This is a genomic window from Natronomonas gomsonensis, from assembly GCF_024300825.1.
GTDB classification, from domain to species: Archaea; Halobacteriota; Halobacteria; order Halobacteriales; family Haloarculaceae; genus Natronomonas; species Natronomonas gomsonensis.
In genome coordinates, this window is sequence record NZ_CP101323.1 from 1,101,869 (window position 1) to 1,159,539 (window position 57,671).

52 protein-coding genes and 1 tRNA gene (2 of these 53 running past the window's edge) are annotated in these 57,671 nt (G+C 58.1%); 21 read left to right on the forward strand and 32 right to left on the reverse strand.

The features are described 5' to 3' along the window. Positions 1-764: the 5' portion of a dihydropteroate synthase gene (folP, locus tag NMP98_RS06140; protein WP_254860653.1), read on the reverse strand. 364 nt of this gene lie to the left of the window's left edge; the window shows 764 of its 1,128 coding nt (coding positions 1-764); it begins with the start codon at positions 762-764; the stop codon falls past the left edge of the window. Positions 765-867: 103 nt separating this feature from the next. On the opposite strand from folP, the gene NMP98_RS06145 reads away from it, so the two are divergent. After that, positions 868-1,383 (forward strand): DUF8114 family protein, encoded by a 516-nt coding sequence (locus tag NMP98_RS06145; protein WP_254860654.1) that lies wholly within the window; start codon positions 868-870, stop codon positions 1,381-1,383. Continuing rightward, complete coding sequence (locus NMP98_RS06150; RefSeq protein ID WP_254860655.1) at positions 1,384-2,145, forward strand: RNA methyltransferase; 762 nt, start codon at positions 1,384-1,386, stop codon at positions 2,143-2,145. Between the two features lie 4 nt (positions 2,146-2,149). Here NMP98_RS06150 and gatE read toward each other — a convergent pair whose 3' ends face one another. The 5 genes from gatE to fen form a co-directional block, all read right to left on the reverse strand. Beyond that, positions 2,150-4,003, reverse strand: coding sequence for a Glu-tRNA(Gln) amidotransferase subunit GatE (gatE, locus tag NMP98_RS06155; RefSeq protein ID WP_254860656.1), 1,854 nt, complete (start codon positions 4,001-4,003; stop codon positions 2,150-2,152). A gap of 78 nt (positions 4,004-4,081) precedes the next feature. Then, positions 4,082-4,591 carry a helix-turn-helix transcriptional regulator gene (locus NMP98_RS06160; protein WP_254860657.1) on the reverse strand — a complete coding sequence of 170 codons (510 nt, stop codon included), beginning with the start codon at positions 4,589-4,591 and terminating at the stop codon, positions 4,082-4,084. 148 nt (positions 4,592-4,739) lie between these two features. Continuing rightward, the gene (locus NMP98_RS06165) at positions 4,740-6,152 is read right to left on the reverse strand and encodes a class II fumarate hydratase (protein ID WP_254860658.1); all 1,413 of its coding nucleotides are present in this window, start codon (positions 6,150-6,152) and stop codon (positions 4,740-4,742) included. A 72-nt stretch (positions 6,153-6,224) separates the two neighbouring features. Next, on the reverse strand, positions 6,225-6,461 hold the full coding sequence (locus NMP98_RS06170; protein ID WP_178916881.1) for a BolA/IbaG family iron-sulfur metabolism protein: 237 nt from the start codon (positions 6,459-6,461) through the stop codon (positions 6,225-6,227). A gap of 25 nt (positions 6,462-6,486) precedes the next feature. Then, positions 6,487-7,473: a flap endonuclease-1 gene (gene fen, locus NMP98_RS06175; protein WP_254860659.1), complete on the reverse strand. Its 987-nt coding sequence runs from the start codon at positions 7,471-7,473 to the stop codon at positions 6,487-6,489. Between the two features lie 87 nt (positions 7,474-7,560). On the opposite strand from fen, the gene NMP98_RS06180 reads away from it, so the two are divergent. Further along, on the forward strand, positions 7,561-7,815 hold the full coding sequence (locus tag NMP98_RS06180; RefSeq protein ID WP_254860660.1) for a hypothetical protein: 255 nt from the start codon (positions 7,561-7,563) through the stop codon (positions 7,813-7,815). Positions 7,816-7,818: 3 nt separating this feature from the next. Here the strand turns inward: NMP98_RS06180 and NMP98_RS06185 are convergent, their stop codons facing one another. Next, on the reverse strand, positions 7,819-8,388 hold the full coding sequence (locus NMP98_RS06185) for a GNAT family N-acetyltransferase (protein WP_254860661.1): 570 nt from the start codon (positions 8,386-8,388) through the stop codon (positions 7,819-7,821). Positions 8,389-8,439: 51 nt separating this feature from the next. Here NMP98_RS06185 and NMP98_RS06190 point away from each other — a divergent pair, with 51 nt between their 5' ends. Next, a complete protein-coding gene (locus tag NMP98_RS06190) occupies positions 8,440-8,997 on the forward strand; it encodes a class I SAM-dependent methyltransferase (protein WP_254860662.1) in 558 nt (185 codons plus the stop codon). Between the two features lie 16 nt (positions 8,998-9,013). Here the strand turns inward: NMP98_RS06190 and NMP98_RS06195 are convergent, their stop codons facing one another. Both NMP98_RS06195 and NMP98_RS06200 read right to left on the reverse strand, forming a co-directional pair. Further along, positions 9,014-9,427: a DUF3054 domain-containing protein gene (locus tag NMP98_RS06195; protein WP_254860663.1), complete on the reverse strand. Its 414-nt coding sequence runs from the start codon at positions 9,425-9,427 to the stop codon at positions 9,014-9,016. Positions 9,428-9,477: 50 nt separating this feature from the next. After that, positions 9,478-10,791 (reverse strand): MFS transporter, encoded by a 1,314-nt coding sequence (locus NMP98_RS06200; protein WP_254860664.1) that lies wholly within the window; start codon positions 10,789-10,791, stop codon positions 9,478-9,480. Positions 10,792-11,023: 232 nt separating this feature from the next. On the opposite strand from NMP98_RS06200, the gene NMP98_RS06205 reads away from it, so the two are divergent. Both NMP98_RS06205 and NMP98_RS06210 read left to right on the forward strand, forming a co-directional pair. After that, positions 11,024-11,254, forward strand: a complete 231-nt coding sequence (locus tag NMP98_RS06205; RefSeq protein ID WP_254860665.1) for a DUF8015 family protein — start codon at positions 11,024-11,026, stop codon at positions 11,252-11,254. 37 nt (positions 11,255-11,291) lie between these two features. Next, positions 11,292-12,290 (forward strand): ornithine cyclodeaminase family protein, encoded by a 999-nt coding sequence (locus tag NMP98_RS06210; RefSeq protein WP_254860666.1) that lies wholly within the window; start codon positions 11,292-11,294, stop codon positions 12,288-12,290. Here the strand turns inward: NMP98_RS06210 and NMP98_RS06215 are convergent, their stop codons facing one another. Genes NMP98_RS06215 through NMP98_RS06235 form a run of 5 tightly spaced genes read right to left on the reverse strand, consistent with a single transcriptional unit; the run spans position 12,291 to position 15,864 of the window. After that, the gene (locus NMP98_RS06215; protein WP_254860667.1) at positions 12,291-13,145 is read right to left on the reverse strand and encodes a winged helix-turn-helix domain-containing protein; all 855 of its coding nucleotides are present in this window, start codon (positions 13,143-13,145) and stop codon (positions 12,291-12,293) included. 51 nt (positions 13,146-13,196) lie between these two features. Then, complete coding sequence (locus tag NMP98_RS06220; protein ID WP_254860668.1) at positions 13,197-14,204, reverse strand: presenilin family intramembrane aspartyl protease PSH; 1,008 nt, start codon at positions 14,202-14,204, stop codon at positions 13,197-13,199. Positions 14,205-14,256: 52 nt separating this feature from the next. Beyond that, on the reverse strand, positions 14,257-14,484 hold the full coding sequence (locus tag NMP98_RS06225; protein WP_254860669.1) for an H/ACA ribonucleoprotein complex subunit GAR1: 228 nt from the start codon (positions 14,482-14,484) through the stop codon (positions 14,257-14,259). Further along, positions 14,481-14,759 (reverse strand): signal recognition particle subunit SRP19, encoded by a 279-nt coding sequence (srp19, locus tag NMP98_RS06230; protein ID WP_254860670.1) that lies wholly within the window; start codon positions 14,757-14,759, stop codon positions 14,481-14,483. Before srp19 ends, NMP98_RS06225 begins: the two co-directional genes overlap by 4 nt. 37 nt (positions 14,760-14,796) lie before the next feature. After that, positions 14,797-15,864, reverse strand: a complete 1,068-nt coding sequence (locus tag NMP98_RS06235) for a PGF-CTERM-anchored ABC transporter substrate-binding protein (RefSeq protein ID WP_254860671.1) — start codon at positions 15,862-15,864, stop codon at positions 14,797-14,799. A gap of 59 nt (positions 15,865-15,923) precedes the next feature. On the opposite strand from NMP98_RS06235, the gene btuC reads away from it, so the two are divergent. Together btuC and NMP98_RS06245 are read left to right on the forward strand one after the other, a co-directional pair. Continuing rightward, positions 15,924-17,009 (forward strand): vitamin B12 ABC transporter permease BtuC, encoded by a 1,086-nt coding sequence (gene btuC / locus NMP98_RS06240; protein ID WP_254860672.1) that lies wholly within the window; start codon positions 15,924-15,926, stop codon positions 17,007-17,009. After that, the gene (locus NMP98_RS06245) at positions 17,006-18,190 is read left to right on the forward strand and encodes a heme ABC transporter ATP-binding protein (protein ID WP_254860673.1); all 1,185 of its coding nucleotides are present in this window, start codon (positions 17,006-17,008) and stop codon (positions 18,188-18,190) included. Before btuC ends, NMP98_RS06245 begins: the two co-directional genes overlap by 4 nt. Here the strand turns inward: NMP98_RS06245 and NMP98_RS06250 are convergent. After that, positions 18,166-18,423, reverse strand: coding sequence for a hypothetical protein (locus tag NMP98_RS06250; RefSeq protein ID WP_254860674.1), 258 nt, complete (start codon positions 18,421-18,423; stop codon positions 18,166-18,168). The genes NMP98_RS06245 and NMP98_RS06250 overlap by 25 nt on opposite strands. A gap of 117 nt (positions 18,424-18,540) precedes the next feature. Between NMP98_RS06250 and NMP98_RS06255 the strand changes: the two genes are divergently transcribed. Continuing rightward, positions 18,541-18,798, forward strand: coding sequence for a helix-turn-helix domain-containing protein (locus tag NMP98_RS06255; RefSeq protein ID WP_254860675.1), 258 nt, complete (start codon positions 18,541-18,543; stop codon positions 18,796-18,798). A 21-nt stretch (positions 18,799-18,819) separates the two neighbouring features. Here the strand turns inward: NMP98_RS06255 and NMP98_RS19600 are convergent, their stop codons facing one another. Further along, the gene (locus tag NMP98_RS19600; protein ID WP_438269628.1) at positions 18,820-18,978 is read right to left on the reverse strand and encodes a DUF7563 family protein; all 159 of its coding nucleotides are present in this window, start codon (positions 18,976-18,978) and stop codon (positions 18,820-18,822) included. Between the two features lie 78 nt (positions 18,979-19,056). Beyond that, on the reverse strand, positions 19,057-19,560 hold the full coding sequence (locus NMP98_RS06260; RefSeq protein WP_254860676.1) for a cupin domain-containing protein: 504 nt from the start codon (positions 19,558-19,560) through the stop codon (positions 19,057-19,059). A 118-nt stretch (positions 19,561-19,678) separates the two neighbouring features. On the opposite strand from NMP98_RS06260, the gene NMP98_RS06265 reads away from it, so the two are divergent. The 5 genes from NMP98_RS06265 to NMP98_RS06290 all read left to right on the forward strand — a co-directional run bounded on the left by NMP98_RS06265 (position 19,679) and on the right by NMP98_RS06290 (position 26,137). Next, positions 19,679-20,350, forward strand: a complete 672-nt coding sequence (locus NMP98_RS06265; protein WP_254860677.1) for a helix-turn-helix domain-containing protein — start codon at positions 19,679-19,681, stop codon at positions 20,348-20,350. 197 nt (positions 20,351-20,547) lie between these two features. Continuing rightward, positions 20,548-21,987 (forward strand): tyrosine-type recombinase/integrase, encoded by a 1,440-nt coding sequence (locus NMP98_RS06270; protein ID WP_254860678.1) that lies wholly within the window; start codon positions 20,548-20,550, stop codon positions 21,985-21,987. Between the two features lie 87 nt (positions 21,988-22,074). After that, a complete protein-coding gene (locus NMP98_RS06275) occupies positions 22,075-22,824 on the forward strand; it encodes a hypothetical protein (RefSeq protein WP_254860679.1) in 750 nt (249 codons plus the stop codon). A gap of 75 nt (positions 22,825-22,899) precedes the next feature. Then, the gene (locus tag NMP98_RS06280) at positions 22,900-25,119 is read left to right on the forward strand and encodes a DEAD/DEAH box helicase (protein ID WP_254860680.1); all 2,220 of its coding nucleotides are present in this window, start codon (positions 22,900-22,902) and stop codon (positions 25,117-25,119) included. Positions 25,120-25,636: 517 nt separating this feature from the next. Continuing rightward, entirely contained in the window at positions 25,637-26,137 is a 501-nt protein-coding gene (locus NMP98_RS06290) for a DUF8118 domain-containing protein (RefSeq protein WP_254860682.1), read from the forward strand. 1 nt (position 26,138) lies between these two features. Here the strand turns inward: NMP98_RS06290 and NMP98_RS06295 are convergent, their stop codons facing one another. Beyond that, the gene (locus NMP98_RS06295; RefSeq protein ID WP_254860683.1) at positions 26,139-29,009 is read right to left on the reverse strand and encodes a UvrD-helicase domain-containing protein; all 2,871 of its coding nucleotides are present in this window, start codon (positions 29,007-29,009) and stop codon (positions 26,139-26,141) included. Further along, positions 29,006-31,600: a PD-(D/E)XK nuclease family protein gene (locus NMP98_RS06300; protein WP_254860684.1), complete on the reverse strand. Its 2,595-nt coding sequence runs from the start codon at positions 31,598-31,600 to the stop codon at positions 29,006-29,008. Before NMP98_RS06300 ends, NMP98_RS06295 begins: the two co-directional genes overlap by 4 nt. Before the next feature lie 164 nt (positions 31,601-31,764). Between NMP98_RS06300 and NMP98_RS06305 the strand changes: the two genes are divergently transcribed. Together NMP98_RS06305 and NMP98_RS06310 are read left to right on the forward strand one after the other, a co-directional pair. Next, positions 31,765-35,136 (forward strand): ATP-binding protein, encoded by a 3,372-nt coding sequence (locus tag NMP98_RS06305; RefSeq protein ID WP_254860685.1) that lies wholly within the window; start codon positions 31,765-31,767, stop codon positions 35,134-35,136. Positions 35,137-35,138: 2 nt separating this feature from the next. Next, on the forward strand, positions 35,139-35,762 hold the full coding sequence (locus NMP98_RS06310; RefSeq protein ID WP_254860686.1) for a DUF7680 family protein: 624 nt from the start codon (positions 35,139-35,141) through the stop codon (positions 35,760-35,762). Positions 35,763-35,804: 42 nt separating this feature from the next. Here the strand turns inward: NMP98_RS06310 and NMP98_RS06315 are convergent, their stop codons facing one another. Next, the gene (locus NMP98_RS06315; protein ID WP_254860687.1) at positions 35,805-36,347 is read right to left on the reverse strand and encodes a TATA-box-binding protein; all 543 of its coding nucleotides are present in this window, start codon (positions 36,345-36,347) and stop codon (positions 35,805-35,807) included. Between the two features lie 167 nt (positions 36,348-36,514). Here NMP98_RS06315 and NMP98_RS06320 point away from each other — a divergent pair, with 167 nt between their 5' ends. After that, positions 36,515-39,400, forward strand: a complete 2,886-nt coding sequence (locus NMP98_RS06320; protein ID WP_254860688.1) for a DUF1156 domain-containing protein — start codon at positions 36,515-36,517, stop codon at positions 39,398-39,400. Beyond that, entirely contained in the window at positions 39,397-43,023 is a 3,627-nt protein-coding gene (locus NMP98_RS06325; RefSeq protein ID WP_254860689.1) for a DEAD/DEAH box helicase, read from the forward strand. The genes NMP98_RS06320 and NMP98_RS06325 overlap by 4 nt, the downstream gene beginning before the upstream one ends. 21 nt (positions 43,024-43,044) lie before the next feature. Here NMP98_RS06325 and NMP98_RS06330 read toward each other — a convergent pair whose 3' ends face one another. Then, positions 43,045-43,380 carry a hypothetical protein gene (locus tag NMP98_RS06330; RefSeq protein ID WP_152024095.1) on the reverse strand — a complete coding sequence of 112 codons (336 nt, stop codon included), beginning with the start codon at positions 43,378-43,380 and terminating at the stop codon, positions 43,045-43,047. Between the two features lie 54 nt (positions 43,381-43,434). Beyond that, positions 43,435-45,552, reverse strand: a complete 2,118-nt coding sequence (locus tag NMP98_RS06335) for a GmrSD restriction endonuclease domain-containing protein (protein WP_254860690.1) — start codon at positions 45,550-45,552, stop codon at positions 43,435-43,437. 164 nt (positions 45,553-45,716) lie between these two features. Between NMP98_RS06335 and NMP98_RS06340 the strand changes: the two genes are divergently transcribed. Continuing rightward, on the forward strand, positions 45,717-46,487 hold the full coding sequence (locus NMP98_RS06340; RefSeq protein WP_254860691.1) for a hypothetical protein: 771 nt from the start codon (positions 45,717-45,719) through the stop codon (positions 46,485-46,487). A gap of 19 nt (positions 46,488-46,506) precedes the next feature. Here NMP98_RS06340 and NMP98_RS06345 read toward each other — a convergent pair whose 3' ends face one another. The 6 genes from NMP98_RS06345 to NMP98_RS19650 form a co-directional block, all read right to left on the reverse strand. Next, positions 46,507-47,808 carry a phage terminase large subunit gene (locus NMP98_RS06345; protein WP_254860692.1) on the reverse strand — a complete coding sequence of 434 codons (1,302 nt, stop codon included), beginning with the start codon at positions 47,806-47,808 and terminating at the stop codon, positions 46,507-46,509. Further along, positions 47,801-48,370 carry an HTH domain-containing protein gene (locus NMP98_RS06350; RefSeq protein ID WP_254860693.1) on the reverse strand — a complete coding sequence of 190 codons (570 nt, stop codon included), beginning with the start codon at positions 48,368-48,370 and terminating at the stop codon, positions 47,801-47,803. Before NMP98_RS06350 ends, NMP98_RS06345 begins: the two co-directional genes overlap by 8 nt. A gap of 442 nt (positions 48,371-48,812) precedes the next feature. Beyond that, positions 48,813-49,166, reverse strand: a complete 354-nt coding sequence (locus NMP98_RS06355) for a hypothetical protein (RefSeq protein ID WP_254860694.1) — start codon at positions 49,164-49,166, stop codon at positions 48,813-48,815. A 74-nt stretch (positions 49,167-49,240) separates the two neighbouring features. After that, complete coding sequence (locus tag NMP98_RS06360; protein WP_254860695.1) at positions 49,241-50,161, reverse strand: ParB/RepB/Spo0J family partition protein; 921 nt, start codon at positions 50,159-50,161, stop codon at positions 49,241-49,243. Next, positions 50,158-51,357 carry a replication endonuclease gene (locus NMP98_RS06365; protein ID WP_254860696.1) on the reverse strand — a complete coding sequence of 400 codons (1,200 nt, stop codon included), beginning with the start codon at positions 51,355-51,357 and terminating at the stop codon, positions 50,158-50,160. Before NMP98_RS06365 ends, NMP98_RS06360 begins: the two co-directional genes overlap by 4 nt. Positions 51,358-51,672: 315 nt before the next feature. Continuing rightward, complete coding sequence (locus NMP98_RS19650; RefSeq protein ID WP_497007561.1) at positions 51,673-51,807, reverse strand: DUF7557 family protein; 135 nt, start codon at positions 51,805-51,807, stop codon at positions 51,673-51,675. A 60-nt stretch (positions 51,808-51,867) separates the two neighbouring features. On the opposite strand from NMP98_RS19650, the gene NMP98_RS06370 reads away from it, so the two are divergent. After that, positions 51,868-52,521 carry a DUF8102 family protein gene (locus NMP98_RS06370; protein WP_254860697.1) on the forward strand — a complete coding sequence of 218 codons (654 nt, stop codon included), beginning with the start codon at positions 51,868-51,870 and terminating at the stop codon, positions 52,519-52,521. A 201-nt stretch (positions 52,522-52,722) separates the two neighbouring features. Here the strand turns inward: NMP98_RS06370 and NMP98_RS06375 are convergent. The 3 genes from NMP98_RS06375 to NMP98_RS06385 form a co-directional block, all read right to left on the reverse strand. After that, positions 52,723-52,795: transfer RNA gene (locus NMP98_RS06375), tRNA-Thr, on the reverse strand. Between the two features lie 63 nt (positions 52,796-52,858). Continuing rightward, positions 52,859-55,402 (reverse strand): PGF-pre-PGF domain-containing protein, encoded by a 2,544-nt coding sequence (locus tag NMP98_RS06380; protein WP_254860698.1) that lies wholly within the window; start codon positions 55,400-55,402, stop codon positions 52,859-52,861. A gap of 90 nt (positions 55,403-55,492) precedes the next feature. Continuing rightward, positions 55,493-56,479, reverse strand: coding sequence for a class I SAM-dependent methyltransferase (locus tag NMP98_RS06385; protein ID WP_254860699.1), 987 nt, complete (start codon positions 56,477-56,479; stop codon positions 55,493-55,495). A gap of 90 nt (positions 56,480-56,569) precedes the next feature. On the opposite strand from NMP98_RS06385, the gene dph5 reads away from it, so the two are divergent. Further along, positions 56,570-57,370: a diphthine synthase gene (dph5, locus tag NMP98_RS06390; RefSeq protein WP_254860700.1), complete on the forward strand. Its 801-nt coding sequence runs from the start codon at positions 56,570-56,572 to the stop codon at positions 57,368-57,370. Between the two features lie 10 nt (positions 57,371-57,380). Here dph5 and artA read toward each other — a convergent pair whose 3' ends face one another. Continuing rightward, a protein-coding gene (gene artA, locus NMP98_RS06395) for an archaeosortase A (protein ID WP_254860701.1) crosses the window boundary here: on the reverse strand, positions 57,381-57,671 show its final stretch. Its footprint extends 678 nt past the window's final position; 291 of the gene's 969 nt are visible here — the last part of the coding sequence; the start codon falls outside the window, past its right edge; its stop codon occupies positions 57,381-57,383.

Here is a 57,671-nt window from a genome sequence, read left to right on the forward strand (position 1 = left end):
GCGACGTCGTGGGTTCGGACGACGTGGGCGCCGCGTTCGACCGCCATCGACGTGGCCGCAAGCGACACCGGCAGCGCCTCCTCGGTGTCCCGTCCCGCGAGTTCTCGGAGGAAGTTCTTCCGGTTGATGGAGACGAGAATCGGTCGGCCGTAGCCTCGGAACTCCCGCAGTCGGTCGAACGTCTCGCGGTCGTCTTCGAGGGTCTTCGCTTCCGACCACCCGCCGAAAGCGGGGTCGACGAGCGTCTTCTCGGTGAAGCCGTTCATCGACAGCGCCTCGTAGATGTCGTCGGGGTCCTCGACCGCACCGGGACGTTCGAGGTCCGGCGGCGAGGCCATCTTCGAGACGGCCACGTCGTACTCCGAGCACACACGGGGCATCTCGGGGTCGGCGAAGCCACAGATGTCGTTGACCATCTCGAAGCCCGCATCGAGAGCCGCTTCGGCGACCTCGTGATACCGCGTCTCTATCGACCAGACGGCGTCACCGGAGGTCGATTCAAGCGTCTCGACGGCGGTGTCGAGTCGGTCGAGTTCCTCTTCGGCCGACAACACCTCGAAGCGCTTGTTCGCCGACTCCAGCCCCACGTCGACGATGTCGGCGCCCTCGTCGATGAGTTCGCGGTCGACGTACTCGGCGGCCTCGCCGGCGTCGTCGAACACGCTCGGGTCGTACGGCGACTCTTCGGAGACGTTCAACACGCCCATGATTCGCGGCGGGTGGTCGTCGCCGATGGAGAGCCCTGCGGCGTCTACCGTTCGCATACCTCGAATTCGGGGGCCGGCCGCTAAAGGCGTCGGGTATCGGCAGCCGACGACGCCGCCGCGGACGGACGCGCTTATACGCTCCCGTCACGAAATCCCGCCCATGGGAAAGGTCTCCATCGCGCTTCGGGGATGGCGCTTCGACGAGGAGGAGGTGTTCGACGAGAACGACGACATCCGACCGCTCGAGGAGATGAGCGAGGAGACGCGTCGGCGTCTCATCCGACTGCGCGTCGTCGCCGGCGAACCGTGTGACGTGTGTTGGCTGCTCAACGAGAAGAAGGCCGACTGCAACGTCGCCCGCATCGTCTACGGCGAACCCCTCTCGGAGGTACTGCTCTGTCCGGAACACGAACCCCACTTCCTCTACTGGTTCCGGGAAGGTCCCGGACAGCGTGCGAAGGGTGATTCCGACTTCGCGGACCTGTTCCACGAATGGTTCGCCGCAGGCAACCGCGCACCCGACGACTACGAGGGACTGGAGTACGTCGACACCGAACCCGACGAGATTCCGACGCCCGAGATGGGCGAGGACGTGCCGGAACTCGAGGAGGCAATCGAGGATCTCGACGACGAGGACCTCGACGCCATCGGGATGGACTACTCCGACATCACGTAGATGGTCGACATCGCAGTCGCCGTCGTCGGCGCCGAAACGCCGGGGAACGTCGGCACCATCGCCCGCGGGATGAAGAACTTCGGGCTCTCGGAGCTGTATCTGGTCGACCCGCCCGAACTCGACCCCGAGGGTGAGGCCTACGGCTTCGCCGGTCACGCACGCGAGGACGTGTTGCCGAACGCCCGTGAGGTCGACTTCGAGTACCTCGTCGAGAACTTCTACACCGTCGCCTGCACCGCGACGACCAACGAGGACGCACGCAAACACGTTCGCTACCCGTTCGTCGAACCCGCCGACCTCACCGACGAGTTGGCCGGCCTCGACGCCGACGTGTGTATCGTCTTCGGCCGCGAACGCGTCGGTCTGCTCAACGAGGAAATCGCCCGATTAGACCGAGTCTGTTCGATTCCGGCCAGCGGCGAATACCCCGTCCTCAACCTCGCTCAGGCTGCAACTATCGTCCTGTACGAACTCCGTGAGTTGACCGTCGAGGAGACACAACATCCCGAAAACGAACACGTCCGCGCCGAGGAACACGAAATCGAGGGACTGTACGAGACGTTCTCGGAGTACCTCCACGACGTGGGGCACCCGGAGGAGAAAATCGAGAAGACCGAACGGCTGTTCCGCCGACTCATCGCCCGTGGCCAGCCGACCGGGCGGGAGGCACGGACGATGCGGGGCGTCCTCCGGCGCGGCGCGCTACGGGCAACCGGAGAGATTCCCCGCGGTGACGAGAACGACGAGAACGACGAGTCCTGAGAAGTCAGCTCCGCTTTCCGATTTCCTCTCGCAGCAACTCCGAGACGACTTCGCCGTCGGCCTTTCCGCGGAGGGCGCCCATGCATTCGCCCATGAGCCCCGAGAACGCGCCCATCCCCTCGGCTTCGACCTGGTCGGCGTTCCGTCCGACGACCTCCTCGACGACCTCCCGAACTTCCTCGCGGTCGACGCCGGAGAGGCCGGCCTCCTCGATGGCTTCCTCGGCCGACAGCGACCCGTCTGCGGCCAACTCCGAAAGCACCGGACCGATACCCTCGTTGGCCAACTCGCCGTCCTCGACGAGTTCCAGCACCGAGAGCAACTGTTCTGCGGTGAGGTTTCCGACGGGCACGTCGTCGCGTCTGAGTTCCGTCAGCGTCGATTCGAGCGTGCCGGCGGCCGTCGTCGGGTCGATGCCGCGGTCGACGGCCTCCTCGAAGGTGGACATGTGTCGGCCGTAGGCGACCTGGTCGGCCAGTCCTTCGCCGAGGCCCAACTCCGATTGATAGCGTTCGACTTTCTCGGTGAGCAGTTCGGGCGTCTCAACGGTAGAGGGGTCGGGTTCGACCGGCGGCACGTCCGTCTCGGGGTACATCCGCGCCGCGCCGGGCAGCGGCCGGAGGTACCGAGAGGTGCCGTCCTCGTTTGCCCCGCGGGTCTCTTCGGGCACCTCGTGGATGGCGACTTCCGCGCGGTCGGCGACGGCATCGATGGCCCCCTCGGCAACCTCGGCGTCGGCCGCCACCAGCGCGACGGCGTCGTCGGCCTCGGCGTCGACGGCCTCACGAAGCGCCTCGACCTCGGCGTCGGTGACGCCGTAGGCCGGCAGTTCGTCGGTGTGGAAGATGCCGCCGGTACCGTGGCGTTTGGCGTGGTCGGAAAACTCCGTGCCGAGGCGGCGGTCGGGCTGGATTTCCCGGCCGACGAGGCCGTCGAATCCTTCGAGTCGGACGGCGTAGACCGCTTCGGCACCGGCGATTACGCCGCTGTCAGTGTCTTCGAACACGCCGCTTACGTCCTGCGGTTCGGCGACCGACGCGTCTCTCGCCTGCAGTTCCTTGGCGATGTCGAGTAACGCGACCTGTCGGCCGACCTCGCCCTCGACGAGGTCGTCGATGTCGTCGAGGCTCTGGACGCCTTTCATCTCGACGCGGGCACCCTCGGCGATGGAGACGTTCACGTCCTGTCGGATGGTGCCGAGACCGCGTTTCACCTTTCCCGTCGAGCGCAGCAACATCCCGATTCGCTCTGCGGCCTCCAGCGCCTGTTCGGGCGATCGGATGTCGGGTTTGGTTCCGATTTCGACGAGCGGGATGCCGAGACGGTCCAGTCCGTAGGTGACGCCACCCTCTCGCTCCTCGATTCGTGCGGCGGACTCCTCTTCGAGCAGCATATCCGCGATGCCGACCGAACCCTCCGAGGTGGTGATTTCGCCGTCGGTGGCGACGAGCGAGGAGCGCTGAAAGCCCGAGGTGTTCGAGCCGTCGACGACGATTTTCCGCATGACGTGGGCCTGGTCGACGACCTCACAGTCGAGCAGGGAGGCGATTTCCATCGCGGTGTCGAGTGCCTCGCCGTCGAGGCGGTGCGGTGGCTCGTCGTCCTCTTCGACGAGACAGGTGGTGTCGAAGGCGAGATACTCGAACTCTCGGTCGACGCGGGACTCCTCGAGGGCCGCCTCGTCGAGTTCGCCGAGTTCGGATTTCGTCGGGTGGAGGTATCGCGTGAACGACCGGACCGACTCCTCCGGTTCGCGGCGCTCCGTCGGACAGTTACAGAAGAGTTTGGTCTCGGTGTCGAGTTGCTGGTGAATCTCCAGCCCCGCGACGAGACCCAACTCCTCGTAGTCGTAGCTCATTACGAACCGCTCCGATGGGCAGCGTCAAAAAAGACACCATCCGCGGGACCGACGGAGCGACGGACGGTCCACGAGTGCTCAGAACTCGCCGGCTTCAAGCGCGGCGTGAAACACCATTCCCAAGGCGAGGTGCTGGCGAGCGGCCTCGGCGACCTGTCTGCGAGCGGCGTCGCCGTCTGCGAGGGTGTACTCCTTCGTCTTGACCAGTTCGCGCTGTTCGAGTACGTCGCCGTCACAGAGGCCGTGGAGCCGTGGATAGACGGTACCCGGGCTGAGAACGGTGTCGAACTCGCTTGCGAGGTCATCGAGCAGTTGCTTGCCGTGGGTGTCCGAGGCTCGAAGCCCCACGAGCGACAACAGCAGTTCGTCCAGCGACGTTTTGACGTAGGATTCACCGAAGGAGAACCGGCCGCGGTCGGCCACCGACGATTCGACATCGGCGACGAGTTCCGCTACGGCACTGCCGGAGGCGGCGGACTCGTCTTCGCCGGTGAGTTCCGCTTGCAGACGGTCGATACTGATTTGCGGGCTCGATTCAGAGCCGGACTCCATCGGGTTCATGTTGCCGTAGAAACCCCGTGTGTACATAACCCATCAACCCCGTTTTCTCCGGCAGAAAACCCGCCAAAGGATTTATATAAAATACGCATGTATCCGGTTGATTCACCCTGTTTTGTATTAGTGGTTGGAGGGGTTTCTCACAGGGGACTTCTCGAAAGCCGAAGCGCTTTCGTCCTCAGTCGTCGCCGAGGATGACCCGCTCGGTCATCGCACGCGGGTCGAGGACGTCGTCTGCCTCCGCCTCGGTGAGGTAGCCCTCCTCGATGGCGACCTCACGGACGGTCTTTCCCTCTGTGAGAGCCTGTTTTGCGACCTTCGAAGCCTTGTCGTAGCCGATGGCGGGGTTCAGCGCCGTCGCGAGCGCCATCGTCTCCTCGACCTTCTTCCGGCAGTGGTCAGCGTTGGCTTCGAGTTTGCCGACGAAACGCTCGCCGAAGACGGCGGCGCTGTTGGCGATGAGGTTCGCACTCTGCAGGAAGTTGTACGCGACCACCGGCTTGTAGAGGTTGAGGTCGATTTCGCCGCGGGCCGCGCCAGCGGAGACGGCGGCGTCGTTGCCGACGACCTGCTTGTGGACCTGATTGACCGACTCGGCGACGACCGGGTTGATTTTGCCCGGCATGATCGACGAGCCGGGCTGGTTCTCCGGCTGTTCGATTTCGCCGAGGCCGTTTCGGGGGCCGGAAGCGAGCAGTCGGAGGTCGTTTGCGATTTTGTTCATCGATCCGGCGACCGTCCGCAGGGCACCGTGGGCCTCGTTCATCGCGTCGTGGGCCGCCTGTGCCTCGAAGTGGTTGTCGGCTTCACGGAACTCCAGGCCCGTCTCCGAGGAGATGTACTCCGCGGCGAGGCCGGGGAACTCGGGGTGGGTGTTCAGACCCGTCCCGACGGCGGTGCCGCCGAGGGCGAGTTCGCCGAGGTGGTCCCGCGTCGCGGCGACGCGCTTGATTCCTTTCTCGATTTGGGTCCGGTAGCCGCCGAACTCCTGTCCGAGACGGACGGGCGTGGCGTCCTGCAGGTGGGTTCGGCCGGTCTTGACCACGTCGTCGAACTCGCCTTCCTTCTCGGCGAGTTCGTCCGCCAGCGTCTCCAGGGCCGGAATCACGTCGCGCTCGACGGCCTCCAGTGCGGCGACGTGCATCGCCGTCGGAATCACGTCGTTGCTCGATTGGCCGTAGTTGACGTGGTCGTTGGGGTGAATCTCCCGCGTACCGATTTCGCCACCGAAAATCTCGGTGGCCCGGTTGGAGAGAACCTCGTTTACGTTCATGTTCGAGGAGGTTCCCGAGCCGGTCTGGAACACGTCGACGGGGAACTGCTCGTCGTGGTCGCCGGCGATGACCTCGTCGGCCGCCTCGACGATGGCGTCGGCCTTCTCGGACTCGAGGAGGCCGAGTTCCTCGTTGGCCTTCGCGGCGGCCTTCTTGACGATGCCGAGCGCACGGATGAACCGCCGCTGGAAGGTCAGCCCCGAGATGGGGAAGTTCTCGACGGCGCGCTGGGTCTGGGCGCCCCAGTAGGCGTCCGCCGGCACCTGCATCTCGCCGAGACTGTCGCGTTCGGTTCGGAACTCCTGGTCGTCGGACATACGAGAGGCGTCGCGTCGGGGCACGTAAAAATCACCGAATCCGCCGCGAGCGCCGAGCAACGTCGGCCGTCGTTACTCCTCGGGCGTCCGCGTCGTCAACTCCAAGGCGTGGACGTCGGTCGTCATCGCCTCCCCGAGGGCGTCGTAGACGAGGTCGTGCTGTTCGAGCAGCGACAGTCCCTCGAAGGCCGGCGAGACGACCGTCGCCCGGAGGTGGTCGTCGTCGTGGTCGCCGCGGGCACGCTCGACGGTCGCCTCACACTCCTCGATTGCCGCCTCGATTGTTTCCTCAACGTCTTCCGGTGTCATACTGCCGTGTGTGTCTTCGATTCACCTACGTCCATCGGTCCAGGCCGGTCTGGACGACCGACTCCTCGATGCGCTCGAAGCCGCGTTCGACCTCCTCGGCCGGAACCTCCCACATGTCGGTGACGAACCGCTTTGCCGCCTCGATATCCGGGTCGATGTCAGTGTCGTAGTCGTAGTCGTCGGTCACGTTCGGGTCCAGAAACATCGCTCGAATGCGGTCGGCGTGGGCGATGGACTCCCCACGGGCCGCCAGTGCGCCGTCGAGGTCGCCGTGTTCCCGGATGAGTTTCACGGCCGTCTTTGGGCCGATTCCGGAGATGCCTTCGTTGAAGTCCGTCCCCATCAGGATGGCGGCGTCGACGAGTCCTTCCCACGTCAACTCGTGTTCTTCGAGCGTCGCCTCGAACTCCATACACTCGGGGTCGCCCTTGCTCGTCAATCCCCGCAGCGTGTAGGGAGCGCCCAACAGCAGCGCGTCGTAGTCCTCCGAACCGACGTAGTCGGCATCGCCGTATCGAGCCATGTGGGCCGCCTGTGCCTCCCCTTCGGCAGGCGCCTCGACGACCGGCACGTCGAGCAACGCAAGCAGTTCGCGGGTCGTCTCCTGTATCGTGTCGGTGAGTCGCTGGGTTCGGGATTCAAGGGCCGCGATTTCGGCCGCTTCGGAGTCCTCGCGTTCGCGGGCCTCCGCGAGTTGTTCCTCGTAGGTCTCCCGCTGTTCGCGACGTTCTTGGACCTCGTCGTCTTTGAGTTCGGTGACGCCGCCGTCGAAGACGAACACGGGCGTGATGTCGTGCTCGAAGAACTTCGGAAGCCCCTGAACGACGCCGATGAGGTTCGCGACCTCCTCGCCGTCGGCCGTAGTGTAGGCCTCGCTTCGGGTGAACTTCACCGTCGTCGTCAGATACCGATACAGCCAGTTGTGGGCGTCGATGGCGACGACCGATCCGGCCAACTCCTCGAAGGGTTTCGGCTCGATGACCGCCAACTGCCGGATGTCCGCGTTTCCCATTGGCGGCCGTTGGCCCGCCGAGCGCTTGAATCCCCCGCCACGCCGGAGTCGTGGGGTTTTCCTCGGCCGGTGCCGTACGCTGGGGCAATGGACCGGGAGCGAACGGTCGACAGGGCGGCACTGCTAGTCTTCGTCGCAGTCTCCGTACTCGGCCTCGTCGTTTTCCGCATCGCCGTCGGCTGGTCTGTCACCGAACCGTATCTCGAAGGGACCATCGTCGAAGTCGTCCCACCGACCGTGTGGATATCCGTCGTCCCCGTCTTCGTCCTCGTGGGAGCGCTCGCCGCGCTCCTGTTGTACCGACTCAGCGGTGTCAGGATGCCGGGCAGCCGATTTCGGTAGCGCTCACCCGGACGGCGCGGGCGGCTCCTCACCGCGTTTTCGCTCCAGAAACGCCCGTTCGTCATCGGAGAGGTCACGCTTTCGGTACCGGTCGAGCCCTGCGCGGTATCGGGCCGTCGAGCGCTCCGCCGGCGCGTGGGCGGGGCGTTCCAACACCAACTCGGCGATGCCGGTCTCCTCGCCGGTGAAGGCAAACCCCGCCCGGTACAGCGCCTCGTAGGCGAAGGGGTTGTTGACCGCGATGCGGACGCGCTCGTAGCCCCGGGCAGCCGCTCGCTCGACGACGAACCGACAGAGTCGCGGGCCGATTCCCTCGCCGCGACGGTCGTCCCGGACGGTGACGTACCGGAGCCACAGCGTCTCCGAGTCGGTTCGGTCGGCATTGAACGCGACGGCAGCGACCACGCTGTCGTCGAACTCGCCATCGGTCGACTCGCCTTCGCGAACGACTGCCTTTCCCGTGTTCGACATGACGAACTTCCCGGCGTAGCTGAACCGCCGGTAATCGAGTCGGATCGTGGGGCCGTCGGCCGGCCAGCCGAGGAGTTCGGGGGCCGGGAACTCGGAGGCCATACCCGACCGACGGGGGCAACGGAGTTATGCCCGGCGCTCGATTCCCCGACAATGAGTTGGGACGTTCGCGCCTTCGATACCTTCGCGCCGCTGTACGACATCTTCATGCCACCGGCCGACACGCTCGCGCTCCGGAAAGGGCTGGTCTGTGCCGACCGCGAACTCGAACGAATCGTCGAGGTCGGCGGCGGTTCGGGACGAGTGGCCCAGGAGGTGGGGGCCACCGTCGTCGACCCCGCCGAGGGGATGCTCCGACGGGCTCGTGGCCGCGGCCTCGAAACCGTCCAAGGCGTCGCGGAATCGCTACCACTCGCAGACGGCTCGGTCGATGCCGTCCTCATCGTCGACGCGTTCCATCACTTCCCCGACCATGAGGGTGCCTTGCGCGAGGCCGCCCGCGTGCTCGCCCCGGGCGGCGTCCTCGTCATCTCGGAGTTCGACCGCTCGACGCGCCGAGGGCGACTGCTCGACGTTGGTGAACGACTCGTCGGGTTCGATTCGCGGTTCTACACGGCGGCGGAACTCCAAGCCGCAATCGACGATGCCGGCCTCGACACTCGGCCGCTCGAGTACGGCTTCGAGATGACTATCGCGGGCGTCAAGGAGTGAGAAGGGACCGACCGTCTCAGCTGATTTTGAAGTAGAGGAACCGCCACACCGTCAGCACGAACGCGCCGCCGACAAGCATGATGCCGGCGAAGATGGGGTCGAAACCGCGGTTCGGAACAACGAGGACACGGACGACGATGCCGACGATGGCGGCGGGCACCCACGACCGGATGGCGAGCGGAATCGAGGAGTTCGGCGCCGACCCACCGCCCGGCGAGTACGCCCCGACGAGCGGCGCACAGACGAGCCACCCGAGGATGAACGGCCCGGCGGCGTAGAGGTAGATTATCGGTTCGGCCTGCAACCGCTCCATCGGCGTGTGTTGAAGCGTCCCGACGAGTAGGAACGCCATCAGGACGACGATATCGCCGACCGCAATCGGCCACGTACTCGCGTCGAGTCGCTGTTCGAGGAACGACTGGTCTGCCATGAGCGAGGCTTCGAGGCCACCCCTTCAAGTCCTTGCGGATTGTCCTGCGGTCACTCCGTCGGGTCGGCGTTCAGCCCCGACCCGGATGGCGGCCGGAGAACGAGTGCGGCCAACCCCGCGGCGATAGCGAGGGCGCCGCCGAGCGTGAAGGTGGGAATCCAGCCGAACGAAGCGACGAGGAAGCCGGCGACGGTGCCGGCGAAGACGCCGCCACCGACCTTCGCGGTGTAGATGACCGCGTAGTTGCTGGAGGAGTACTCCGAGCCGTAGTAGTCGGCTATCATCGCTGGGAAGTAGACGTACAGCGGCGAGGAGAAGAACATCGCGCCCATCACCATCGCGACGAAGACGATGCCGGCGTCGGCGCTGCCGGCGGCGATGAGGCCGAGACGGAACAGGCCGGCGAGGACGAACGAGACGACCATCACGTGCTTGCGCTCGAAGCGGTCGGAGGCCTCACCCAGAATCATCCGGGAGACACCGGCAGCGATGGGGAGAAGGGTTGCCGCGGCGGTGGCGACGACGGCGGCGAATCCGAGGTGTTCGGCGAAGCGAACGACGTTCGCGATGACGAGCAAGTCGGCGCCGGCGGTCGCGATGAACATCGCATACAGCAGCCAGAACTGCCAGGTCTTCAGCATCTCTCTGGTCGTATAGGAGCGACCGCGCAGCGACGCCGCGAGGTTCGAGCGGTCGGCGTTGTCGTCATCGTCCTCCAAACCGAGCCAGTTCGAGGGCGGGTCACGGAGGAGAACCGCACCGAGGAGCAAGACGAGGAGGATGACGATGCCGACGTTGCGCAACACGTCGGCGTAACTGGCGACGGTCGCGTTCGCCCGGACGTAGGGAACGACGAGTGCGCTGCCGCCGGCGAAGGCCATCGTCCCGATACCGGTCGTGAGTCCGGTTCGGTCGGGGAACCACTTGACTGCGGTGTTGACGGCGACGGTGTAGACGATACCGACGCCGACCGCACCCAGCGAGTAGAGGACGTACAACTGCCAGATGCTGTCGGCGTAGGCCAACCCGACGTAGCCGCCGCCGGCGAGCAGCGCCGCGAGAAACATCAACAGTCGCGGGCCGCGGCGGTCCCGCCACCAGCCAGCGGGGAACTGCGACAGCGACTGGAAGACGACATAAAACGAGAAGACAGCACCGAGCGCCGGCAGGGCGATGTCGAGGCTCTCTGCGAGCGGCCCTTCGATGGACGACCAGACGTACTGATACGGGCTAACGGCGGCCATCATGCCGGCCGCGGCGACGATTTGCCACCATCGCGAGAAGCCGAGTATCTCCCGTGCTCGCCCGTCGTAGTCGACTTCGGACGGGCTGTCGGGACCGTCCGACGACGCGTCATCACTCATTGCCCGGCGGTTGTCGTGGCCACGATATAAGCGAACGGACTCACGCCCACCCGTCGTAGAGCGGCTAGGGGCGGTCGGCAGACCGGCCGGGTGCTTTTCTTCTATAACCTCTCTATAAGTTATGGAAATTTTTCTTGCCACCTTTACAGAGCCAATTCGTTGTTTCTGCATTGAATATCAGATGATTTTGAAAAATGTTTAAGTAACAATCAGCAGTAGTTTACGGCGTATTATGACGGATTACTACGACATCGTTCTCGGGCTCATTCCCGCGTCGTTCGCCGGCCTGACCGCCGTGTTCCTCCTCGCCGGGTTGTCGTTGTCCGTCTCGATTCCGTTGGCGTCAGTGGCTGCGGTCGGTCTCATCTACCATGCGCTGTTCGTCAACGCGCCCGTCGCAACGACTGCCGGAGACGACGAACCCACCGCCGAGGCGCCGCCAGCGGGCGCCACTGCCGACTAGTCGCAGTCCCTAAGCGGGCGCCGCCCGAAGCGTCGGTATGACGGACGTTCTGTTCCTTCGAAGCGACGAACTCGCAGGTCTTGCGACGCCCACGGAGTACGTCGAGTGGGTTCGCGCCGGCTACGAGAGCCACGGCTTGACCGGCACCGCCGAACCGCGGACGAAACTCGTCAACGGCGACCCACCGGGGATGTGTACCGGCTACCTCGCTATCCTCCCGGAAGTCGGCGGGATGGGCGGGTACACCTACGCTGCCGGGTTCGGCGACGGCGACGTACACTTCGCGTTGCCGCTGTTCGATGCCGAATCCGGCCGGATGCTCGCGTTGCTCGATGGGGCGTCGATGAACCCCTTCAAGACCGGCGCGACCGGCGCCGTCGCGGTCGACGAACTGGCACGCGAGGACGCGAGTACCTGTGCGGTCGTCGGGTCGGGCGCACAGGCACGAGGGCAATTGAAGGCCACCGCGACGGTTCGGGACTTCGAGACGGTTCGCGTGTTCTCGCCGACACCGGAGAGTCGGGAGTCCTTCGCCGCCGACTTCGACGACCACCTCGCGGCCGACGTTACCGCGGCAGATTCCGCGAGTGCGGCCGTTTCGGGAGCCGACGTGGTCATCACGGCGACGAAGGCCTCCGACCCCGTCTTCCACGACGACGACCTTGCGGACGGTGCCCACGTCACCGCGATGGGCCAGTACGACCTCGGGAAGCAGGAAATCAGTGCCGAGACGGTCGCCCGTTCGACCTACGTCCCGGACCTCCGGGAACGAGCGTTCCAGGACGCCGGCGCGTTCCTCGCGGCGCGGGACGCCGGCGTCGTCGACGACGACCACATCCACGCCGAGTTGGGCGAAGTCGTCGCCGGGTCGGCGGAGGGTCGGACGAGCGACGAGGAGGTGACGGTGTTCGACAGCGGTGGAACCGGCATCGAAACCGTCGCGGCGGCGTGGGGACTGTACGAGCGGGCGAAAGAGCGCGGTCTCGGCGAGACCATCGAGTTCGCGCCCGGAAGCGAGGCGCTGACCGGCGAGTAGTCAGACTCGCTCGCGGACCGTCCGGACGATATTCAAGTCGTCGTCGAGTCGGACGCGGAGTTCCTCCTCGCCGGCCGGGAACGTGACTTCCACGTCGAGTGGGTCACGGGACTCGACGGTCGTGTACTCCCCCGTTACGCAGGGTTCGATGTCCCAGTAGGGGCGAGTCTCGACGTCGACGCCGTGGTCGGCGTAGAACGACTCGACGACTGATTTTCGGAGCGCGAGCGACGCGAAGGACGTGCCCGAGCGGTTCGTACAGACGGTACACTCGAAGCCGACCAGCACCTCGAACGGGAGGTGGTTGTCCGGTTCGAAGAGGTATCGCTCCGTCTTGCCGCCACAGCTCGGACACACCCCGTTGGCCGCGAGCATCATTCCCGTGGTCGCCCAGCGACGGTAGGCTTCCATCAGTTCCTCGGTGTCGCGGTTCTGCAGCGCACTCGGCGGGTAGTCGATGGAGAGGATTCGCTCCTCGCAGTCGGTACAGCGAATCGTCACTCGCTCGTCGTCGTAGACGCCCTCCAGCGCCCCACCACAGGCGTAGCAGGACCCCTCGACGGAGAACGGTCCGACCGTCGCGGTGTCGGTGAGCGTCCCCGAAAGGACGGTCTCGACGACCCGTTTGCCGTGATACCGGAGTTCGTAGCCGTCGTCGGTGCGGCGGATGAAGTGGCCGCGAAGGCGGTCGAGGTGATAGTTGAATCGGCCGCTGTCGTCGACATCGGCGCGTTCGCGAAGTTCGGAGAACGACACCGGACGCCGGTCGTCTTTGAGCGCCTGCAGAATCGACAGCCGCACGTCGTCGCCGAGTATCTCGAACGCCTCGGCCGGCGAGAGCCGTTGGCTCGACATACGCCTACTCCTCGGCGGTCGCCCTTAAGCCTCAGCAGAAACGTGTTTCTGTCAGACGTACGGCGTCAGGCCGACGGCGTCGACGAGAGCGATGCCGGCGACGAGCGCCCCGAGGAGGTACCCCGCGATTGCACCGCCGTTGAGCAGCGGCAGCCCTGCGTGGGCACGCCCTTTCATCACCATCCACATGAGGACGAGCAGTCCGACCGTCGTGCCGAGGACGGCGCCGAGTGCGGGAACGGTGACCGCGAGTCCGGGCACGTCCAACAGCGGCGCGTCGCCGGGGCGGAAAAACGCCGCCGACGCGACGAGAATCGAGGGGATGACCGCATCGCCCAACCCGATGAAGAAGGCGTCGCGCTCGAACGGTTCGGGTGGCTCCTCCTCTTCCTCGGTGTCGTCACTTTCAGCCTCGGAAGTCTCCTCGTCCTCATCGTCGTCCGAAATCGTCTCCGGCCCCTCCTCTTCGAGGAACGAGTACGACAGCGTCAGCGGAATCACCAACACGACCGGCAGTCGGAGGTCCATCACACCCGAGGCCAGCGTGAGCATGTGTTCGGTGCCGTACACCGAGATGGCGTCGTACACTGCCAACACGACGAGCAAGACGAGGGCGGGGAGAAGTCCGAAACTGATGCCGAACAGCCCCGCCGCGCCCGCTCCCATGACGATACCGGCGGCATCGATGACGTACCACTCGGGGTAGGCGAGCAGGCCGACACCCAAGCCGAGTGCGGCACCGACCGCCAAGACGTTGAGACCGCCGACCGTGACCACGGCGGGAATCACGACCGAGAAGACGTAGAACGACAGGAACACCGACGCGAAGACGATGAGTCCCTGGAGGAGTTGGTCGACGCCGAACTTCAGCGCGACGAGCATCACCGCCGTCGCGACGAGGATGGCGCCGATGTACAGCACGCTGTTGGTCGGGTCGGAGGGGTCTTCGACGGTCTGGTAGCCGGCTTCCATGAACGGCTCAACGAGGGCGAGGGCGCCCAACTGGACGAGGAGGAAGACGCCGACAGTGGCGGCGACGGCAACGTAGGCCCGCTTCATACCCTACGGTCCGGTGGCGGTCGTTTGGGCGTTGCGGTCTCCGAACGGTCCCTCACCGGGCGTACAGTTTCGTCCCGAGCAACAGCGGGAGGTCGACGCCGTCGTCGGGCGAGACGGCGATGTAGGGGCGGTCGACCGGCCCGAACACGTCGACGACGCGGCCGACCGAATCGAGGTCCTGGTCGACGACTGCGGCCCCCATGTCCGGGTGGTCGTCGTCGGGACAGCGGACGACGGCCAGCCCCTGGGCGGTCCTGACGACCTCGCCGACGCGTTTCATTCCCGGAGGGCGGAGACGTACGCCGCGACGGCCCCGAGGAGGTCGGATTTCGTGGCGTCGTCGGCGTCCTTCACGAGGACGCGACCGCGGGGTTCGTACTCCCGTGGATACGTCTTTTCGCGCTCGATGACGGCGTCGTAGCCGACCTGCTGGACCGCGCTGGCTATCTCGTCGACGGTGGGTTCCGGAATGGCGAGGTCCGCGGGGACGCGCCGGCCCTCGCTACGCGATAACTCCGCGTCGAGATAGGCGGGCCAGATGACGTTCTCGACCATAGTCGACGTGGGCGACGGCGGCGTAAAAAGAGGGCGGTTACGGCCGACGGGCGAGGAGTGCCACGGCGGCGAGTGCGACTACTGCGACGAGTCCACCGAAGCCCGCGCCGTCGCCATCAGTCGAGTCGGTCTCGGTCGTCGACGGCTCCGAGTCGGCCGGCGTCGCGGTCGGCGTCGCCTCTGACTCCAGTTCGGCCTCCGAAAGCGCCTCGGCGATTGACTCCAGTGCGATGGCGATTCGGGGCGCCGGTTGGCTGAGGTAGTTGCCGTTGATGGCGACGACTTGGTCGTTCTGGACCGCGAACGTCGACTCGTAGGCGGCCGTGTTCGGGACCCGCCCCTCGTCGTCTGCGACGATGATTACTTCGGGGTTCCACTCCACGAGAGCCTCGTCGTTGATTTGGCCGTATCCCTCGACGCCGTTTTCGGCGGCGACGTTGACGCCGCCGGCGGTCGTGATGAGTTCGCTGATGAAGGTTCCCGACCCGGCGGTGAAGTTGTCGGTGAAGTGTAACACGCGCGGCGACTCGTAGGCGTCGGTGCCGTTGCGGACCGAATCGATGCGGTTCCAGTACTCCTCGTTGGTCGTCTCGGCGGCCTCACAGGAACCGACGAGTTGACCGGTCAGTTCGGTTTTGTCCGCGACGAACTGCAGGGAGTTGCCAAAGCCGAACTTGTAGACGGTCTGGTTGGCCTCACGGAGGCTCTGGACGGTCTCGTCGGGAACGACGTTCGGTGCCAACACGATGTCGGCGTCGAGTTCGACGACGGCCTCCTGGTTGACGGAGAAGCCGTCGTCGTTGAGGACGTTCGTCTTTCCGTCGATGCCCTCGAGATAGTCGGTGTAGGGGCCGACCGGGGCGCCGACGACGCGGTCCTGGGCGTCGAGTTCCCACAGCGTCTGGGCCGCACTCGGTTGGAGGGCGACGATGCTGTCGGGCCGTTCCTCGACGGTCACGTTCGTCCCCGTGGCATCGGTCGCGGTGAACGGGAACGAACAGTCGGCGTCTCCCTGTGTGGTCGCGCCCACCGCAGGGGCGGCGGCCGCAGAGAGCGCGACGACGAGAAGCGCCGTGACGAAGACGGCAGTGTAGCATCGAGTCATCGAGCGAACAGAGAGACGAGGGCAATAAGTATTTGGCTAATCCAACCGCAGTTGTGCCTATGGTCTTCCGACGGGCGCTGGCGTGGTCGGCGGGGTTAGCCCTGCTGTTCGTCGCCGTCGTGCTCGTCAGCGCGACGCTCGGCTACGCCGACATCACGCCGCTGTCGGTCGCCTACGTCGTGCTCAACGCGGTCGCGGTGCCGACCGTCGACACCTCGGGGATGGCGTGGGTTCACCCCTTCGAGTTCGCGGTGCCGGCGACGACCACGACTATCGTCCGGGAGATACGACTCCCACGCATCGTTCTCGGGGGCGTCGTGGGGTTCGCACTCGCGTTGGCCGGCACCGTGATGCAGGGGTTCTTCCGGAACCCGATGGCTGACCCCTCGATAATCGGCGTCTCGACCGGCGCTGCCGTCGGTGCGGTCGCCTACATCGTCTTCGGCGCGGCGCTCACGTCGGCGATTGGGGGTATCGTCCCCCAAATCGTCGCCGGGTGGGGACTGCCCGCCTTCGCGTTCGTCGGGTCGGTCGTCACCGCCTTCGGCGTCTACCTCATCGCCAGCGAAGGCGGCCGAACCCCCGTTGCGACGCTGCTTTTGGCCGGCGTCGCCATCCAGACGTTCCTCGGGGCGGTCATCTCGTACATGCTGTTGCACGCTGGCGACGGCCTCGAAGGGGCCGTCCACTGGCTGATGGGCCACCTCCAGTACAGCAGTTGGTGGCGGGTCCGAGTGGCGTTGCCGGTCGTCGCCGTCTTCTTCGTCCTGCTGTTGGCGTACGCTCGGGATTTGAACGTCCTGTTGCTCGGCGAGGACGACGCCCGAACACTCGGCATCGAAGTCGAGCGCACGAAGCGCGTGCTGCTTGCGGCTTCGAGCATCGTCACCGCCGCCGCGGTGGCCGTGTCGGGTGTCATCGGGTTCGTCGGCCTCATCGTCCCGCACGCGATGCGACTCGTCGTCGGCCCCGACCACCGGATACTGCTCCCGACGAGTGCGCTGGCCGGCGCCGTCTTTCTGGTCGCCACCGACACCGTCGCCCGGATGGGACCGGCGGAGATGCCCGTCGGCATCATCACCGCGGCGCTTGGGGCACCGTTCTTCCTGTATCTGTTGACGAAACGGGAGGTGCACGCGCTGTGATATCTCTCGACACCGTCGGCGTCGAGTTGGGCGAGACGACCGTCCTCGACGGCGTCTCCCTATCCGTCGACGATGGGCAGTTCCTCGCGCTCGTGGGGCCGAACGGGGCGGGGAAGACGACGCTTCTCCGGACGTGCAACGGCCTGCTGTCGCCATCTCGGGGAACGGTCACCGTCGACGGACGGAATGTTTCGGAACTGTCGGCCCGAGAAGTCGGCCGACTCGTCGCGACGGTGCCACAGGAGACCAGTTTGGCGTTCGATTTCGAGGTCTCCGAGGTGGTCGCGATGGGGCGGACGCCACATCGCTCGCGGTTCTCGACGGCGAGTGAGGCCGACCGGGCCGCCGTCGAGTCGGCGCTCGACCGGACCGACACGGCACAGTTCGCGGACCGCTCGGTGAGCGCGCTGAGCGGCGGCGAACGCCAGCGAGTCGTCTTCGCCCGCGCCCTCGCACAGGAGACGCCGGTGTTACTGCTCGACGAACCGACCGCGAGCCTCGACATCAACCATCAGGTCCGAACGCTGTCGTTGGCTCGTGACCTCGCGGCGGAGGGAAAGACGGTCGTCGCAGCCATCCACGACCTCGACCTCGCGGCGCGGTTCTGCGACAGCGTCGCGTTGCTCTCCGACGGGGAGATTCTCGCCAGCGGCCGGCCCGAGGAGGTCCTCGACGCCGAGCGTCTGGAGACGGCATTCGGCGTCCGGAGCGCCGTCGGGACGAATCCCATCACGGGAACGCCGACGGTGACGCCGCTTTCGGACGCACCGCCGGGCGAAAAGCACGTCCACGTTCTCGGCGGCGGCCAGCGGGCCGCTCGGACCATCGGTCGATTGGTCGACGCCGGCATCGAGGTGACGGCGGGCGTCCTCCCGGAGGGTGACGCTGCGGCGTCGACCGCTCGAAGCGTCGCGAGCGACCTCGTCACGGCGCCGCCGTTCGGTCCCGTCCCTGAGGACCGGATTCGAGCAGCGAGTTCGCTGGCCGAGCGCGCCGACGCGACCGTCATCGCCGCCCCGCTCGACGACGCGAACGCGACGGTGGCCACGGCCAGCGCTCGACTCCTCGCTCTCGAAGGCGTCGAGACGCCGAACGGACGGGCGGAGGTCGTCACCAAGACCGAGTTGGAGGCCGCGGCCGGGGCGACACCGCCGACTCACTCGCCGACGAAGCGGTCGTAAAACAAATCGACGAGGCCCGCAGCCACCATCATCGGGAGGAAAAGCGAGAAGACGACGACCAACGCCAGCGTGGCGGCCATGGTGTTCGTCGGCGGGTAGACGAGCGGCCAGACGGCAGCGAGCGGTTCCCGAAACCACACGACCGTCACGGCCAACGCGAGAAGTCCCGAACCGATTCGGGCGGCGTCACGCCGCCGGTCGGGTGACCGCGGGTCCTCGAAGGCGGAATCCATGACTCCTTTTACCGGGGAGGCGCCCTACCACTTTCGCTCGAAGTGCTTTGTTCCTTGTGAACAATCGACACAGTTTTGTGGGTCCCTCTACTAATAGCCAGAACGGAGGCAAACAGAATGTCGACGAGCCCCGATTGGACCCATCCGGCCGACGAGCGAATCCTGCGATTCCTCTCGGAGAACCCACCGGACTACGTGCCGCTCATCGCCAATCGGCTCGGGATGCACCTCGGCTACGTCGAACGGCGCGTCGACACGCTCGTCGACCACGGATTGCTCGAACCGGTCAGTGGGGAAGTGATTTACGCGGTGACCGAACGGGGCGAACGCTACCTCAAAGAGGGCGCCGTCGCCGTCGCCCCGAGCGACGACTAAACCGATTCTCGCTCGTAAAAATCAGTTCTGCCGTGTCGAACGGGCCTCCCGTACCTCGGCCCCGTCCCGCAACTTGTCCTCGCAGTTCGGACAGACACGTACCGACGACATCTCTTGCGGTGCGAACACACGGACGTAATTCTCCGTCACGAACCCTTCGCAGTTGCGGCAGTGTGGCATACGTTAGACGGGTAGTACCCAATCACAAGTATCTTTCCCCTGACCGGTGAAAAATACGTCCTCGTGGGGGCGACACGTTCAAAACGTCAGTTCGTTCCCACACTCCGTACAGGTGAACTCGAAGGTGTTCTCCTCGGTGAGCGAGAGACCGTGACCAGTCTCCTCGCCGCACTCGCTGCAGGGCATCACCGATTCGATGGAGTCCCAGTCGTGTTTCGAGGAGGGCGCGCCGAAGGCGAATCCGACCACCGGGTCGTCGTTGTCGGCGTCGTTGGAGCCCTCCTGGAACTGCCCGGGCGGGAACCGAATCACTTCGCCGGCACCGACCGAGACCGATTCGGTGGCGTCGGTGCTGGGTTCGTCCGCGACCTCGAAGGTCGCCTCCCCGGACTGGACGTAGAACACCTCCTCTTGGTCGTGGTGAGTATGAAGCCCACCGGAGAAGGATTCGCCGGGTTCGAGTTCGAAGTAGTTCATCGCAAAGTGGTCGGTGCCCAGCGCATCCGAGACCGGTCGTCTGACGCTGTGGACGCCCAGCGGACTCAACTCGATGTCGACGTCGTCGATGGCAACCTTACGCATGCGTCTTCCAGTTGTCCCGTCGGTATAAACAGTTTCCCGGTTGTAGACGGTGCGAAAATACCCGTGGAGACCCAAACGATTACCCCAATGGGTGTGATACACGGGACACGAACAGTCCATGCGATACTTCGACCTCGTCCTCACGTCGGAACACAACGGGATTCACCCGGTCGACGCGGAACTGTCCCGTATCGACGGGGTCGGACGCGAAGCGCTGCTCCACATCGACTCCTTCGGCGACGGCACCGGCGTGTTGCTGTACCGACTCAACGGCGACCGGGACAGCGTCGTCGAGGCAGTCAAAGCCCACGACTCCGTCATCAGCTACGACGTACTCGACGTCGAGGCCGAAAACACCTTCCACCTCTACGTCCACGTCCACCCGGGCGAACCCGCTGGCACCCTGATGGCGCTGTGTTACGAGTTCGCGCTCATCATCGACACGCCCATCGAGTTCACCGACCGCGGCGGCGTCCTCGTCACCATCGTCGGCACCCACGACATGCTCCGAGAGGCGCTGAAGGCCGTCCTCGACCACATCAGCGTCTCGATTCAACAGGTCGGCCAGTACTCTCCCGGAACACGGGACATGCTGTCGATGCTGACCGACCGCCAACGGGAAGTGTTCGAAACCGCCGTCGAGATGGGATACTACGACATCCCCAGACAGGTCAATCAGGGCGAGTTGGCTGACGAACTGGGATGTGCCCCGTCGACGGTCGACGAACACCTCCGGAAGGCCGAATCGAAGATGCTGTCGGCGCTGCTCCGGTCGACGGACCCAGCCTAGCTCCTCGCGCTCCGACTCCACTTCGTTCCGTCAAAAAGCCCGATGAGATGATTGTGAACCGGGGTCGGAGCGGAGCTGCTCTCGATTCGAATCCCACGCTCGGCTTTCGTCTCACGTCGTTCGGCAGAAGAAGCCGGAGGAGGGCTTACATAACAAGGGTTCAAAACCTTCATTGAGCTGCAGCCTGTAGTAGCAGTATGCCAATAGCTGACTTTTCTCGTGAACTGGAGAGAGTGAGCGAAAACATCGAAGCCTCTGACGAGATACTAAACCGGAACAAGGACCTGATTCTCAACTACAAGCAGGACCGTGTACTCGACGGATTGAGCGAAGCCACCCTACTGCGGAACACGCAACGGCTCAAGAAGGTGGCTGAGCAAGCCGAGAAACCATTTGATGAGATGGAAAAGCGGGACGTGAAAGGGCTGGTGACGTGGGTACACGAACAGGATTACACCGACGAAACGGTTGATACCTACAAATCTGTCATCAAGGCGTTTTGGAGTTGGCTGAAAGACGCCGAACAGGACGAAACGCCGCCGGAAGTGAAATGGATTAAACTGAGCAACGGCAACGGGAACGGTGATACGCTCCCGAAAGACTTGCTCACCAAAGAGGATATAGAAGCTCAAGTCAACGCCGCGAAAAACCCCCGCGACAAGGCGTTTATTTACCTATTATATGAAACGGGTGCCCGGATTGGGGAGCTAATCGACCTCACAGTCGGGGATATCGAAGACCGGGCGAACGGCAAGAAAGTCGTCATCGAAGGAAAGACCGGAGCGCGTCGGCTCCCGCTTGTTGAATCGGTACCCCACCTCAACAACTGGCTGAATAAGCACCCGAACCCGGAGAAAGATGCCCCACTGTGGTGCAAAATCCAACAGGGAGGCCCGACCAAACACCTGAACCCAAACAACGTTGACGACATACGCGACATACATGGAATCGGTCCGTCCCGAGCAGAACAACTGAACGACGCTGGCATTGAAACGGGCAGGGACCTAGTGAATCACTCAGCCGAAGACCTTGCAGACATAGTGAGCGTCAACGTAACAACCGCTGAAAAGTGGCTTCGGCAATTCGACTCAGACGCAACCCTCACGTCGGAAATGAAGCTCGGCTACCGCTATCTTCGTGAGAAGATTCTTGCGGCAACAATGGAACGTGCCGGGATTGACAAACCCTCAAATCCGCACCACTACCGACATTCCCGAGCATCTTACCTTGCGACAGAAATGACGGAAGCGCAACTGTGTGAGTGGTTCGGATGGGTTCAGGGCTCAGACGTGCCTGCGAAGTATGTCCATCTCTCGGGCCGTGACATCGACAACGCTTACGACGAGATGCATGGGTTGTACGAACCCGACGAGGAAGAGGAAACTCCCGACGTTGTTGAGTGTGACCGCTGTCAAGAACTCAACGAACCGAGCGCTTCGTACTGTATGCGATGTGGATTTGCGCTTGACCAAGAGACTGCTGCTGAATTTGAGGAACAGGCCGAACAAGATGTGAAGGAGGACTACCGTGACACGGAGCCCTCAGACACCGAGACTGTCGAGTTGCTCGATGCTTTCGATGATGCACTTGATGACCCAGAATTCAAGGAAGAGCTTCTCAAACGAATATCTGATTAGTTTTGTCCGGTGATATAAGACATGACTTGGTATCATGCGACTTGAACCGTTATTGTGATTGTCATCGCCTATGGAGTTCCTTCTGCTATGAACAGCGAGGAGGAGATTGATTATTTTGGCCTGCTCATCTACGGATTCCTTGCCCTCTTGGTAATTTCCCTGTCGTTTGGTATCTTTGGTGTATCTAGTTGGTTCTTTGATGGAGAAGAAATCGCTGCACTCACCGCGTTTGCAACAGCTCTCACTGGATTCACATCAATAATTCTAATCGGCATCTATAGAAAACAAACCCGGATTTTTAGACGTCATGGGGAAATTTTGGAGAATCAAACTGAGCTCATGGAATTGGAATACACCCCAGATATATCGCGTACATCTGGCCCTTCATTCAGTGGAGATACCGTTTGCGTATCCTTATCGAATGTGGCTAAGGGCTACGCAAATGACGTCAGGCTAACCACTCGTATTGAATTTGAAGGTTCTCTCTCTTACTCCTCCCCAGTGCAAGGCCACTCTCCACTCAATAAATCAGAGGGTGAAAATCAGGAGGAAGGGACGAATTCACTTGCACCCAATGAAGAAACAGAAGTTGAAGCACCTGCTCTTCTCTCAATAGATGATGGTGAACAGAGAACTTTCAGACATGTTGTCGACAATCTTGCTGCAGAAGAAGTTGAAAAAATACGAGTGAGTATGGAAGCAGAAGCTAAGAATAGTGCAGGGGAAGTCGTTACCTCATGTGCTATTCTGCCGGAGGACCACTTCTATGCAGATATTAGCGAATGTGAAGCTCACGATTTAGAAGAAGTGCATAAGTCATCTACTCCAGCCCAATAGCTAAGGCTTCCCGAGCAACAATATCGATTCATGTCTAATACCAGGAGCTATCCAGACTTTTTCGTCTCTAATCGGATGGAAAAGCCAGGTCGGGGGGAAGCCCAGTGGGAAGTATGGCAGAATATAAAACGGTCTCTAAGTACTGACTGGGCTGCTGGATACTATAATTATCCAATTAGAGACGCACACAATCGATTTGAACACGTCCCAGACATTTTCGTTCTACATGCTGACCTCGGGATATTGGTATTCACTTGCCGACGTTACACTATTGATGATATTGACACGGTTACAAATGAGAGGTGGGAAATTTCCGGCGATGCAGATTATCCTCTCTCAGAAGTCGTAAATCAGCTCGCGCGGATACATTCACAGATTACTGGGATTCCGGAGACGATGAGTCTTGCTGGCAAGATATCACGAATTGCTGCCGTTGCCCTTCCAAATATTACACACGAGGAATGGGCTGATGCAGATTTTCCGGAAGTAAATGGTTTGATTCTGTTTGAGTCAGACCTTCAAAATAGTAATCTCTACGAGCGGCTGGAAGAAGAAAAAGATGGGGAGAGTATAACAGAAGACGAATTTAAAACGGCAAGACGGCGGATTAACCAGGGAGATATACTTTCATCAAACCGCGAACCAATATCTGAAGATGAGCTACTACACACAAAGAAGAGTTTATACCGAGCTGCTACATGGGGATTCGACCTTCGCGAACAGGACAAGCAGCAGGAACAGATTGGGTTACATATTCCTCCGGGCCCCCAGCAAATCCGTGGTATTGCGGGGTCAGGGAAAACCACTATAATGGCCAAAAAGGCGGCAGTAATGCACACTCAACGACCCGAATGGGATATTGTCTTCACATTTAATACGAGGAGTCTATATCAAACGATTCGGAAGGCAATTGGAAGATTCTATAACGACCTATCAGATGGAGAGGAATTTGGAGATAATCTTCGCGTCTGGCATGCTTGGGGACAAGACCCATCTCGGACTGGGCCTGATGAACAGCACAAAGGGTTATATCGCGAAATTGCGAAACGCGCGGGTATCTCTCCATATCGACTAATACATCAAACACCTGGGAACCCCTCGTTAGAAGCACACTGTAGGGACCTTTTGGAGGCTGATGAGGATATTCCTCAGCTCTACGATGCTATTCTGATTGATGAGGCTCAGGATTTCGGACCGAACTTCTATAGGATGTGTTATGAGGCACTCAAAGAGCCTAAGCGATTGATATGGGCCTACGACGAAGCACAGAGTCTTAGTAAACTATCTGCCCCAAGTCCAAAGACGATATTTGGGGATGAATACTCTGGTGACGATGGTATTGATATGAGTGGCTTCTACGAAGGAGGGATAACAAAGAGTTTTGTCATGAGACAATCTTATCGGACGCCCAGAGAAGTGTTAATGGCGGGTCATGCCTTGGGTATGGGTCTTTACAGAGATGATGGAATTGTGAATACTCTCACCACAAAGGATGACTGGAGAGCAATTGGTTATGAGGTTGGAGAGAATAGTAATTTCTCTGATATAGGAAGCGAAATCCGCATCCGTCGAAACAGGGACTTGTCACCTCATCCACTTCAGAGCCATGTTGAGCCTGGCGAGCTGATTGAAAAGTCATTCTGTGATAGCTTTGAAGCTGAAATTGAGAAGGTTTCTCAGCAGGTCATTAACGATATTGAAGAAGAAGAGCTAGACCCAGAACAGATATTAGTCGTCTGTGTTGGGCCATACGACTACTCCTCTGAGCCATCAAATGAAACGGCACGAAATGTTCGTGCCGCTCGCATCGCGAGCAAATTAAACTCATTAGGAGAAGACCGACTAGAAAGAGATGATTCCCATAATTTAGCCCATATCCCAACTTCTGGAAGTCGAGATGAGTTTTGGCAAGAAGATAGGGTTACTATTTCAGGAATAAATAGGGCAAAAGGAAATGAAGCAGCTTCGGTGTACATCGTTGGGTCGGAACAGATTCCAAAATCTAATTGGGAAAGAGTTTTGATTGAAAACAATAATTTACTATGGCGTGATAATTATGCACAAGTCCGTAACGAGATTTTCGTCGGAATCACGCGCTCCGAAGGATGGTGCCACATTTCTGGAGTAGGCGATACCGAGAACGACTTCTTGAGAGAAGTAGATGAAGTTCTCAGTATCGTCTCCACTGATGAGCCTGAATTGGTTTTTGCCGCTCCGAACCCGAAGGATATGGATGGTAACATTTCTTTAGATGATTCTGTTCCACGAGAGATTGATTACTTCTCAGAATCCTAATAGTCCCTTACAGACCAATTAGGAAAGGCCCGTCTGGTTATTTCTGATAAGCGAGTATCTCTTTGAGCAATCTCGATTGTGGTTACCACTTCAACATTTCTTAAGGTTCTCTAGCCCACCACACTACGGCTCGTGCCCCGACTTTTTTTGATTGCACTTTATTTTGGTCTTGAAGTTCATGTAATCGCTGGCGGACTGCTTCACTCGTACATCCAAAGTGTTCCCCTACCTCCTTTGCAGTCAATACCGGGTCATCCGATTCTCGCAATACCTCAAGTACAAGCTCGGTTGAGATTGTCGAGACGTATTGTCCCTGTTCGTTTCGCTCGCGGTCATCAGTCATAATCACGGATACGAACCCTCGCCATTTAACCCTATTGCCACGAGACAAAAGGCTTAATACCTATTGCCACATAGCAATAGGTAGAGACAGACCGGTTCCTCGGGGCGCTCCGTTCGGAGGAAGTGCCCGCGTGCTAGGGACACGCGAGCCGGGTTGTCTCGGTTGACACAACCCATGACCGACTACAATACTTCCGAAGTTGAAGGTACCGACCTCGAACCCCGAACTGAGCGCGCGCTCACCGAGTACATGACGGTGCTCTCACTGGGTGGTGATATCTACAGTGTGACGACCCAGAGTGGTTCCGAGTACCGCGTCGACGCTCGTGAAGGTCGCTGCACTTGCCCGGACCACAGGCACCGTGACGTCCGCTGTAAGCACCAGCGCCGTGTCGCCTTCGCAGTTGGCGATAGCGCGGTCCCATCTGGCGTCGAAGAAGTTGATGAGCAGCTCGGTGAGCACGTCGAAGAGTCGCCTCAGATAGCCGCTACCGACGGTGGCGAAGTCATCAGTGGGCACTCCGAGGAGAGGAGCGAAGCAGAGTACACCTACCACGTTGAGCCGCCGGAACAGGGTGGGGCGCGGTACGTCCGGTGCGAGGGCTGTGGGCGCGAAGTCATTCCGGCCGACCCGGACCTAATTCAGCATCCCAACGAGTGTCCCAACAGCGAGTAACTCACTCAGTGCTCGTCTCCATAACGAGCTGGCGCAGTTCTGATTTGGATAGCGCGTCAATAGAGACCTGTTCTCCAGATTGAGTGTAGAATATCGACGGGCGTACCGTCCGTTCAGGATACATATCGGTGAGGACGTGGTAGTAGACGCTCAGTTGCTTCCGGTATTCCGGCTCAGCATGGCGGCTTCTATCAGTTTTGTAGTCGATGATTTCGACAGTATCTGAAGTCAGATGGAGTAAATCGATGACGCCAGAAAGAGTGACTCTTCCCCGCTCAGTTTCGAGAGGTAGATACGCATTCTCTTCCGCGTGGAGTTTGCCAGGAAGGGAATCGAGAAGAGATTTCACGTGTCTCTCATCAGCATTCCGTGGGTCTACATCTGCCCCGAGGCAATACTGCTCGGCGTATTCATGCACCCGAGTACCAAACTCCATTCCCTCTCCGCCTTCGACCTCCTCGTAGACTGTTTCGTCCATTAGCGAATGAGGGGAGTAACCTTCAGGACCAATACCGTCCGGGAGAGAGATTTCTAACACCTGACCCTCGTCTTTCGAAGTATCGAAGCTTGGCACGTCTGGGTCGCCAGATTGCACATCCACAGGAAGTTCTTCAAGGAACGTATTCGGGTCATCACCGGCAGTAAATAGGACATGACTCTCTGCACGAGTAATCGCTACGTAGAGCAGCCGTCGTTCCTCATCGTAGTCCCGTCCTAAACACCTACGGAGTACATCTACCCTCCAGTTGTCGTAAATATACGGCTGCCCGTGTGCTTCAGAGTACGTTTTGCGATGCCTCAGCCCCGTGGCATCGTCGTACATTATCGTCTGGCTTCCACCACTTGATGGGGGGAAACGCCCGCTATTCATATTCGCCACAATAACGATTGGATGTTCGAGACCTTTCGTGGCGTGTATAGTCTGGACGGTGACCGAATTGTCCTCCGCACTCGTATTCACTTCGTGCGTGCTCCCGTGTTCGATACCGTTTGCGATGAATCGAATGAGGTCTCCGTGGGTGAGTGTCGTCGTCTTGCGGATAGACTCGATAGTATGCAGCAGCACATCAGCGCGCGGACCAGTGAAGCCATACCGTTCGAATACCCGACGAACTACGCCCCCGAGGGAGTCAAGCGATGTGAGGGTATCACGGAACGCCAGCATCTCGTCGGGATAGGATTCCGTTTCGAGGATGTGTTTAACCTCGTCAAGAGTGTATCCAGCACGCTCTAGGACCGGTGCCCAACCTCGTTCTCCATCGTGTTCGAGAATACGAAGCCACGCCAGAAGCAGCTTCGCCTGGTCTGTTCGGAAGAGTTCGATACCGCCCTCGTAGGCCATCGGAAGCCCGTGGTCGTCTGCAACCTGTTGGAGTTCCCGGCCGAAATCACGTGTTCGAGTCAGTACTGCGATGTCACGATACTGTGGAAGGCGAAGGTCCCCGTCGTCATCTTCAACGCGATACTCGGGACTTCCGACGATAGTATCGATAGCCGTTAGAAGTGCTTCGTGCTCGTCCTCGTGTTGTAAGGCCCGAATGGTAGAGTTGTCATGGTCGGAATTCGAGTTGAGGTGGACGATACGATTGCGTACGGATTCGACATCGACTGAATCATATTTCGCTGCTGGAACGACCAAGCTCTCCTCGGAGAAATCCAGTATCGTCTGGGTCGACCGATAGTTCTCTTCGAGTTCGATATTCTGGACCGATGAAGTGTCATACTCTACCCGTTTGTGGTCACTGTTCAATTCTGATGCGAACTGTGATAGCCGGTCACGAAACTCCAAAATGTTCTCTACAGCAGCATACTGGAACGAATAGATACTCTGCTTCCAGTCACCCACGACACAGATGTTGTCAGTATCAGCTAAGAGCAAGGCCAATTTGAATTGAATCTCACTAGAGTCCTGAAACTCGTCGACCATCACGTAGTCGAACCCGTGTTGCTCGCGAAGGTGGTGGTCTTCACACAACAGGACGAATGCGAACAGTTGGAGGAATCCGAAGTTCAGGTAATTACGAGAGAGAGCGAATTGGAGGTACTCGAAGTACACGTCGTGGACAAATTCTTTGAGCGACTCTCGGTCCTCATCGAACACTCGGAGAGCGAGTTCCTCCGGAACCTGCTTCCCATCACCTCGGATTTCATCTTTCGGAGGCGCATTCGGTAGATAGCATTTGTTCTTTCCGTAGCGATAGAGCTTCGACCGAAGCCGTGATTGCTTGCTCCCCTCGTTGCGTGGGGTGTTCATCTGGTCGAACTGCTGTTTGAATTCGGAGTAGTCACCATCGAGGTGGCTCTCACTATCACGATACCACCCGTCTTTCGTTGGAAAGACTCCCTTGGCAGCGAGCTCGTTAATGAGGTCGAGCAGCTCGGTGGGGTCAGATATCGTTCGGAGGATATTGCTGTACTCGGGATGGCCATCGGTGAATTGCTCGAAGAACTCCTGAAAGAGAGCCTCCTCAACGAGGTCATCCTCGATTATTCGGGTGGTGCTCGGAATGTGGTCGTCAATGCCGAGGAGGGATGGAGCGTCGAATCCGTGTTCCTGAAGAATATCATGACAGAGACTGTGGAAGGTCTGAATTGGTGCATCAGCCAGTTCAGCCATACTGTAATCACAGTGGCGGACTATGCGGTCTTTCATCTCACGGGCCGCATTCCGAGTGAAGGTAATCAATAGAATATCATCCGGCGAGCTATCCGTCGTATCGAGAATATTTGCATACCGGCGGGTGACAGCAAACGTCTTTCCCGTGCCGGCTCCGGCGTCTACGAGATACGTACCGTCTGTGTTGTTGATGAGCTTTCGCTGCTTTTTATTCGGCTCAGGACTACCGTCGTCATCATCTGACGCTCTTCTCATCGCCCGTCCTCCAGCAGAAGGTCGCGGTGGTTGACGCGCCGGTAATTCGGTTCGTCTACGAGGTCAGCGATAGGGAAACGCCCCTCACCAGCTCGACGGGCATTAAGCTCCTGTAGACGTTCCCGGATGAATTCCTCGAAGGCATCAAGTTCATCTTCGAAATAGTTCCGATTCCGGATACGCATGAGGTCCCGCATCGCCTGCTTGCAGCCATTTTCGACGTATTTGTAGTCTCCTACGACATCCTTCATTTTGCTCGTGAACACGCGTCCGAACTCCGATTCGATGAGTTCGTCCCTGTCCCGAGTAGCGGGGAAGTCGGAGTCCTCGAACACGGCTGCATAGTCCTCATAAGACGATTTCGAGAGTGTCTTCTGACAGTCGTTCGACCCCTCATCCCGCAGTTGCTCGTAGGTTTCCTCGCTAGCAATATACTCGACGTAGGGAATTGGATAGTACTGGACGGTGGTAAGCGTATCATCCAAGTTTGCGCTGCCTTGGACAATGTCGTCAAGGTTCTCCAAGAAGTGGACGAAGACGAATTCAAGTTGCTCGTTGGGATGTTTCGTCCGCTGATGAGCGAGGTACAGGATAGCCTGGAAGTTGGGTGTGTCCGAGATATCGTCGATTGAGGAGTTCTTGACCACCTGTGTCGCTGACTTTTTTGACCCACTCTTGTAGTCGACCAGCCGATGCGATGATGCTACGAGGTCGATTTTGCCCTTTGCACCCAGGTCTTCGTTGTCGAACCACTGCTCCGAGATGTCAGCGCCAACAGCTCGGTCGAAGTGTTCAGCAAACGCGTTCTCTTCACGACGTCTGCTGTTGATAGCTAACTGGTCTGAGTCAGGTGCATGTCGGTCGAGAAAGCTGATGATGTTCTGTAAGCCTGCTCGGTATCGCGTTCGATGAACCCGTTCGTCTATATCGCGAACGAACGGCTCCATCTCGGCGACCATCAACTCGGCTAAGTCATCGATATCCTCAGCAGAAACCGCATCCGGATGATGGACATAGAACTCAGCGAATTCATGGAAGAGGTTTCCTTCCCGGAAGTAATCCTTGTCCGGCGAGTCGACTATTCGGTCGAAAAAGTAGTCTCTGGGTGAATTGACGTAGGTACTGAGACTAGACTGACTGATGGTTGTGAGTTCGGTTGCAGAGACTGGCCGCGATTCAGCCTCAAACGGCTTTTCGGAAGGACTCTCCTGAGTGATATAACGCTCTGTGCTGAGGTCTGCGAAACGGGAGTACGACTCCTCCAGAAGTTCCTCGAAGTACAGACACGGCGTTACGGGGCTACCTCCCACGGTGTCCCGAATGAGGTAGTATTGCGAGGCTCCATTTTGGAGCAGGAGCTGAAATTGCCTGAGATGACGGTCGAATTCAGTTTCGCGGTCCACCCATGGTCGTCGGGGAGGAGTCCTTGTCCAGTCGTCATCTAACCCGATATAGAACACGAGTGGACGGTCAACATGGGTCGCGGATTTGGCATCGGCAAGAAGGACACCTTCATTCTCGCGGTCGATGGGAACCTCGTATGACTGTAGGTAGAATGCTAAGTCGTCAACCCTTGCTTCGGTGACCGTCTGGGATGCGAGGCCAAGCGTTTCCAGCTCTTCGTGAAACGCCCTCAACTCCGTATCATCAAGGAGTGCTTCATACTCTTCGAGCGCTGTCTCGAACGTTAGGTCACCAGCTTCGACACTGTTACACCAGTCGATAAGCCAGTCACCTTCAGGAGCATCAAGCCTGTGCAGACGCTTCTCTTCGTGGTCAGTGTCTACTTCCCGTCCTACGTGTTGAAGGACCGGTTGGACGTCGGAAACACGGACGTCGTTCCCCCGGAAAGCGATGCGGAGGAGTTGTAGAAATGCCCGATGGTCAGGCTCATCAAGGAATCCTGGACCACCATAGAATGGGATATCAGCAGCGTCTAACGCCGATTCAATCAGGGGAGAGAACTCGCTACCCGCATCGAGGACGATTGCGACCTCATCGGCAGTCTGCTCATCGATTGTGGAGAGAATCGCGTTGATAATGTCCGCAGATGTGTCGAAGAGACTGAACGGTGGCTGGTCGAATTTCCCGTCAGTGAAGCGGTCGACAGTATCGTAGTCAGATGGCAGAATTGACCGCTCCAACTCGGTCAATTGGGGGTACCCGATGACAGCCAAGTCTGTCGTTTCATCGATTTCGTGGTCAGTGAGATATCGAGAGGTCGTGTCGAGATGACGGACGTGCTCAACAGCCTGTTCGACAGCAGCATTATCGAACTGGTCGTACTCCAGAATACCATCCGGTTGGGCGGTATATTCCCAGCAGTGGATGATTTCTTCGCCAAGGTAGGCCGCCTGCTTCCAGGAAAGGTCTGTCTTGTGGAGCAGTTCGAGAAAGGCTGTCCGCTCTTCGACTTGCTCACGTCGCCCGGCAGCTAATCTCCGAGGAGTCGTCGCAAACGTTCCCAGGTGGGGGCGGTCCAACTGTCGGCTCAGTGCGCTGGCAAGAGGTGCGTCCGGAACAAGAACGAGGTCGTATCCCTTGACGTCGTCATAGAGAGCAGGAAGGGACTTCGCCTGCTGAATTGGCACAGTACCATACTCCTAGGTTTGGCGGATAAGCTTATCCCCAGAAAATGACCGAATACGGATGAGGTCTCAGGTCTGACAGAGAGGCTGAACAACTTTGAGGTGAGGTGACCATCGTCTGTAACACTAGCCAGTATTTTAACTGATGCCTACTTTTCTGAAGACATATGAGCGACGCCTCACCGGAAGCACCGAGTGAAGAAGGAGAGCTACCAACGATATTCGATGCTTGTACGCCGCGTCAAGACGTTCTTATCGGTGAACTCGCAGAGGACCAGTTTGCAGCCAGTCTCGCCGATGTTGCTCACTCTGACGATGCACCTGATGTTTATTCTAACCCGGAGCTGTTCTTCGAGAAGACCTTCCCAACCGACGGATTACAGGAGCTTTTAGGACGTCTTGCGACTCGTTTCGTCTCCTACTACAACGACGAATATAGTGGAACGAACGGTGTGTTGCGTCTCGACACCTCATTCGGTGGAGGCAAGACCCACAACCAGATTGCTGCCTACCATCTGGCTGAACAACCAGATGCAGTTCCTGACCTCTCAGATTTTCTCGACGACGAGGGAGTTGCCGATAACTATGGAGAAGCCGCCGCTCTTGGTCTCGACGTGAATACAGCGGTCTTCGTTGGCACGCACGTCGATGGGACCAGTGCTCGATGTGACTATACCGACCCGAATGCGCCAGAGACGAAGACGATGTGGGGTGAGCTGGCGTACCAACTCTTCGGGCAGGAGGGCTACGAATTCCTTCGGGAAAACGACGAACAGCAGTCTCCCCCGGGAAGCCAGAAGCTCGAACGGCTCTTTGACAGACACGATAATCCGTCACTGGTCCTCATCGACGAAATCGCAGCGTATCTCGAACAGACTGCTGCGGTTGAGGTGGGCGACTCGACACTCGCCAAACAGACGAATACCTTCCTGATGTCGCTTCTCTCGGCGACACAGAACACTGACCAGCTCACTGTCGTGCTGAGTATCGCAGACACGGCTTTCCACGACCGGGCTGAGGATGTCAGAGGATTAGTTGCGGAGACTATCTCCGAGTTCAACAGCATCACCGACCGTACAGAGGGCTCAATCACGCCGACTGAGGACGAGGAAGTGGCGTCTGTTCTCGGCCATCGATTGTTTGAGGACGTCCCGGACGCTGCCCGTGAAGCGACAGCCGACGCGTACGCCTCCTTCTACAACGGTGACCGGGAGTCGTTCCCAGAACATGCGAGTTCTATGGAGCATCGTGAGCGGCTGGCTGAAAGCTATCCAATTCATCCGACCGTCATCGACACACTCACGGAGGAACTCGACTCACTCCCCTCGTTCCAGAAAACTCGCGGAGCCCTTCGACTCCTCTCGCGGGGTATCCACCAGCTGTGGAACTCTGATGCTGACGAGGACGGACGCCACTATGTTCGGCTGTTCGACCTCCACCCGTCCGATAGTGACGTGTTCACGACGCTTCTTCGGTTGTTCAGCTCGGTCGATATGGACTTCGAGGCGGCCATCAAGAACGACATCTACTCCGACGACGGGACTGCGCACGCCGAGGAAGAAGACCGGAAGTGGACGACCAAGGGACATCCACCCCTCGGGACTCATCTGACGACGACTATTCTCTGGAAGAGCATCGTCAAGGGAGCTGACGGACGCGGGACGACACGCCGTCCAATTCGACACGCCGTTGCTCATCTCGACGTGGAGCTCGCACACTACGATGACGCATTGACCAACCTCCTCGGCGGCGGTCGGCAGTCGGCGTGTTTCTTCCTCCACGGAGATGCGGGCGAGAAGATTCAGTTCAAATCGGAAGCGAACCTCACTAAGACTATCGACTCCGTCGTCGACCGACTGAAGGAGGGCTTAGCCCGTCGTCATCTGGAAGAAGCTCTCGAATCTGCACTCGGTGAGGGAACCCTCAACGTGATTGTCGGTCCCGAAGAGCCACACAAAGTGCCTGACGTGGCTGACGAAGCCCATCTCTGTGTGATGGACTTCGATACGGTGAGCGTTCACGACCCGGAGGACGTTCCCAGCGTTATCCAGACCCTCCACGAAAACACTGCATCGTCCAGCGGTGGGCAACACTCCCCGCGCGTGTATAAGAACAATATTGTCTTCCTCGCCGCTACCGGGGACGCAATACGCGACGCCGAGCGCACTGCACAACGAGTAGCCGCTATCAAGCACATACAGAACAACCTCGGCGAGGAGTTCGACCTGAACGAGAGACAGCAAGACGAGCTGATTGAGCGTCTCGACAAAGCCAAAGGAACGCTCGACCAAGACATCAAGAAGGCGTACACCCACCTGTACTATCCCAGCGACGGCGGTCTCGCCCATCGCCGGATTACCACCGACACAACCATCCATCAGGCTGTCATCGACAAACTGGAGGAATCGGGGAAAATCATCCCCGAGGGCGAAGGAGCATACGGTGTCGAGTGGTTCGAGAAGACGCTCTGGAACAAGGGTGCTGACTCGATGACCACGCGGGCTCTCGAAGAGCAGTTCGGCAAGCGAACGAGTGTTGAGGACGACTCTGGAAACGTTCACGACGTCGAGATACTGCTCTCTCCGATTCCGTTGCGGAAGACAATTGCCCGGATGGTTTCCGAAGGCGAATATACGTATTGGGACGGTGAAGCCAACACGGGCTATTACAGCGAGGACACGACTCTCCACGGTCATAGTAGCGACCTCAGCGATGCGACCAACCTCCAGACCGGGCTCGACTACCGGGACGTGAAGCTGGCAAAGTCACACCGCGTGTACGACTCGGTTGAGGAGCTCGTCGAGGAGGTCGACGTCGACTGGGACACGACGATTACCTGCTCTGACTGCGGACAGACCTTCGACTCACAGGAAGCCTACGACGAGCACGATTGCGATATCGCTGAGAAAGTCACCTGCGACGAATGTGACGATACTTTCGGCTCACAGGAGGCGTATCAAGACCACCTCCCTTGCTCAGTCGAAAGCCTGTTCCCAATGTCAGCGAGTGCGTCCACATCGTCTCCGTACCACGTGCCTCGGGCTCTGAAGGAGATGCGAGCGGACATCGATACGGCAATTGAGCGAGCCCGGTCGGAGTACTCGGGGCACCCAGATGAGATAATAACGGCAGTCGAGGGCGTCTGGATTCGGATAGAGGGTGCCGACGGGTGGAAGGGCGCGTGGTTCACGGCGGACAAGCTCGGCGACTCCGACGAGTTCGCAGAGCACACGCTCGTCAACTTCGACTACACCGCTTACGACGAGAGCGAGTCGATGGTGGATATCACCTACCGGGGTGACCCGTCAGCGTTCGCAGACCACTTCCGGTTCAATATGGAACCGGAGGACTTCTCGACGCCCGACGGTGAGCGGACAGCCGAAGCCGACTTCAGCATCGAGTTTGACGGTCAAGACGACCCGATGTTATACGGGGAAACGTTCGAAGCCCTCGACGACTTGCTCGCCGTGGACAACGCGTTCACGGTGACGATGGAAACGGAGGTTGAAATACGAGCCCGCGACCAAGGAGACTCGTAACTATGAGCAAGGGTCAGGGCTTCATCGAGGGCGAGTCTTTCGCGTTCACAAGCGGTGTCTACGGCGACCGGCCGACGTTCATCCTCACTCGGAACCGCGAGGACGACCGAGCGGAAATCACGCTGTACGAACTCGCGCCGAAAGAAATCGCCACGGCACGACAGGAGCGGTTCGACCAAGTTCACAAATCGACTCAGGTGACGACCGTCGAGCTGGGCGAAGCCATCGTCGGGGGAGAGACTCCTGCTGACCTCGACGGTGACGACCTCGGGCACGACTGGGCGGACTGGTGTGCAATCAAAATCGCCACACTCCGTGGGAAGCGGTTCAACGAAGTGAGCTACCTCATCCAGTCGACGCTCCGGGAAGCCGGGCTGGAGCCCGAAACCGTCTGTACGGGTGCGCCAGCGAGCCTATCGCTTCCAGAGGCCGCTGGTGTGCGGTTGTCGATTGCGTTCCGGGCGATGAAGCACGTTCAGCGACGGGATAGACTCAGGGAGATAGCTGATGGTATCTCCCAGATGAGTCTGGGGGAGTGCTACTACTGGCACGCGAAGGCAAGGTCACCGACCTCGCCAAGTGGGGTGAAAGCACTGCGAACATTACTAGCCGGCCATATTGACTAGTTAAGTCGTGTAGAATTCACTAAATAAAAATTAAATCAAAAATCATATTCCAAGCTCTTCACTAAGAGATTTTATAGCACTTGCTACATTTTTTTCAATAGTAGTGCCAGTAATAATTATTTTACCACTTGCAAATATTAGCATCACTAAATCAAAATCTTCTGGCCGGTAAATTAAGCCTGGAAATTGCTCGGGTTCGTACTCCACATTTTCCATACCCAACTGAACGAGCGTTTCATTTAGATTTATTGAGGAACTGAGTTCTTCGAGAAATACAATATTTTGGATGTTGAACGAAACATCATTAATATCGGATATAGCACCAATCTCTTCCAGAGCCTGTAAAAATTCCATTTTTAATTTTCTTAAATTTTGGAAGTTTGACCCACCTCGCAAGATGTATTTTCCAGTTCGGTATAATATAACTGTCCCTCGCTCTTCAAACCGGATTAAAAGTTGCCAAGAACCTCCACCTGAAAACTCAGACGATAGTGTCTTATTGCTGAACAGCTCCGATTTTATTGCTTCTAAGTTGAGTTCACGGTTTAGGTCTCCTCCAGCGACGATGTTTACCATCTCTACCATTAGTTATACCAGAACCCGCAAGGCAATTCACCGTTCTGGTTGTGTGGGGTCATGCAGCAGCCGCTTTTTTATCGGAAGCGTGGTTACCAATAAGCCCATGCGTAGAAAAAGGAGAACCGAAGGTCTTACACCGGCAGTTGTTATGCGTGTTAACAATTGAGTGTATTATGACTGAAAAAGTAACTGACGATATAGACGGTGGAGAAACGAACGCACCGGACAGGGTTGCTATCGAAGAAAAGTTACCTTTGACAGCCATTGACATTGAAAGTCAAAAAGACATTGAGGCTGCTCGTTGCCATCCTCTCCGTAGTTTTCAAAAATGGTTTGCTGCCCGTCCAACACCGGTAGCCCGATTGGCTACTATCGCTTCGGTATACCCTGGGAGAATTGACCCGGACGAACTACTACAACTGATGCAAATAGGTCCAAAGGAGATTGATTCTGATATAAGTGACTATGTAGAAAGAAAGTTCGCAGAAAAAAAGAGTAGTGGAACGCTCGATGAGCATTATGGTTATCCGAATCCGAATACCCAATCACCATCAAAAGCCGAACTAAATGAGCTTCACAAAATAGTTCGCGACGGGTGGGGAGGGGACCTTCCTACAATTCTTGACCCCACCGCCGGGAGGGGAATAATCCCGTTTGAATCGATACGTTATGGATTCCCAGTAAAAGCGAACGAGCTCAATCCTGTTCCCAGCTTAATAATGAAAGCAGCTTTGAAATACGCACCTCAAGTTGGGTCACTTGAGCCAGAAGTGTATGAGTGGAGAGACAAGATACACGAAATTGCTAAAGAAAATATTGATGAATATTTCCCGACAGAGGAACCCGGCCGCGAAATATTGAATTGTGCATTCACGTATTTGATTAAATGTAATTCCTGCAAAGGAGAGATTCCTCTTACTGGGAAATGGTGGTTGAACAAAACTACAGATGGTGGTGATGCTGTTAAGCCGATATATCAAGATGGAACCGTCGAATATGAGCATATAAAAGTAGAAAATATACAGGATTCAGAGTATAACGTGAACGAGGGGCCAGTTACGCGGGGGGATGCAGAGTGTCCGCACTGTGGTGTTGTGACGAAAAGTGAGGAAATACGTGAAAAAATCAAAAACGAAAACTTCGAATATAGTATTTATGGTGTGAATTACAAAAACAGGAACGGAGAGCGCGTATTTCGTGCTGGGTCTGAAGTGGACAAAGAGGGGATGAATAGAGCTACCGAGCGACTACACTCCGACTTTGAAATGATGGACTTCCTCACTGAACCTATTGAGGAGGGACTCAACACTAATCAAATTAAAAAATACGGGATGAACGAATGGAGAGATACCTTTACTCCAAGACAGCTGGTTACTCATTATGAATATCTTCAAGCATTCAATAAGTGCAAAGACAAAATCAGAGAAGAGTATAGCAAGGAGAAGTCGGATGCCATCTTAACTCTACTAACATTTTCTGCAAGCCGAGTGATGACATTTAATAACAGGTTAGCTGCATGGCGAGACGCGTACGGAAATGGGGCATATATGTTCTCAGATAATAACTATTCGATTAAGAAGATGGCTGTTGATAACAATATATCTGCACCTCGACATGGATACGTTGGCCAGTCCGACCGAGTTCTTGATGCATACCAAGAGCTATCGAGATTTGTCGAAAATTCGGAATCAAATGAAGTCGAAGTGCTTTCTGGGGATGCAGCGAACCTGACTGATGATATCGAATCTGGTAGCATTAATGCTGCAATCGTTGACCCACCATACTATAGCAGCATTATGTACGCAGAACTATCAGAAATATTTTATGTTCTTCAGAAGGAATATATTCAGGACATCCATCCAGGCCTATTTGATTCTAAACTGCCTAATAAAGATGATGAAGCCGTCGCAAATCCGTCTAGGTTTAGTGGCGTATCTGGGAGCGAAAAATCTAGCAAAGAGCTTGCAAACGAATTCTATGAGCAAAAGATGCAAGAGATATTCTCAGAGATACATAGTCTGCTTAGTTCTGATGGAATAATGACAATAATGTTTACGCATCGTGATATGGATGCCTGGGATACTCTCACATCGGCATTAATTGAAGCTAACTTCACCATTACGGCCACTCATCCAATAAAGACTGAAATGTCGGACCGCGTTGGGTTGCAGGGGAAATCAAGTGCCGATAGCTCGATTCTACTTGTGGGCCGAAAGCGCGATAATGGTTCAAATAATTCTACAAGTCTCTGGGATGATATAAAATCAGATATCGAGGAGGTAGCTAAGAAGGAGGCAGAAGATATTTTCGATTCAGGGTATACCATCTCAAAGACTGATACAGCTATAGCGGCATATGGCCCGACACTTCATCGGTACGCCGAGGAATATCCCGTTGTCAATAAGAAAGGTGAGAAGATTAGACCACGCAAAGCCCTAAGCGAAGCGCGGGAAGCTGTTACAAGCGTCATCGCTGAACGGTTTCTGAATACAGAGGGAGTGTCCGAACTTGATTCACTTACTAGGTGGTATATTCTCACATGGCTAATTTATGAGAATGATACTGTGCCATACGATGAGGGACGACAACTTGGAGTCGCTGCTGGGGTTGATATCGATGATATAAAACAATCCACAAAAATCTGGGGGAAGAGTAGAGGTGATATTCAATTAAAAAGTACAGACGACCGAGTACAGGACATCATTATGCTTCGTGATGATAGTGTCGATAATCCTTCTTCCCGGAAGTATCCAGTCAATCCAAGCGATTATAGATTTACTTACACAATTGATACCGTACATGCTGCCTTACACGTCTATGAGAGAGAAGGTGCCGAAGCGGCATGGGACTGGCTTACCGAAAGAAACCTCAAGTCAGATGATGCATTCGGGGTTTCCGTGACGGCACTTATTGAAGTTTTACCAGAAGACAACAATATGTATAAAACACTTGTTAACCTCATCTCCGGCGAGACCGGCGAGTACCTCGACATCAACGTTGACCACATCGATATGTCTGGCGTTGAACGACAGACCTCTCTCGGTGACCACACAGAATGACACTCCAAGACGTCTCGTGGCGACCGGTGTACGAGAGCGGCTTCGGCCGCGACGAGACGTTGATGGACGCGTTCTACCGACCCTTCCTTAGCGAGGTCGTTCGGTATGACCGGCTCGCAGGCTACCTAAGCCTCCGCAGTCTCGCCAACGCTCTCGAAGGCGTCGACTCTCTGCTGGAAACCGAGGGTCGAGTGCGTGTCATCGCTGGGGCCGACCTACAGGAACGCGAGAAAGGTGCCCTGTTCCCCGATAGCGACGAACCGCTTTCGCCGTGGGTCGAGTCCCAACTCGCTATCATCGGGACGCTCCTTGACCGGGGAGACCTCGAAATCCGGGTTGGTGACCCCGCTCCCGGTGGGGGGATATTCCACCCGAAGCTCGGCATCGGAATCGACGACGCTGAGGAGCCGAACAAGCTCTCCTTCGAGGGAAGCGTCAATGAGACGCTAACCGCGTGGCAACACAACTACGAGCGGTTCAAAGTCCACCGGTCGTGGATGGACGGCGAACGCAAGTACGTCGAAGAGGATGTCGACACCTTCCAACGGCTCTGGGAGGACTCACACCCCTCCGTCGACGTGTACGAACTCGACGAGGCCGCCCAGCAGGATATCATCGACTGGACCGAGACAGACCGCGACCTCGAACAACACGTCGAACGCGTCCGCGAACACTCACCCGAAGCGACCGTCTCTGAAACTGCCGCTGGGAAGGTCGTCTCGGCCGCTGGGCGTACGCCGGGGGGACTGCACCTCGCCGAGGATATCAGCACGCTCGAACAGATATGGCCCCACCAGCGGACGATTTCTGACACGGCGGTCTCCATCTACCCGAACAAACTCCTGTTCTGTGACGAGGTCGGGTTGGGGAAGACCATCGAAATCGGACTGACGCTCTCTCGGCTCGTTCACACTGGTCAGGTTGAGAACGCGCTCCTGCTCGTCCCGGCTGGACTGGTTCAGCAGTGGCAGGACGAGCTATTCAACCGATTCAATATCCACGCCTACTACCACGACCGGGCGTACGACGGAGACTACCTTGTTGGCCCGTTCGGTGGCCCGAACGACCACCGAGTCGAACTGGATGGCTGGCGGCAGGCCGACACGTGGAGTAACACTCCCATTGGAGGGTACATCCGGAACCGCGACGAGCCGAGTGTCATTATCCAGTCGTGGCACACCGCCCGAATGGAAGACAACCAGCCCCACGTCGCTCCCGAGCGCGACGACACGCTCTGGGACCTCACGGTCGTCGACGAGGCCCACAGCGCACGAGAGGAGACACAGCTGTACGACCTGCTCACCAGAGTCGAGTCGGTTTCGGAGTGTCTCTACGCACTCACAGCGACCCCGATGCAGCTGAACGTGGGCGAGCTGTACGACCTGCTCCGGTTGGTCGACTTGCCCGAGTCGTGGGATGATAAGGAGCAGTTCGAGAAGTTCTTCGAGACGCGCCGGGTGCTCGAAGAGAGCCTCAACGAGGTGGAAACGGGCTCTCGGAAGTCGAACCTTGCAGAACAGACGGTTCTTGACTCTGTCCGGAAGGAACTGGAACTCAGTGATGACAAGGAAGGGAAACAGCTCGCCCAGACCCGCATCGAGACTTTCGCCGAGATGCTCCACGACCACATCGATGCCTACCTCGGCTACGACGGCCGGGCACAAGAGCTCGTGGACAACACCGAATCCCTCGGGCTGAAAGAGCGAAAGTCGCTTGAGAAGTTGGTTGGGCTCAGAGAGACATCCTCGCGGTTCGATAACCCCCGCCGTCTCGCCTTCGATTGCGGCGTTGAGGGCTGGGAAGCACTCGTTGAGGCGGCCGAATGGGCGACGCCTGTCCAGTCCCGTATCTTCCGGAACACGCGGTCAGTCTTGGAGCAGTGCAAGGAACTGGGGCTGTTGGAAGACACCGTCCCGAAGCGGTCAGTCGAGACGAAGCGAATCGACCTCGGAGAGGCGAAGCCGCTGTACGACCGGGTCGAGGACTACATCGACGACACTTACGAGGCCTCGCAGAAGGCTCTCACTGGGAAAGAGAAGCTCGCACTCGGGTTCGTCATGACGACCTACCGGCAGCGGCTCACGAGCAGTCTCTACGCTATCAAGGAGAGCCTCAGTCGCCGCATCGACAAGCTGGACGAGGAGGTTGAGGATATGACTGAGGAGGTCTCGCGGCTCAGTGAAGATACGGGAGTGACCGAAGCAACGATAGACGAAGTTGTCGGACAGACATCGCTCGACGCGTACCGGCCGACCGGAGACCTGAGCATCGTAAGCCGCGAGCTCGAAGAGCTTCGTGACTTCATCGACGAACTGGACCGTGCAATCACCGACCCGAAGATTGTCCACCTACGAAACGACATCAAGAGCCTCCGACAGGACGCCCGTGACAACATTGTCATCTTCACGCAGTATCAGGATACGCTCGACCATATTCGGCACACGCTGACCGACACACACCCGAATGTCGGAACCTACAGCGGGTCTGGCGGGAGTCGATACAACGCCGAGACCGACTCATGGGAGATGGTCGGGAAGGAAACCATCAAAAAGGAATTCACCAGCACGGGGGGAACAAATATCCTCATCTGTACGGATAGCGCGAGCGAAGGGCTTAATCTTCAGACGGCGGACGCGCTCATCAACTACGACCTGCCGTGGAATCCGATGCGGGTCGAGCAGCGCATTGGTCGTATCGACCGCATCGGGCAGACAAATCCAGTAGTCAAAATCATCAACTACGCCTACGAGGACAGCGTCGACGGTGACATCTATGAGGAGCTGGAGAACCGGCTCGACCTCTTCGAGGACGTCGTTGGGCCAATGCGTCCCGTCCTCAACAGTCTTGAAGGCGATATCAAGACAGCGGTCATGGACGACGATTTCGGAGATACAGGCGAACAGGTAACCGACCAAGCCGAGCAGCGCGCCGAGGCGGCACAGAGAGAAGCGGAAAATGCGGGCCTTGACGAGGAAGAGGAAGCCGAGGTGACGCGAGAATCGCTCATCCGTAATGCAGGGCTGGTCGGTTGGGGTGATGCTCATCATCCGGCTATAGCGGCAGTCGGCCAGCGTACTCGCGCATATGAGCCTACTGCGAGTCTTGAACTGATGGAGACTCTTCTCACACAGAGCCGAGTGTTAGGCTCGGCCGGCTGGGAGTTCACCGCTCTTCGGAACCACGACCGAGCCGACGAGTACCCCGGAACAGCACGTGGTGCGTACGTGCTGGATGCTCCTGACCAGACTGAAATCGAGACGCCTGAGACCGCCAAAACGACGGCGCAGGCTGAGCTGAGGGGAGCTGACGAAGCGGTGGTTACCTTCGACCCAGCTGTGGCAGAGGAGTTCCCATCTATTCGTCTGTTGCTCCCCGGAGACCCGCTCTTCGATAGTCTCGTCGCAAAGACGACCCAAGGACAAGACTCCGAAGTTGCCTTCGTTTGCGGGTCTCAGGAGGCAGAAAGCGTGACCGTTGAGACAGATTACGAGGGTACTGCTGGTGCTGATGTTGTCCTACCGGCTGTCCAAAATGACTCTCGGGGGAATTTGCCCGAGGGGACATCTTTGCCGGACGTATCAGACGCGAAGCAGACTATCCACAGCTGGTTGACTGAGGAGTGATAAGGGCCTGCTCTGTCGAGACTATTCGTAATTGCCGATGCTTGATTGCGATTGAAGACCGCTCTTCGAGTCGTCTTCGTCCTCACCGACCCATCGGTTGAGGCCCTCCACTACGTCATCACTCACACGAACCTTCGAGGCAGTTGAAGAGGAATCGGGTCCCCAGAGACGGAACACACGACTCCCATTCTGATACTCCTCATATTCCTCTGGCTTCAGGAATACCCAGCCCGGTTCAGTATGTTCGTCAATATCTCGACCGCAAATAAGCGCAGTATCTGGGTAGCCGACTGGCTTTACTGCTATTTCGTAGTTCGTGTGTCTCGGAGGGTGGTCCTGACATCGAACAATTGCCATACTGGCCTGTTGTGTGTCTCGAAAATAAAGCGGTGGGCTTTCGCGACCGAGGAACTACGCTATCGGGCTTTGACTCCAGTGCTCGTCGATGTACTCATTGGCTTCCTGAATGCTGAGTGGCTGGGCCGAGGTGCCTGTTCGGACGTAGAACTGTTCGCTACCGTCTTCCTCGAAGAAGACGGGCTTCGGGCTATCATCTACCCAAATCACACAGACTTCATTACCGTCAACCTCCTCAAAGTTGACGTGAGTATACGCGGTCGCCATCATCTGTGTCAACCGATTCGCGACTTCCTGCCGTAACTGAAGTCCGAACGAATCCTTACCCTTCTGCATTAGGTTGTAGTCTCGTTCGAGACCCTTGACTTCCTTAGTGTCATCTTCGACCCCGATGACGACAGCCCCTCCTTCGGAGTTAGCCAGCGCGGCAATCTCCTTCGCGACTTCCTTCTTCAAGTCTTTGTTCGGCTGGTCACGGTACACATCGTACAGGAACGTCTCTTTGAACTCAATACGGGGGTTTTCGCCCTTGTTGATGAGTTCCTCGGCGGATTCCTTTTCCTTACCCCCGCCTCCATCGATTATCAAATCGTCCATGTAATCGTTGATGGCATCAGCCAAGAGTTCGCGCCTTCTGGCGAGGAAGTCTTCGTAGTTTTCCAGTTTCCACAGCTCGGAGTTGTCTGGGATGAACTGCGACTCAATGGCCTGCGGATGGTCCTCAATGATGTCTGGAAGATAGTCTTCCGGGAGGTCGTCGCCTAATTGTTTGTTGGTGGTAGGCGTCAAGAACGCTCGATTAGCAATCTCGTTGACTAACTTCCGGTGTGTTGAGTTTCCGGAATCGTATTCATCGTACAATTTGCTCTTCGGGAAGATGTGGTGCGATTCCAGTCGGTAGCTCCCTTTGAGTGGCTCGCCGGTCTTCCAGTCGACGGGGTCGTTTGCACGGATGACGGTTCGCACCATATTGTAGAAACGACGGGTTCGTTTCCCGCGGCCTTGGAGGTCTGAGGCTTGCACTTCGATACGGCCCCGTTCATCGCGAATCTCCTGCATCAGATGGTCTGTCGGGGACTCATTGTCCAAGAGAGAAAGGTCATGCTCAACAGTCGTGTCTGAAGAACCACTGTACCGCGTCCACATCATTGCAGCGTAAAGCCATCGCAGGAACTGTGTTTTCTCTTGATGCGAGATTTGCTTGTCTTGTTTATCGAGATAGACGATGAATGGAATCAGAACGTCGCGAGTGTTGATATAGTCGGAGTTCGGGATATGCCCATCATTCTGGAGAACGTTGATTACGTAGTCGAAGACACCTCCATCCTCCGCCAGCTGATTCCACTTAGAGATGAGTTCTTCTTCAGGAATGTCATAGACCTGCTCGTAGGTCATTGTCTCGGTTAGTGTACCTATCATGCACTTCACGTAGAAGTTGAGGTTGAAATCAAAGCCCTCCTCAGCCATTTCAGCCTGTTTAGCCTTCATATGCCGCCGAATATGAGCCCACTCAGCACTCATGTGAGCCAGCGCGAGCTCGGCATCACTCAGGTGTGTACCCTGTGAATTGATTTTATCGAAGAGCTCGATAGCCTGATGAATGTCTGCAGATTTCGGGAGTGTCTCTACCGGGAGGCTCCGTGTCGTGATACTCTGGAGTTGATTCAGCTGCTTACTATACTTCTTAGAGAGTTCTAAGACCTTCTCGGGGTCGTCGCCGAGCTGCTCTTGGGCGATAGAGATTGCCTCGACATCGTCGTTGAAACACTCGGTAACCTTGACCCATTCAGCCCCCTCACGAACCCGTTTGTTAGCAAAGTGGAACTCGCCGCTGTCAACGTTGAAGTAGAGATTTCGAGGGTCGTTGTTGATGTCTTCCTCCTCGTAATAGGGAGGAATCTCGTCCTTGACGAGCATATAGAGGACGGTCAACCGTTGTTGTCCGTCGAGAAGAACCTCAAAGAGAGCATGCTTCTCCTGTTCAATGGCTTCGTTCTTGATTTCCGGGGGACTCTCGGTTTCCCACGTGAGCAGGCTCCCAATAGGGTACTGTTTGAATAATGAGTTCATCAGTTCCTTTGCTTGCGAGTTCTTCCAGACGAACTCACGTTGGAATTCTGGAAGGACAATCGCATTAGACTCGACCCTATCCAGAAGCTTGCTAATTTCCATACGGCAACTTCCAAAGCAGAGAACAAAATACTCTGGGGTGGCGATTATCGCCACTCTGAGAGCAGCGCCCAGACAGAATTTCCCCAGTAGATTTGTACAGGTGTGAGGTCCGGGAATTTCAGCCTATCAACACACCTACGTAGGCGGGATGTGACGACTTGACTATGCCATCAGACGAGGATGAAAATGAATCCGACGATGCAAGCGAATCGGTAGTTGAGAGCGCAGAGGCAGCTGCTATGGCTGGCTTGTCAAATGTCGATTTAGAGGTTAACATACCTGCCGAGACGATAGTTAGCATGTATGAAGCAGCTGACACCGTGAGACAAGCCCGTGATTCAATACGAGAGTCTATAGACTGGACAAGTCTGTATGAAGCAATTGAATCATATTTCGAAGAGATATCAAGGGTCATCGCGAATGATATTAGTGGGCTTGATTCACCCGAAGACTACGACCCCGATGATTTGTCTGTAACGCCTGTCGCTGAACAGCTTGGACGTGAATCATTAGACAATCTTATTGAAGAAATTGAGTCAGGGGGATACAGCGACTTGGAGGAATATCTTGACCGTCTCAAAACCGGTCGTGAGCATTTTGATAACAACTCATACGGGGCAGCTGCCTTCTACTTCATTAGTGTTCAAGACGGTCTGATGTCGATGCTCTGTGACCATTTCGGCTACTCGACTAATGATGATGGATACTATGGTAGGTCAAAGAAAGTTAACGCGTTTGCACAGGCGTACAGTAATCAAGAGTTCCACGGTGTAGAAACAGGTGACGTGATTCCTCCCTACGAAGACTTCTATGAGCATAGAAATGCCATAGTTCACGGCTCTCCATCATCTGCATATCTTGACCAAGACATCGCCGTACTTTCGATGCTGTTCTTGATGTTGACGTTGAATGCAACAGTAGCTGAACTTTCTTAGTACCGTAATGACGTTAGAGTCAAAAGGTCGAAGGGATGGTCTTCGGTGTTGGCGATGATGCTGAAACGGCTAAGGCAAGTGCATCCACACAATCGTCATGGAATCCCGACGGTGCTGAGTAACTGACTTGACCGCTTTCTGTCCTCTCGAACTCGTACATCTCTAGCTCATTGAGGAGTGTGTTTGCAGACGCCGGGACCGTGATACGCCCTGTCTCCAATTCCGTGATGAGATTCTCTATCAGCGTCTGCTTCTTTCGAGATGAGAACCGAATCGGGTCAACTTGGTATCCCGCTCTTTCGATGTCCTCTACGATTTTGTTGTCTCGGGTTCCATCCAGAGCGACGATATGCGGTTCGTAGCGGTCGGCAAGTCGCTCAATGATAGTCTGAATCCTATCCCATGTGGTTTGCTGGACACGCTCGAAAGCGACTACGCGGTCCTCTCCATCTATAACAAGTACAACCGTCCAGTCATCGAAGCGAGCGAAATCAACGCCAATACGGAACGGGGACGCACTCTCACGGACACTGACTGGAAGCGTGTAGTCCTCGACGTTTCGCTCACGGATATCGCCAAATACGCTACCAGTATCATCCACGAAGTGGGCTTGGTATTCCTGTTCGAAGACTCGTTCCGGCATATCCTCTTTCGCGGACTCTATCTCCGAATCAGGGACGTGTGGATTCTGATTGGTTGGAGCCTGCCAGCTTGCAACATCCGGATGGTCAACCGATTTCCCACGCTGAAACCATCGATAGAACCAGTTCCTACCTTTCGGTGTCCCAATCGCAATCATATCCCCGAGTGTGTCTGAGAGAGTCGGGCGGAGTTCGTCTGTCCATGCCCGGTCCGGAACCGAGCCAGCCTCGTCGATGATGAGAAAGTTGACGCCACCACCTCGAAGAGAGTCTTCCCGCTCTGCAGACCGGAATGAGATAGTAGACCCGTTTATTAGCGATATTTCACGCGGCTTCGTTCGTTTCGGGTCATCGGCAAGCACGTCTGGAGAGAGTAACGGCTTCATCTTATCGAAACCAAAATCATTTGATTGTTGGTAGTTAGGGGAAACCCACCAAACCTCCATGTTAGGCTCGCTAAGAGCACGTTCGAGCGCAAGGTGAGCGCACATCTCGCTTTTCCCCCACCGACGTCCACAGGCAACAATTCTGAAGCGCGCGTCGTGGTTCATAATGACGCGCTGTCCATCGTGAGGTTGCCAGAGCGACCGGAGAATGTAGCGGTTCTCGTCAATATCACCACCATCTCCATCTGCAGGACGCGAACCGGATTCAGACCCTGGGTCAGAGGTTTCAGTCATCGTCTATCTCCCCTGAAGTCTCTACCTCAACACCTTCCGGTCCGCTTGTGAATCCGAGCGCCTCGTGGTCGACATGCCCGCCCTCGGTTTTCGGAAGTGGCTCTCCCTCACCATCACGGACGACCTCGTATGCGACGTCAACATTCCTCGACCGCATGTCGACGTCGAGTTCGGACCTTTCGGGCTCGCGGTGCTGTTCACCAATGTCAGCCAACCACTCGTTCCACTCTTGAGCAACATCCCATGCTGCTTTCGTTGCCCGCCAATCATCCTCCGCGAGTAACTCCCGAACGACGTGCTGGTACAACGTTCGGGTGGTGAACTTCGCGTCTGTCCCCAGATGTTCCGTAATCGATTCGCGGAGTCGGTCCATGTCACGCGAGACCGTAGACTCGTGGACATCGTATCTCTCGGCGAGCTCTCGCTGATTTACTGCGGACGGCTCTCCCAATTCAATGATGGTCTGCAAGATATCTGCTCGCCGTTCATGAGCGGTGAAGTCTTTCGGGGGCTTCCCGTCTGGCGGGTCTATGTTTGTGTAGTCGGGTTCTTTCTCTGTCATAGCTTGCACATATTTGCACGTCTCATTGCGGCTAGGACTGAATCAGCCGAGTTTACACTCTTGACGACGCTTGTGGTCCGCAAGCCCCCGGTGACGAGCCGAACGTCCCTCACCGGCCCGTTCACCGCCCGCAGCGGATATACAGACCTGGGCACATACGGTAAAAACGGCTTTGCAGTATTCTCTCCCCTCCGTTCTATTTCGAATTGAACGCCCTCGTAACAGGGAGATGTATATGTACACTTGAAATGTACATGTACATTCGGAGAGGTCCGGCCACACCCATCTCTGCTTCGCTCATTTGTAGAGGTGAATACCCGGGACAAATTCTCTCCGAATACCCCGGAAATAGACGTTCTCATTGACGACCAAAGCTTGTTTACTATCATTCTGATTTGAGGTTTTTGCCGTTTCGTTGGGCTCCCAATAGACGGTATTTAGTTTACTTCTCGGGAAGGTCGAAATGGAAGATGAACCACCGACAAATTTGTGAAAATGGTTCGTCTTCGTTTGCCAGTTGCTGAATAGCCTCCCCTCGTCGGCTCCAGAAATACTCGTCCAAGTCTCGAAGGCTCCATTTTCGCTCCAAGTCATCTATCCGTATGATGCCATCCGGTTCCAATGAATCAGTATGAATTGTCGCTTCGACTATCGGCTTATTATCCTCCGGAGAAAGGCCAACATCGCCGAATTTGCCAAAATTGACGTATACCATCTCTCTATCTCTATCGACATAGGTTATCATGCATTCTTCTTGGTGATTCATAGTTTCTGTAGTGTATTTTCTCTCAGCCATAGTTTCTCTCCGTCACAGCTTGCGTTTGCGGGAAGTAACCGCACACCTTTCGTCAAGCCAGAGGCGAAGTTGGGTCATAGGAGGTCCTCCAGCGAGGATGTCTTCTGGCCTGACGTGTCCGTTGTATCGGGCGTGGCCGCGTCCGCTGCTGCCTCTGATATGGTCCCTTCGCCATCGAGGACCTCCTCAGCACTGAGTAACTGCCTGACACCTTTCTCGACCACGGCCTCAGGGTCGGAATCAGTTCGTTCAGCGTACTCTCGGATGGCCGTCGAGATGTCATGGTCGAACCGGAGCGATAGCTTCAGTGGGTCACGTCGGGCCTTCGCAATCGCGTCATCAACAGACACCCCCGCATCAACATCGGCCTTGATGTCCCGGACATCTTGGCGGGTTAGTTCGTCCTCGGCGACCAACTGAGCCAATCGTTCCCCATCCTCGCCGCCATCAGTGACTCGTCGGATGTCAGCAAGAGTCGTCTCACCCACCGCGTCTGCAAGCTCTTCGCCATCATCGGTCTGTTCTCGGGTATCAACATCAAGTGCGGTCCCGCTCCACTCATCGTTTAGCGGCTCCATCCACGCGCGTATCGTCTCCGACGGAACACCGAGTTCATGTCCGAGGTGTGAATAACTCGGCATCCCCTTGCCACCAATCCGTTGCCAGTACTCCTGAAGCGCTTCACATCGGTCCTTCACAGACACCTCCCGTCGGAACAGGTCCACATTTTCGCTGATACTTGCACGGAGCGCGTCGGCGTCATCGTAGTCGGCGACGAGGACTGAGATAGAGTCGAGCCCGGCCTCCCGAGCCGCCCGCACGCGCCGTTGACCAATTACGACAGTATACCCCGTCTCAGTCCTTCTCACTATCGGTGGCTGGACCACACCGGACTTCTTGATTGATTCAGTGAGGTCAGTGAGGTCCTCAACGTCATTTCGTTCATTCATCGGGTCGACATTGAGAGCATCGGACGAGACACTCTCGACATTCATGAGCCAACCCCCTCGGTGCGTCCGACTTCAGGGGATTCTTTTCGGGAAGCCGTAGCGGCTACGTCCTCTGCCGCCTTGCGGAGTGATGGCGACGGATGCGTTACTGTTCGGAGGCCAGTACCGAAGTACCACGCCGCCTGTCGGACTGCAGCCGCAGTCTTTGTGTTATCGAATCCTACAGCGTCTGCTATATTGCGGTCACGCTCGCCAGCCGCCGCGGCGTCAAGCTCCACATCGCCTACATCCCGATAGGCTGCCCCCGCCGCGAGCACGTCATCTGCCCTCAGTTCAGCCACCGTCGCCAGCGCTTCCGCACCTTCGCTGAGGTAGCTCAAAGGCCGGTTGCTGGCCATGTTCTCTGACCTCTCGTCTGCCCATATCCATGCCTCTGCAGAATTGGCACTCGTGGACTCTGCAGCCTCAAGTGGCATGACGTCCACCTGCTGTCCCCGCTCTCGATTAACCCACCAGTAGTCGTGTAGTTCGCGCCTCGTGGGTAGCTCTTGCGGCGGCCTGAAAAGCACAAGATGTGTATGCGGAACGCCTCGCTCCGTCGGTTCGACAACCGTCACTCCCGGCGGTCGGTCCAACCACCGACGGAGCAACTCGACGTCGTCGAGCAGACTATCAGCAGCGTCGATAATGCTCTCGAAACGGTCGGGAGCCGTCGTCGCCGTCACGAGCACCCCCTTCTGGTATCCCTTTTCCTCAGCTCCGGCGAACGCTGTCCATACCCTATCACGACCGCCCAGCGCTCTCGCTACATCGTTGAACCGCGTCGGCTCCGGCCCACCATCTGTACGCTCCTCACCGAACAGCTTCCCACCAAACGCCTCAACTAACCCTCCCCACGCCCTCGCCGTAGGGAGCGTTTCCCGCCGCGAAAGGTATCTCTCTGCCCGTTCCAATGCCGTCGAATCGTGCTCATGTTCCGTTTTGCCACTCCGGTTATCAAGCACATCTGGAGCGGGCGTGGTCTGAGTCGGAAATATCCAGACAAAATCGGGGTCCCTCTCGCGGGTTTCGTACTCTCCGGGAGCCACCTGAACGGCTATCTTCGATGTCGGCCGCTCGACTTCGTGATGGCGCTCACCGTGCCGTTTGACGAACTGCCAGTCGGCGTCACCCGACTTTACATCGGGACCGAACAGCGTCCGAGTAAACCAGATTACTGGCGCTCCTGCTGGCGATTCCATGAGAAGCCGTTCGAGCGCATCATGGTCTTCAGCCCGAGGAGTCCCTTCCCAGGGTCGGCAAGCGACCTGAGTGGGGGGTCCCTGACACCGGGGGTCAATGGGTTCACCCACGGTTGTTTCGCGAGATGACTCAAACTCTGCCTGCGACTGTTCAGTCATGTCTCGTCACCGTTAAGCAGTGCACGGGCATACTCGGAGACGCGCAAATCATCACGCTCAGCCAGCCGCTCAAGCATCTCCCTGCGCTCCTCAATCGGGTCGCTCATCGCCCCCCTCCGTCGAACGAATGTCGATGACCCATTGTTTCAACCATATCTATCGTTCCGCAGCGTCGGGTTCGAACTGCTCTACCATCTCGTGAAGAACTTCGTCATAGGTACGCTCAACACCCTTCAATTCCCGTATACGGTCTCGGGTTTCTGGGGAGACCGAAATGGTTGTTTGCGTCATATGAGAAGGTCCGACGTCGATAGAAAAATATATTTATTTTTACTACCGAACGTTACGCCAATGCATAACGACTCCACAGATGAGGCTGTACCGGAACCTATTGACCGTCCGACAGGGATTTTAACGGAGAGGCAGAGAAAATGGCTCCTCGGGCAGCTTGATGACGAGCTATCGGCGGAAGCTGAGCGTCAGATGAGTTGGCGTGTTCGTCGGCGTGTCCGTCACGCACTCATTGATTTTACTCTCCTCCAGTGGTTAGATACCACTCATGTCAATCAGATATTTGATGGAGTACATGAGGATGTTGAGGAAGGTGCCGTTGGCCACGATGCAGATGATGAACTAACGAATAGCCTCCCCCATGTATTCGAGTTTTTGATGCGAGGATTTAGATTACGACAAGACCTGTTTGAATGGGCCTTTGAGGCAGGTATTCAGTCAGCTATCATTCAGGGAGCTGTTCGCACTCAAGATGAACTGCCCGTTATGGATGTCACCTTTGACTTTGATATCGAGGGTGTGGTGCCTCTGGATGAACTCGAAAACCGATACGAAGACGAGGAGTTGTTGACGAAAGATGCGCTGATGGCGCTCGTTATCTCTGATACAATCGAATGGGAGGATGCCAGAAGTTATCCATCGATAACAGATAATACGAATGCTCTAAGAAGCATCACCACCGATATTGAGGATACAGTAGATGAGATTGACTAATGATTTTCCTCGGCACGTAACGTCGGAGCCACAAACTCCTCGTTCTAAGAGAATACAGCGCAGGCGACCAATAGTTACCGTCGGTGAGTCGTACTCACAGATAGATTGACGAACTACCTAATAGAAATGCTATTTATATACCCCACCAAGGAGTAAAATCGCGGCACATAGCTGTAAAAGGACTTGAACCCTTTTTATGCAAGCCGGAGGAGGGATTTGAACCCTCGACCTATTCCTTACGAAGGAATCGCTCTGCCAGCTGAGCTACTCCGGCGCGCCTATTCCACCGTGGGAGGATAATCGCAATAAGGGTTGCGAACTACTTCGAGGGACGCGACTACAGGCTATCGTTGCGACGGTACAACCGGATACCCGAGACGACGAGCAGCAGCGCGGCAATCGCGGTTCCAAGCAGGACGCTCGTTCCCATCGACTGGGTGAAACCGGCGGCTTCGTTGAGGGGGCCGTCACCACCGGCGTCGTCGCCGCTGGGAGCGGCGGTGGGTGTCGGCGTTTCCGTTTCGGTATCCGCCGGCGTCGCCGTCCCCTCGGTTCCGGACGTTGTCGGAGTAGGCGTCGGCTGGGTCGTCTGGACCGCGAACAGCGAGAACCCGGGCGTGGTCGCCTCGAAGGTGGACTCGCCACTCTCGGACTCGCTTACCGTCGTTTCGAGGGTGTCCCACTCGCCATCCCCGTCATCGTAGTGATCCAGCGCGACCCGTTCGGGGTCTGCATCGAGCGAGTCGGCATCGGCTGACATGGTGATGGTGGCCGACTCGTTTTCGAGTTCCTCGGGCACGTCGATACTCATCGCCCGTATCATCGTCCCGGGCGTGGCGGGGACGCCCTCGGGGAGTTCTTCGTGGACCGTCACCGTGACGTTGCCCGACGCCCCCTCGGCGAAGGTGATGGAATCGAGCATGCCGATGTCGAACTCGACGGTCGTGCCGGGCTGGTCGGGTGCGGCGTCCTCGATGGGTTGGGTCGCCGTCGCTGCGGCGTTGTCGTCGGCAGTGGAGTCGTCGGTCGAGTCATCCGCAGGGGCGCCACCTCCGCCTCCGCCGCCTCCGCCACCGCCGGAACTCGGGGGCGAGTCCCCGGAGCCGCCGGAAGGACCGGAGTCGTCATCTGCGTTTTCAGTTCCGTCGTCGGTTCCGTCGCCAGTGTTATCGTCGCTATCGTTGCTGCTGTCTTCTTCGCCGTCTTCGCCATCATCGTTCTCACCGTCTTCGCCATCACCGTCGGAGTCGCCATCGTCACCATCGCCGATTCCATCCTCACCACCACCGTCGTCACCACTGCTGTCTTCGTCCTCTCCTTCGTCTCCTTCGTCAGTCCCGGAGTCCGAACCACCGACTGAGACGCTCCCCGCCGACTGGGTCACGTCGTCGCCCCCGGCGTTGGTCGTCGCCGTCAGATTGGCGTCGGAGGCGTTCTCGCCGACATCGAAGGTGAGGCCGCTCTCGTTGGCGCCCTGAATCGTCAGCGAATCGCCCGCGGAACTGTCGCCGTCGACGTCGAGGACGAGCGAGTCCGGCGTCACGTCGGCGACCGTCGCGGTGAAGGAGTCGCTCTCGGAGACGACTTCGACGCTCTGAGAGTCGTTGAACGAGACGCCGTCGCCGCCGGTCAGCGAGACGGTGAGTTGGCTCCCGTCGGCCACCAAGCCACCGTGTTCGTCGGCGACCGTGACCGACACCGGCTGGTCGCCGGTGGTGGCGTTCGTCCCTCGTTCGACCGAGGTGGTCGCCCCCTCGACGGTTGGCGAGCGGACGGACAGGCGGTCGTCGCCGTCAGCCGTCACACGCGTCGAGTCGGTGTTGTTCACGGGGTCGTACTTCACGTCGAGTGCCGCATCGAAGTCGGGGGACTCATCCGCGGTCGCACCCGTCGTATTGAACCGGACGTTCTGGACGGTGAGATAGTCGTCGTGGTCGAGTTGACAGTAGACTCTGAAGAACAGCACGTTGCCTTGGACGTAGGCGTTTCTGGTGCCCGTCGTTTCGGCGAAGTTGTCCCGTCTGCACTGGCTGCTGGTTCGTATTTCGAGGTCGTCGACCGACGAGCGGTCGAAGGTGAGTCGGTCGGCGTAGGCTTCGTCGATGAAGACGCCGACGAACTCGCCCCGTTCGTGAAAGCCGTTGGTTCGGGCATTCTGTGGGTCGGGTTGCAGTGAGAACCCGGTTCCGCCGTCGGGGCCGCCGTCGACGCCGCGCGGGACGACCGACCCGAATCCGGCGGCCGTCATTCGCTCCGGTTGGACCGTCGTGGCTCCGGTCGCGTCCCCGAACGACCACGTCGCCTCGACTGCCGCCGCGTCTGACGTGGCGACGAAGCGGAGTCCGTCGACGGCGATTTCGCTCTCGACTCCGTCGTCGGTGTCGACCGCAATCGAGAGTTTCCGTTCCGACAGTGTCGTCTCAGAGACCGTCGCGTTGGTCGCGGTCACCGAGACCGAACTCGCCTCGGTATCGAACGTCACGCCGCCGTCTTCGGGGAGCGCGAGCGTCGCCGTCCCGTCGGCCGGGAAGCCGTTGGCCTCGTCCTCCGTGAACCGCAACGTCGCCGGCCCGGCATCGGGGGTCGCGATTGCCGGTTGTTCATCCGCCCCAGCCGTCACGCCGACGCTATCCGGCCCCGCCGTCGCCTCCCCGGTGTGTGTCCGGCTTTCGTTTTCGGTCGTCTCCGCCGATTCGGTCGTGTTCTCAGTGCTGTCGGTTCCGTCGCTGCTCGTGTCGTCCGTCGTGAACTCCGACGAGGTGTCGAAATCGGCCGTCGCAGACCCGGCCACCGCGACGGAGCCACCGACGAGCGCACAAATCATCACGGCGACCAACAGCAGCGAACGAACACGCTCCGCGGTTATCGATTCGGTACGCATATTCTGGGGAACCCCTGGTTACTACGACGGTTCTCACATCACACTAAAGGAATTCTGACAAACGCGTCCAAACGATAGCGGACGGTCCACTCAGGGGGAGCGACGAAGCCGCACGTCGAGACAGACGTTGCGCTCGTGGGGGGCGTACGACCGAACGTCGTGTCTCGTTTCGACGGTGACCTCGTAGGCCGGTTCGGCGGCCGCCCGGATTGCCGCCTCACCGGGACCGAACGGGTCGGTGTCGTGTTGGATGTCGTAGTAGTGAATCACACAGTCGTCGCCGGCGAGTTCGACGGCGGTGTCGAGGAACTCGTCGGCGCTGTGTGGGAGGTTCATCACGATTCGGTCCGCCCAGTCGTCGTACCCCTCGACCGTCCGAACGTCACCTGCGATGGCGGTCACGCGGTCTTCGACGCCGTTTCGCTCGGCGTTCCGACGGAGGTACTCGACGGCGGCCTCGTTGAGGTCGACACCGACTGTCTCGGCACCTCGCTTCGCGGCGGGGATGACGAACGGCCCGACGCCGGCGAACATATCGAAGAACTGCTCGCCGGATTCGACCTGTTCGGTGACGCGGTGGCGCTCCGTTGCCAGTCGGGGCGAAAAGAACACGTCTTCGATGTCGAGTTCGAACGCACAGCCGTACTCGCTGTGGACGGTTTCGGTCGTCTCCCCGGCGAGTACGTCCCAGTTTCGAACCCGGAGTTCACCCTCGATTGGCGAGGCGCGGTTGACGACCGTCTCGATGGGCAAATCCGAATCCATGAGCGCGTCGGCAATCTCTTTGGCGCGTTCGTCGTCGTCCTCGTCGATGATGGCTATCTTGCCGAGTCGCCCGTATGAGGGGTCGAAGTCGAGCAAATCTTTCGGGAGCGTCTGGCCCTCTCGAACCGGAGCGTCCCGGTAGACGATGTCGCCGTCGACCCCTGTCGGGTCGAGTGACTCCTCGATGGGAATGTAGATGTCGCCGTCGACGACTTCGATTTCGTAGCCGTCGGCGATAGCGTCCGCTTCGGCGAGTCGCTGTCTAGTTTCTTCGCCCCGCTCGCGGGGAACGCGGACGCACGGAACAGCCATTACGGGCAGTCGGCGGGCGCGGGCGGTAAGCCTGACGTTTCCGCGACCGGCGAACGCGGCGCTTTTGACCGCGGCCCCCCGAACGGGAGTATGCTCACTTTCGTTGGTCTCGGCCTCTACGACGAACGCTCGATTACCGTCGAGGGCCGGGAGGCGATTCGGTCGGCTGACCGCGTCTTCGCGGAGTTCTACACCAGCAAACTCGCCGGCGCGAGCGTCCAATCCCTCGAATCCTACCACGACACCGACATCGAGGTCCGGGACCGCCCCGGCGTCGAATCCGACCCCAGCCCGATACTCGACGCCGCCGAAGACGGCGAGTGCGTCTTCCTCACCGCCGGCGACACGATGATTTCGACCACCCACGTCGACCTTCGACTCCGGGCAGCAGAGCGGGGAATCGAGACCCACGTCGTCCACGGGACGACAGCCGAGGCGGCCGCCGCCTCGCTGACCGGCCTGCAGAACTACCGCTTCGGGAAGGCGACGACGCTCCCGTTCCCCTACGCCCACGGCGCCGACGGTGTTCCGGGCAGCGTCCTCGATACCATCGCCGACAACCGCGAGCGCGGCTTACACACCCTCGTTTACCTCGACATCAAGGTCGGAACCGGACCGTCGGGAATCGACCCCGACCACGAGGAGTACATGACCGCCGACTACGCCGCCGAGTTGTTCGCCGAGGAACTCGGTTGTGTTGGCTGTGTCGTCGCCCGCGCGGGAAGCCCTGACCCGGTGGTCGCCGCCGACCAACTCGACGCCCTCGCGGAGCGCTCCTTCGGCGACCCCCTCCACCTACTCGTGATTCCGGGCGACCTTCACGTCCTCGAACACGATGCGCTATCGACGCTGGCAGGCGCACCGGCGGAGTCGCTTCCCGACCCGGTGTAGAGACGGCGGGTCAGTCGTCGCTGGTCGACTGTTCGGTTACTGCCTCCTCCGTGTCCGGTAGGAGTCCGATTTCCGACGCCGTGTCGCGGTCCTCGCCGGTCGCCATGTACGCCACGTCGTCGATGATAACGAGTAGTTCGGGGAGTTCGCGGATGACGAACCACGCGATACCCACGAGCGCCACGACCGACAGCAACTGGCTGATGACGCTCTCGGCGACGATGTGGGACACCATGTAGGGGTCGGATTCGCCGAACAGCGTCAACAGATAGGGCGTGTAGGGACCGTCGAACCACTGGTG

Coding starts and splice junctions, on each gene's coding strand:
- fen (WP_254860659.1), bottom strand. CDS start 7,473: ATGGGAAACGCGGACATCCGGCAGTTGGCGGTCATCGAGCCGAAACCC.
- NMP98_RS06290 (WP_254860682.1), top strand. CDS start 25,637: ATGACCGACTACAATACTTCCGAAGTTGAAGGTACCGACCTCGAACCC.
- NMP98_RS19600 (WP_438269628.1), bottom strand. CDS start 18,978: ATGCCACACTGCCGCAACTGCGAAGGGTTCGTGACGGAGAATTACGTC.
- NMP98_RS06275 (WP_254860679.1), top strand. CDS start 22,075: ATGAACAGCGAGGAGGAGATTGATTATTTTGGCCTGCTCATCTACGGA.
- NMP98_RS06330 (WP_152024095.1), bottom strand. CDS start 43,380: ATGGCAATTGTTCGATGTCAGGACCACCCTCCGAGACACACGAACTAC.
- NMP98_RS06205 (WP_254860665.1), top strand. CDS start 11,024: ATGACGGATTACTACGACATCGTTCTCGGGCTCATTCCCGCGTCGTTC.
- NMP98_RS06190 (WP_254860662.1), top strand. CDS start 8,440: ATGAGTTGGGACGTTCGCGCCTTCGATACCTTCGCGCCGCTGTACGAC.
- NMP98_RS06355 (WP_254860694.1), bottom strand. CDS start 49,166: ATGGCTGAGAGAAAATACACTACAGAAACTATGAATCACCAAGAAGAA.
- NMP98_RS06195 (WP_254860663.1), bottom strand. CDS start 9,427: ATGGCAGACCAGTCGTTCCTCGAACAGCGACTCGACGCGAGTACGTGG.
- NMP98_RS06270 (WP_254860678.1), top strand. CDS start 20,548: ATGCCAATAGCTGACTTTTCTCGTGAACTGGAGAGAGTGAGCGAAAAC.
- NMP98_RS06185 (WP_254860661.1), bottom strand. CDS start 8,388: ATGGCCTCCGAGTTCCCGGCCCCCGAACTCCTCGGCTGGCCGGCCGAC.
- srp19 (WP_254860670.1), bottom strand. CDS start 14,759: ATGGTCGAGAACGTCATCTGGCCCGCCTATCTCGACGCGGAGTTATCG.
- NMP98_RS06350 (WP_254860693.1), bottom strand. CDS start 48,370: ATGACAGAGAAAGAACCCGACTACACAAACATAGACCCGCCAGACGGG.
- NMP98_RS06265 (WP_254860677.1), top strand. CDS start 19,679: ATGCGATACTTCGACCTCGTCCTCACGTCGGAACACAACGGGATTCAC.
- NMP98_RS06280 (WP_254860680.1), top strand. CDS start 22,900: ATGGAAAAGCCAGGTCGGGGGGAAGCCCAGTGGGAAGTATGGCAGAAT.
- NMP98_RS06160 (WP_254860657.1), bottom strand. CDS start 4,591: ATGTACACACGGGGTTTCTACGGCAACATGAACCCGATGGAGTCCGGC.
- btuC (WP_254860672.1), top strand. CDS start 15,924: ATGGTCTTCCGACGGGCGCTGGCGTGGTCGGCGGGGTTAGCCCTGCTG.
- NMP98_RS06365 (WP_254860696.1), bottom strand. CDS start 51,357: ATGGAATCGCCAGCAGGAGCGCCAGTAATCTGGTTTACTCGGACGCTG.
- dph5 (WP_254860700.1), top strand. CDS start 56,570: ATGCTCACTTTCGTTGGTCTCGGCCTCTACGACGAACGCTCGATTACC.
- NMP98_RS06170 (WP_178916881.1), bottom strand. CDS start 6,461: ATGACACCGGAAGACGTTGAGGAAACAATCGAGGCGGCAATCGAGGAG.
- NMP98_RS06250 (WP_254860674.1), bottom strand. CDS start 18,423: ATGGATTCCGCCTTCGAGGACCCGCGGTCACCCGACCGGCGGCGTGAC.
- NMP98_RS06380 (WP_254860698.1), bottom strand. CDS start 55,402: ATGCGTACCGAATCGATAACCGCGGAGCGTGTTCGTTCGCTGCTGTTG.
- NMP98_RS06145 (WP_254860654.1), top strand. CDS start 868: ATGGGAAAGGTCTCCATCGCGCTTCGGGGATGGCGCTTCGACGAGGAG.
- NMP98_RS06325 (WP_254860689.1), top strand. CDS start 39,397: ATGACACTCCAAGACGTCTCGTGGCGACCGGTGTACGAGAGCGGCTTC.
- NMP98_RS06340 (WP_254860691.1), top strand. CDS start 45,717: ATGCCATCAGACGAGGATGAAAATGAATCCGACGATGCAAGCGAATCG.
- NMP98_RS06310 (WP_254860686.1), top strand. CDS start 35,139: ATGAGCAAGGGTCAGGGCTTCATCGAGGGCGAGTCTTTCGCGTTCACA.
- NMP98_RS06200 (WP_254860664.1), bottom strand. CDS start 10,791: ATGAGTGATGACGCGTCGTCGGACGGTCCCGACAGCCCGTCCGAAGTC.
- NMP98_RS06215 (WP_254860667.1), bottom strand. CDS start 13,145: ATGTCGAGCCAACGGCTCTCGCCGGCCGAGGCGTTCGAGATACTCGGC.
- NMP98_RS06210 (WP_254860666.1), top strand. CDS start 11,292: ATGACGGACGTTCTGTTCCTTCGAAGCGACGAACTCGCAGGTCTTGCG.
- NMP98_RS06360 (WP_254860695.1), bottom strand. CDS start 50,161: ATGAATGTCGAGAGTGTCTCGTCCGATGCTCTCAATGTCGACCCGATG.
- NMP98_RS06235 (WP_254860671.1), bottom strand. CDS start 15,864: ATGACTCGATGCTACACTGCCGTCTTCGTCACGGCGCTTCTCGTCGTC.
- NMP98_RS19650 (WP_497007561.1), bottom strand. CDS start 51,807: ATGACGCAAACAACCATTTCGGTCTCCCCAGAAACCCGAGACCGTATA.
- NMP98_RS06320 (WP_254860688.1), top strand. CDS start 36,515: ATGACTGAAAAAGTAACTGACGATATAGACGGTGGAGAAACGAACGCA.
- NMP98_RS06150 (WP_254860655.1), top strand. CDS start 1,384: ATGGTCGACATCGCAGTCGCCGTCGTCGGCGCCGAAACGCCGGGGAAC.
- NMP98_RS06225 (WP_254860669.1), bottom strand. CDS start 14,484: ATGAAACGCGTCGGCGAGGTCGTCAGGACCGCCCAGGGGCTGGCCGTC.
- NMP98_RS06260 (WP_254860676.1), bottom strand. CDS start 19,560: ATGCGTAAGGTTGCCATCGACGACGTCGACATCGAGTTGAGTCCGCTG.
- NMP98_RS06315 (WP_254860687.1), bottom strand. CDS start 36,347: ATGGTAGAGATGGTAAACATCGTCGCTGGAGGAGACCTAAACCGTGAA.
- NMP98_RS06305 (WP_254860685.1), top strand. CDS start 31,765: ATGAGCGACGCCTCACCGGAAGCACCGAGTGAAGAAGGAGAGCTACCA.
- NMP98_RS06180 (WP_254860660.1), top strand. CDS start 7,561: ATGGACCGGGAGCGAACGGTCGACAGGGCGGCACTGCTAGTCTTCGTC.
- NMP98_RS06295 (WP_254860683.1), bottom strand. CDS start 29,009: ATGAGAAGAGCGTCAGATGATGACGACGGTAGTCCTGAGCCGAATAAA.
- NMP98_RS06370 (WP_254860697.1), top strand. CDS start 51,868: ATGCATAACGACTCCACAGATGAGGCTGTACCGGAACCTATTGACCGT.
- NMP98_RS06335 (WP_254860690.1), bottom strand. CDS start 45,552: ATGGAAATTAGCAAGCTTCTGGATAGGGTCGAGTCTAATGCGATTGTC.
- NMP98_RS06385 (WP_254860699.1), bottom strand. CDS start 56,479: ATGGCTGTTCCGTGCGTCCGCGTTCCCCGCGAGCGGGGCGAAGAAACT.
- NMP98_RS06255 (WP_254860675.1), top strand. CDS start 18,541: ATGTCGACGAGCCCCGATTGGACCCATCCGGCCGACGAGCGAATCCTG.
- NMP98_RS06220 (WP_254860668.1), bottom strand. CDS start 14,204: ATGAAGCGGGCCTACGTTGCCGTCGCCGCCACTGTCGGCGTCTTCCTC.
- NMP98_RS06345 (WP_254860692.1), bottom strand. CDS start 47,808: ATGACTGAAACCTCTGACCCAGGGTCTGAATCCGGTTCGCGTCCTGCA.
- NMP98_RS06165 (WP_254860658.1), bottom strand. CDS start 6,152: ATGTCCGACGACCAGGAGTTCCGAACCGAACGCGACAGTCTCGGCGAG.
- gatE (WP_254860656.1), bottom strand. CDS start 4,003: ATGAGCTACGACTACGAGGAGTTGGGTCTCGTCGCGGGGCTGGAGATT.